The following is a 56716-nucleotide window of genomic DNA, read 5'->3' as shown; positions in this document are numbered from 1 at the left end:
TGCGAGGAACCTAGCGGGCACCACTGACAGTCAGCCGAAGAGCTGCTCCACCGCGTGCTCCCCGACGCCGACCATGATCGGGTGGGTGTCCGGGTAGGAGAAGCAGATGGTCGTGTACAGCAGGGCCCAGCCCTGGGCCCTGCGCCACATCCCGGCGTCCCAGCCCCTTCCGCCCCGCGCCTCGGCGTCGACCACGCGGCGGAACCGCCGTCGGCCCTCGGCGTCGAACGTGAGCCACATCGCGCCGAGGTCCGAGGCAGGGTCGCCGCTGGTCACGTCCCCGAAGTCGATGACGGCGGACAGGCGGCCGCCGTCGGCCACGAGGTTGGCCGGGTGCGGGTCGCCGTGCAGCCACATCGGGACGCCGTCGTACTCGGGAGCGGCGACGGCCTCGGCCCACAGGGTGCGGGCGCGCGGGTGGAGCCGCTCCGGGAGCAGCGTGAGACGGTCCTCGAACGTCGCCTGGCGCTCCTCGATCGGGATCCCGCGGAACCTGTTGCCGGGCGCGTCCTCAGGGGCGGGCTGGTGCAGCGCCACGAAGACGCGGGCCAGGTGCTCGGCCCACCCGGTGCGTTCCGCGGCAGGGATGATGGCCGCGGGCACGCCGTCGGCCCACCGCACGACGCCCCACGGCCACGGGTAGCCCAGCGCCGCGCTCGGCGCGCCGACGCGCACCGGCTCCGGGACGGCGACCGGCAGCCGCGGGGCGAGCAGCGGGAGCACGCGGTGCTCGTTGCGTATGAGCTCCGCCCCGAGCTCGCGCCGGGGCAGGCGCAGGGCGAGGTCGTCACCCAGCCGGACGATCACGTTGTCCCACCCGTTCGCGACCAGGTCGAGCCGCAGGTCGGCGAAGTCGGGGTGCTGCTCCTTCAGGAGCGACCGGGCGAGGTCGACGGTCACGTCGAGGTCGGCGGCGACCACGGCGGCCTCCTTGTCCTGTGCTTGTCCTGCGCGGGGTCCTGGTGGGCGGGCGGTCAACGGTACCGGTATGCCCATACTGGACCATGGCCACCACCTGGACCGACGAGGATCCCGCCGCCTTCCTCGCCGCGGTGACACCCGCTGTCCGGCGGCGTGACGCCCAGACCCTGCGCGACCTCATGGAGCGGGTCACGGGCGAGGCGCCGCGCATGTTCGGGACCTCCATGGTCGGTTTCGGCGAGTACCACTACCGGTACGCGAGCGGCCACTCGGGGCATGCCCCCGCCGCGGCGTTCGCACCCCGCAAGGCGGCGAGCACCGTGTACCTCGCGGACGGCGTCGGCGCGCACGCGGACCTCCTGGCCCGGCTCGGCCCGCACACCACCGGCGTTGGCTGCCTGTATCTGAAGGACCTGGAGGCGGTGGACCTGGCCGTGCTCGAGGAGATCGTGCGGCGGTCGTGGGCGACGGTCACCGCAGGGACGTTCGGGCAGCGGGCCGCGGATTCCTGAGCCGCAGGTCATGCGCGCGCCACGCCCGGGCGCGGTGCAGGCCGGGAACGTTCCGGGAACGGTTCGCGTTGACACCAGGCCCAACCACGAGGAGACCCGGTGCAGCAACGCCAGATCGAGCAGTCCGCCGAGCAGGAGTACGTCGACGCCCTGTACACCAGGCTGGACGGGGAGGCCGCCCGGGTCCGCGCCGACCTCGACTCCGCCGTACGTACCTCGTCGACCGACCCCGAGGAGGCGTACACCCGTGAGGTGCGTGTCGCCATGCTGAACCGCCAGGCACGAACCCTGGACGCCGCCGAGCACCACCTCTGCTTCGGCCGGATCGACCGCCCGGACGGCAGCTCGCTGCACATCGGCCGCACGGGCCTGAGCGACGACGACGGCCAGCTGCTCGTCGACTGGCGCGCCGACGCGGCCCGCCCGTTCTACGCCGCCACCGCCGCACACCCGATGGGGCTGCACCGGCGCAGGCACCTGCGCCTGGAGGACCGCAGGGTCACCCGGATCAGCGACGAGATCCTGGACGGCGCGGAGCCTGGCCCCCACGACGTCGTCGGGGACGGCCCGCTCCTGGAGGCCATCGGCGCCCGCCGCACCGGCCGCATGCGCGACGTCGTCTCCACGCTCCAGGCGGAGCAGGACGCGATCATCCGCTCCGGGCACCGCGGCGTCACCGTCGTGGAGGGCGGTCCGGGTACCGGCAAGACGGTCGTCGCCCTGCACCGCGCCGCCTACGTGCTGGCGGGCTTCGAGGAGGCGCGGGTCGACGGCGTGCTCGTGCTCGGCCCCAACTCCCGCTTCCTCGACTACATCGCCGAGGTCCTGCCCTCGCTCGGCGAGAACGACGTGGCGATGAGCACGGCCGACCGGCTGGTCGCCGACGCCCTCGGCCTGGACGAGCCCGCCGCGGCGGGCCACGAGCTGCGCCGGGCCGCTGGCGACGTGCGGCTGGCCGACGAGCTGGCCGGCATCGTGCGGCGCTACCAGGCGCCCGGCGGCACCCTGACGGTGCTGGTCGACGGCGACCCGGCCACGCTGGACGAGCACGACCTCGCCGAGGCCCGGGCCACAGCAGGGGGCGCCGGGCTGCCGCACAACCAGGCAAGGGCCCTGTTCAAGGACCTCGTCGTGGACTTCGTGGCCGACGAGGTGCAGGCCCGCGCCCGCGTGATGCTCGCGAAGCTGGACGAGGACATCGAGGTGCTCACGGGCGGCGTCAACGTCGACAAGGCCGCGGCGGGGGACCTGGCGCGGCTGGGCTTCGCCCCGGACGAGGGCGGCACCTTCGGGCACGCCGCCGCCGTGGCCGAGCTGGACCCGGGCGCGCTGCGGGCCGAGCTCGTCGAGGACCTCGCCCTGGAGCGGGCCGTCGAGGCCGCGTGGCCGCGGCTCGAGCCGGACGACCTGGTGCTGGACCTGCTGGACGGGCACCCGGAGCTCGCGGTCGCGGGCACCGTCGACGCCCCCGGGGCCTGGACCACCGCGCACCTGCCGCTGCTCGACGAGGCGGAGCACCTGCTGAACGGTCCGCCCGCCCGGACCTACGGGCACGTGGTGGTCGACGAGGCCCAGGAGCTGACGCCGATGCAATGGCGCTCGGTGCTGCGCCGGTGCCCGGGCCGGTCGATGACGGTGGTCGGCGACCTGGCGCAGGCCGGACCGGCGACCGGCACGAGCTCGTGGGCCGACGCGCTGGGCAGCGACCTGGCCAAGCGTGCCGACGTGCGCACCCTGACCGTCTGCTACCGCACCACCGCCGAGGTCCTGGCGGCCGCGGCGCCGCTGCTCGCCCGCATCGCGCCGCACCAGGCGCCGAGCCGCGCGGTCCGGCACGGGGACGAGCCCCGGCATCGGGCGGCGGACGGCGACCTGGCCGCCGCAGTCGTCGAGGAGGTGACGCGGGAGCTGACGAACGGCGACCTGGTGGCCGTGGTGGCCGCGGACGACGTCGCGCCCGGCCTGGCCGAGGCCCTGGACGGCGCGGCGCGCGTGGTGCCGGTCTCGCAGGTGCGCGGCCTGGAGTTCGACGCCGTGGTGGTCGCCGACCCCGAGGGCATCCGGCACGCGCGCCCGGGCGGCGAGCGCGACCTCTACGTCGCGCTGACCCGCCCGACCAGGCGGCTGGTCATCATCGAGTGACCCGACCAAGGCTGGCTACCAGCTTGTCTCCAGTGGCATGCCCTCCTGGTAGCCCGCCGCCGACTGGATGCCGACCACCGCGCGGTCGGCGAACTCCGCGAGGGAGCGGGCGCCCGCGTAGGTGCACGCCGACCGCAGGCCGGACGTGATCTCGTCCAGCAGGTCCTCGACGCCCGGCCGGGCCGGGTCGAGGTACATCTTGCCGGTGGAGATGCCCTCCTCGTACAGGGCCTTGCGAGCCCGGGCGAACGCGGTACCCGCACCGGCGGTGCGGGCCGCGACCGCCCGGGCGGACGCCATGCCGAACGAGTCCTTGTAGAGCCGGCCCGTGCCGTCGTCCTTCAGGTCGCCGGGCGACTCGTACGTGCCCGCGAACCAGGAGCCCACCATCACCTGCGACGCGCCCGCGGCCAGCGCCAGGGCGACGTCGCGGGGGTGGCGCACCCCGCCGTCGGCCCAGACGTGCTTGCCGAGCTCGCGCGCGGCGGCCGCGCACTCCAGGACCGCCGAGAACTGGGGTCGCCCGACGCCGGTCTGCATCCGCGTGGTGCACATCGCGCCCGGACCGACGCCGACCTTGAGGATGTCGGCGCCCGCGGCCACGAGGTCGCGTACGCCGTCGGCGGTGACGACGTTGCCCGCCACGACAGGCACCGTCGGGTCCACGGACCGCACGGCGTCCAGGGCGGCGAGCATCTTGGTCTGGTGGCCGTGCGCGGTGTCGACCACGAGCACGTCCACGCCCGCGGCGAGCAGGTCCTTGGCCTTCGCGGCGACGTCGCCGTTGATGCCGACCGCGGCGCCGATCCGCAGCGCGCCGGACGCGTCGAGGGCAGGATCGTAGATCGAGGAGCGCAGCGCCCCCTTGCGCGTCAGCACGCCGGCCAGGAGCCCGTCGCGCACCACGGGCGCCAGGTCGAGGCGCGCCGAGTGCAGGACGTCGAAGGCGGCCTCCAGACCGCCCGGGCCGTCCAGCAGGGCGGCGTCCAGCAGCCGGGGCTCGGCGGACATCACCTCGGCCACCCGGGTGAACCGGTCGACGTCGGCGCAGTCCGACTCGGTCACGACGCCGACGGGCCGGTCGTCCTCCACGACGACGGCGGCGCCGTGCGCGCGCTTGCCGAGCAGGTTCAGCACGCTGTGCACGGTGTCGTGCGGCGAGACCACCACCGGCGTCTCGATCACCGGGTCCTTGGCCTTCACGTCCGCGACCACGCCCGCCACGACGTCGGCCGGGACGTCCTGCGGGAGGATCGCGATGCCACCGCGCCGTGCGACGGTCTCCGCCATCCGGCGGCCCGCCACCGCGGTCATGTTGGCGACGACCACGGGGATGGTCGTACCGGTGCCGTCGTCGGACGCGAGGTCGACGTCGAACCGCGACGTGACGTCCGAGCGGGACGGGACGAGGAAGACGTCGCCATAGGTGAGGTCGGTGGCCGGGGACTGCTCGGGGAGGAATCGCACGTTCACCAATCGTAAAGAGTTCTTCTCTCCCTGCATATGAGTCCTGCCACATCGTTGTGGAGGTATCGGAGACAGGCGTGGGAGGCGGCGCTCTCGTGGCACAGTGGAGAGTCCGGTGCCCCTTAGAGTGGGGCCCCGATTCCCCTGCCAGGGGGCCTGACGAAAGGACGCGCATGGGCTTGCTGAGCGGCATCCGCATCCCCGAGGACGTCCGGGCGCTGACGCCCGGCCAGATGCCGGAGCTCGCCGAGGAGATCCGCAGATTCCTCGTGGAGAGCGTCTCGCGCACCGGCGGCCACCTCGGCCCCAACCTCGGCGTCGTCGAGCTGACCATCGCCATGCACCGGGTCTTCGACTCGCCGCGCGACACCATCGTGTTCGACACCGGCCACCAGGCCTACGTGCACAAGCTGCTCACCGGCCGCCAGGACTTCTCCGAGCTGCGCAAGCGCGGGGGCATGTCCGGCTACCCGAGCCGCGCCGAGTCCGAGCACGACGTCGTGGAGAACTCCCACGCCTCGACCGCCCTGTCCTGGGCGGACGGCATCGCCAAGGCCAACCAGGTGCGCGGCAAGGACGACCACGTGGTCGCCGTCATCGGCGACGGCGCGCTCACCGGCGGCATGGCCTGGGAGGCGCTGAACAACATCGCCGAGAGCCGGGACCGCAAGCTCGTCGTCGTCGTCAACGACAACGGCCGGTCCTACTCGCCGACCATCGGCGGGCTCGCGAACCACCTCGACACGCTGCGCACCACCCGCGGCTACGAGGCCTTCCTCAGCTGGGCCACCTGGGCGCTGCACCGCTCCGGCCCGCCCGGACGCTTCGCCTGGCGCTGGCTGCACGGCCTGAAGAAGGGCCTCAAGGACATCGTCGCGCCGCAGGGCATGTTCGAGGACCTGGGCATCAAGTACATCGGCCCCGTCGACGGCCACGACACCGAGGCGCTCGAGCGCGCGCTCGGCCGCGCCAAGGCGTACGGCCGCCCCGTGATCGTGCACGCGATCACCGAGAAGGGCCGCGGGTACAAGCCCGCCGAGGAGGACATCGCCGACCGGTTCCACGCCGTCGGCGTCATCCACCCCGAGACCGGGCTGCCCGTGGCGCCCAGCCGGTTCGGCTGGACCAAGATCTTCGCCGACGAGATCGTGCAGATCGGCCGTCGCCGGTCCGACGTCGTCGCCATCACCGCCGCCATGCTGCATCCCGTGGGGCTCGCGCCGTTCCAGGAGCAGTTCCCGGAGCGCACCTTCGACGTCGGCATCGCCGAGCAGCACGCCGTGACCTCGGCCGCCGGTATGGCCTTCGCCGGCCTGCACCCCGTCGTCGCCGTGTACGCGACGTTCCTGAACCGGGCGTTCGACCAGGTTCTGATGGACGTCGCCCTGCACAAGGCGGGCGTCACCTTCGTCCTGGACCGCGCCGGCGTCACCGGCGAGGACGGGGCCAGCCACAACGGCATGTGGGACATGGCGATGCTGCGGATCGTGCCCGGCCTGCGGCTGGCCGCCCCACGCGACGAGACGACGCTGCGCGGCGCTTTGCGCGCGGCGGTCGACGTCGACGACGCGCCCACCGTGGTCCGCTACCCCAAGGGCGCCGTCGGCGACGACATCCCGGCCGTCGAGGAGCTCGACGGCGTGGACATCGTGGGGCGGTTCTCGGCGGACGCCGTCCGGCAGGCCCACGAGCCGGCCGCCGCGGCGCGGCGCGTGCTCGTGGTCGGCGTGGGCTCGATGGCAGGCTGCGCGATGGAGACCGGCGCGGCGCTCGCGGCGCACGGCGTCGAGGTCACCGTCGCGTCCCCGACCTGGGTGCTGCCCGTGCCGGAGAACCTGGTCAAGCTGTGCGGCGAGCACGATCTCGTGGTCACCGCGGAGGACGGCGTCGTCGACGGCGGCGTCGGCGACATGCTCGCGCAGCGCGCGGGGGAGCAGGGCATCACGACGCCGCAGGTGCACATCGGCCTGCCGGTCGCGTTCCTGGACCACGCGAGCCGGGACCACATCGTCAAGGCGCAGCGCATGACCGCCGCCGACGCGACGCGCGATGCACTGGCGGCGCTCGCGCTGCTGTGATCGGCGGCCCTCCGGGAAGCGTGTGAGACTGCCATGGTGACTGGCACGGCTACGGGCGGCGGGGCGCTGCGGACCGTCGGCGTCGAGGAAGAGCTGATGCTGGTCGGGCCCGACGGGGCACCGATCGCGCGCGCCAAGGACATGCTCGGCAGCGCCGAGCCGGCCGACGGCCCGCTCGAGTACGAGCTCATGGAGGAGCAGATCGAGACGGCGTCGCCGCCGCGCTCGACGCTCGAGGACATCGCCGCGGCGATCCGCGAGGGGCGTGCGGGCGCACAGGCGGCGGCCGACCGGCACGACGCGCGCATCGTCGCGGTGGGCACCTCGCCCTTGGCGATCGCCGGGACCACGGTCGCGAAGCTCCGGTACCTCCTGGCCCGTGCGGAGTTCGGGCTGACCGCCCGCGAGCAGCTCACGAGCGGCTGCCACGTGCACGTCGCGGTGGCGGACGACGCCGAGGGCGTCGCCGTGCTGGACCGCATAGGACCCTGGCTCGCGCCGCTGCTGGCCCTGTCCGCGAACTCGCCGTACTGGATGGGCGTCGACTCCGAGTACGCGAGCTTCCGGTCCCAGGTCTGGTCCCGCTGGCACACTGCGGGCCCGACACGGCGCTTCGGCACCCCCGAGGCGTACCACGAGGCGGTCGAGCGGCTGATCGCGAGCGAGACGATCCTGGACGAGGGGATGGTCTACTTCGACGCCCGCCTGTCGGCGCGGTATCCGACGGTGGAGATCCGGGTGGCCGACGTGTGCCTCTCCGCGGACACGGCGACGCTCCTGGCGGCGCTGGCGCGCGGCCTCGTGGAGACGGCCGCACGGGCGGCGGACTCCCCGGCGCCCGACGTGCCGGTCGAGATCCTGCGCGTGGCGCTATGGCGGGCGGGGCGCTCGGGCCTCTCCGGAGCCCTCCTCGATCCCCGGACCTGGCGGCCCGCTCCGGCGCACGACGTCGTCGGAGCTCTGATCGGCCACGTTCGCGAGGCCCTGGTGGACGCCGGCGAGCTCGACGTCGTGACCGAGCTGCTGGGTGAGCTCTGGGCCGGGGGCGACGGCGCGTCGCGCCAGCGCGCCTGGGCCGCGGAGGCGGACGGCGACCTCGGGGCCGTCGCGCTGCGGGCAGCGGACGCGACGCTGGGCTGAACGGAGCCCGCTCCCGACGTTGCGGCCGCCGCCGCCGAGGTCGCGGTGCTCACCAGTAGTTGCCCGTGACGTCGCGCACCGGCTTGCGCGGCTCGTTCACGAGGACGGCAGGATCGCAGCCGAAGAGCTGGGCGATGACGCCGACCTGGTCCAGGGTCCACGCGGTCCGGCCGCGGAACCGGTCGGAGACCGCCGCGCGGGAGAGCCCGACCTCGGCCGCTATCTGCATCTGGCTCAGACCCCGCCGAGCGGCCTCGAACCGGATCGCCGCGGCGCACAGGCAGGCGAGCCCGTCGCGGTTCAGAGTGGGTGCAGGCCGGGGGCGGACGGCCGGACGGGCCTCGGCGTCGTCGTCGATGTCCGGGTCGAGCGTGCCGTCGAAGATCGGGTCGCGGTCGAGCGGGTCGTAGTTGGTGCGTGCCATGGGCCTAGCCTGGCGCCTGCGGCGAGTCGTCGTCCGCGGCTGTCCACAGGGCTGGAGGTCCTGCTGCGCATCGGTCGCTGCGCATCAGTCGCTCAGATGCCCGGCTTGTCGCTCGCCCGGGAACAACTACACCCAGGTGAAGGGTGCCAGGTGCGGTTAATTTCGGTCGCCTGGGCCTTGTCTGGTACGGCCTGTCTGAATCGTTCGGCTGAGCCGAATCACCCATCGCACACGCGAACGAACTTCACCGCACCTGGCACCTCTCGTCCGGGTGTTGTGCCCGCTCCCGGGCCCCGGCCCGGTCGTCGGCGACCGGGAAGCTTCGCTCAGGGTGTTCGTCGCCGTCGGTGGCGGCCAGGAATTCCGGTTGCTCCGGCCGGACGGCGTCTGGGACGTTTCTGCGCATGGACCTCGCTACCGCGTTCCCGCCGTTCGGCCTCCGGGTCACCTGCAGCGACCTCGAGCTGCGCCTGCCCGACGACGCGGAGCTGACCCGCCTGGCCGACGTCGCCGTGGCCGGTATCCACCCGCCCGAGCGGCGTCCGTTCCTGGTCCCGTGGAACGTCGGGGAGCCCGACGACGTGCGTCGCGGCCTGTTGCAGTATCACTGGGCGTCCCGCGGCAAGGTGTCGCCCGATGCCTGGGCGCTGGAGCTCGGGGTGTTCCGCGACGGTGAGCCGATCGGCGCGCAGAGCGTGGGGGCCACGGACTTCCCGGTGACGCGTTCCGCGGGGACCGGCTCCTGGCTCGGCCTGGCGCACCACGGGAAGGGCATCGGCAAGCGGATGCGGCTGATGGCGCTGCACCTGCTGTTCGAGGGGTTCGGCGCCGCCGACGCGAAGACGGAGGCGTTCGACGACAACCCCGAGTCGAACGGCGTGACGCGTTCGCTCGGCTACGCGCCGAACGGCGTCGTCCTGCAGGAGCGGCAGGGCGAGGTCGCCACCGAGAACCGGTACCGCATGACCCGCGAGGCCTGGGCCGCGCGCCCCGAGGCGCACCGCCTGGACGTCACGCTGGAGGGCGTGGCGCCGGTCCGCGCGATGCTGAAGATGGACGAGGCGGTACGGGGCTGATGCGGCGCCTGGCGTCGGGGCGTGCCTGACGGCCAGGCGCTCCCGTTACTTCTTGGCGACGGCCCACCAGATGATGCCGGCGATGAGCAGCAGGAAGCCCAGGCCGCCGACCAGGAACCCGATCAGGAGGACGATCCCGCTGCCGCCGATCCCCGCGACGCTGTCCGCGTTGAGGGGTCCGCCCACGGCGAGGCCGACGTCGTCGGCCGCCACGCTCTCGTCGACGAGAAGCGTGTGCGAGCCGGTCTCAGCGGGGACGAGCACCCCGACGGGGAACACCGACCAGCCGTTGGTCGGCAGCATGCCGACCTGATCCGGCGGCGTGATGCTCAGCGGGCCGCTCGGTCCCTCGGCGGTCACCGCCGAGATCGGCAGCCTGGCCGACTCACCCTGCGAGACCTCGTAGACGACGTACGCGCCTTCGCCCTGGACGTCGAAGACCAGGGGCTCGGTCGACGGCCCGAGGGCGAGAGCGTCGCTACCGGCGGTGCCCTCGGTGGTGACGAGATCCGTGGGGAGCAGGTCGGCGATACCTCCGGCCGCCCCCGCGACGCCCACTACGCCCGCGACCACACCTGCCACCAGGACGGCGAGTCCGCTGAACGTCAGGATCTTGGGGCCCGTCTTCCGCGGCCGGGGTGCCGGCTGGTACGGGGGCGGGTACGCCTGCGACCCACCCATGGCGGGCAGCGGCGGTGTGGGTCCGGTCGCGTACGGGCCCGGTTGGGGGGCAGGTGTGGTCATGGACGCATCGTGCGCCGCGCGCCGCGGGGTTGCCAAGGAAAGCCCGCGCAATTCACCCCGGCGCGAGCCGCCCGTCAGCCGTAGATCGTCTCGGCGTACTTCGGTCCGTAGTGCGCCTCGACCTCCGCGAGGCTCTGCTCTGGCCGCTCCAGCGTGTGCGCGATGACAGCGCGGCGAGGCACCGACTCCAGGTCCCAGGTGGCGGGATCCCAGGCCTTGGAGCGCAGGAACGCCTTGGAGCAGTGGTGGAACACCTCCTCGACGTCGACCTCCAGCGCGAGCACCGGCAGGTTGCGGCGCACCTGGAGCTCGGCGAGGTACGGGGCGTCGCGCACGATCCGGGCCGACCCGTTCACCCGCAGCGTGTCGCCGCGCCCCGGGATCACGAAGATGAGACCCACGTGCGGGTTGGCCAGCACGTTGAGGAAGCCGTCGGTGCGGCGGTTGCCCGGGCGCTCCGGGATGGCGATGGTGCGCTCGTCCAGGACGCGCACCAGGGAGCCCGCGGGGTCGCCCTTGGGGGAGATGTCGAGGTTGCCCGCCGCGTCCGACGTCGCGACCAGGCACAGCGGCGAGGCCTCGAGCCACTGCCGGTCGAGGTCGTGCAGCGCGTCGCGCACCTTGTCCGCCGCCGGGCCGAGGGGCGGTGGAATGATCTCGCGGAGCTCCTCGACGGTGGTGACGGGGATTCCGCCGAACCTGCTCGGCCGGTCGCTCAGCTGCTCGGTCATGGCCTCAACATAAGCCGGGCCAGCCGTCCGCGACCAGTGCATCGGCAGGTACGGGGCGAACGGGGCATGTCAGACCATCCGGGTACGCTCGCAGCGCCATGACCGAGCAGACGACCCTCCCCAGCCCAGCAGAAGCCCCGGCCGCGCCCCGGACGTGGAAGGCCCGCGCGGCGCGCCGCGTCGTGGAGCAGGCCCAGGCACTGCTCGACGACGCCCTGGTGCTCACCCACACCGACTCCGCCCTGCGCGAGCGGGTCCGCGATGCCTACACGGCCACCCGGGAGGTGCGGGTCCACGCCGAGCTGCGCACGGTCGGCGTCCCTGCCCTGGAGGCCCGCCGCAAGAAGCTGCGCGTCGCCGTCCTGGAGAAGGCCGGGTTCAGGACCGTCACCCAGGTGCTCGTCGCGGGCACCGAGCGCCTCGTCGAGGCGGGGATCGGCGCTGGGACGGCGAAGCTCGCCACCTCCGCGGCCCGCGAGCTCGCCGCCGACGTCGACGCCGAGCTGCGGTTCCGCGTCGACGTCGACCCCGACGACCCGTACGCCACGGTGCTCGTCCAGTCCCTGTACGCCTTCGGGCTGGCCACCGACGCGCGGCACCGGCACCTCGACGAGGCGCGCCGCGTGACCGCCGTCGTCCCGGGGCACCTGGAACCGGCGCGGCTCGCGACCAGCGTCTGGCGGCGGCTCGTGGCCCCCGCCGACCGCAAGACCGGCGCCTTCCGGGCGGTCTCAGCGCTCGCGGACCAGGTGGCCGCCGCCCGCCTGACCGACGACGCGCGAGCGGTGCGCGCCGCCGTCGGGCAGCCGCCGGAGGGGGCCGAGGTGTGGGCCGACTTCGAGGCCCGGTCCGCCGAGTACTACGGCCTGCTGTCGCAGGTCGTGGACCTGGGCGACGACCACGAGGCCGCCGAGGGCGGCCTGCCCGCCGACGTCGTGCGGCGGGTCGAGGCGCAGCCTCTCGACCGCACCCTGCTGCGCGCCAACCTGCGCGGCTACCAGCAGTTCGGCGCCAAGTACGCGCTGGTGCAGCGGCGCACCATCCTCGGCGACGAGATGGGCCTCGGCAAGACCATGCAGTCCATAGCGGTGGCCGCGCACCTCGTGGCGACCGGCGGCACGCACGTGCTGGTGGTGTGCCCGGCGAGCGTCGTCACCAACTGGAAGCGCGAGATCGAGCAGCACTCCGACCTGAGCGCCGTCGTGCTGCACGGAAACGACCGCGAGAAGGCGGCAGCGGCCTGGCTGGACGGCGGCGGCGTCGCGATCACCACGTTCGAGGTGCTGGGCCGGCTCGACCTGCCCTACGATCTGCGGCCCGCGCTCCTGGTCGTGGACGAGGCGCACTACGTCAAGAACCCCGAGACCATCCGCGGCCGCGAGGTACGCCGCTGGGCCGACCGGGCCGACCGCGTCCTGTTCCTGTCCGGCACCCCGATGGAGAACAAGGTCGCCGAGTTCAAGAACATGGTGGGCTACCTGCAGCCCGAGGTCGCCGGGCAGCTCGACCCCAACGCGGGCCTGTCCGGAGCCAAGGCCTTCCGCCGGATCGTCGCGCCCGCCTATCTGCGCCGCAACCAGGAGGACGTGCTCACCGAGCTGCCCGAGATGGTGCAGGTCGAGGAGTGGGAACAGTTCGGCCCCGTCGACGGCGCCGCCTACCGCGCCGCCGTGCTCGCCGGGAATTTCATGGCCATGCGCCGGGCGGCGTTCGCGGTCTCCGACGCCGACGAGTCCGCCAAGCTCGTGCGCCTGCGCGAGCTCGTCACCGAGGCCGTCGACGGCGGCCGCCGCGTCATCGTCTTCTCCTACTTCCTGTCGGTCCTCGAGCAGGTCATGGACCTGCTCGGCGACCTCGCCGTCGGCCCCCTGACCGGATCCGTGCCCGTGGCCGAGCGGCAGACCATGGTGGACGCGCTGTCCGACCCCGGCGGGCCGTCCGTGCTGGTCAGCCAGATCACCGCCGGCGGAGTCGGCCTGAACGTACAGGCAGCGAGCGTCGTCATCTTCTGCGAACCGCAGGTCAAGCCCACCATCGAGGCGCAGGCCGTCGCGCGGGCGCACCGCATGGGCCAGACCCGCACCGTCCAGGTGCACAGGCTCCTGGTCGAACGCTCCGTGGACCAGCGGATGATGGAGATCCTCGGCTCCAAGTCGGCCCTCTTCGAGGAGTTCGCCCGGCAGTCCGAGATCACCGACGCCTCGCCCTCGGCCGTGGACGTCGCCGCGCCGTCCGAGACCTCCCTGTCCCGCACGATCCTCGCCGAGGAGCAGGAGCGCCTGCGCAGCGCACCATGAAATGACCCTCGGCAAACCCATATGGGTGTGATAACCGGTTAGAGCAGGATTGCGGTTCACTGACGTCGTGCCTCTGACGACGTCACACACCCGTGCGGCGGTCACCCACGCCGTGTCGCCCGGGCGGCTGCTCGCACCGGCCCGACGCACGGTGCCGTTCCTCGGACGGACCGCCGAGCTGGCCTCCCTCCTCGACTGGTGCGGCGGCCCCGAACCGGTGGCGGCCAGGCTGATCAGCGGCCCGCGCGGCGTCGGAAAGACCCGCCTCGCCCGCGAGACGGCGCACGAGATGGCGCACGCCGGCTGGACCTGCCTCGACGTGCCCGACGGCGCCGAGCCCGCGGCCCTCGCCGCCATCCCCGACGGCGCCCCCGCCGTCCTCGTCGTCGACGGCGCGGACACGCGCGGCCCGGCGCTCGCGGACCTCCTGCGCGCCGCCGCCCGGGGCCGGAACGGCGCGCTCCGCATCCTGCTGGTCGCCCGCGGCACGGGCCAGTGGTTCGACCGGCTCACGACGACCGACCTGGCGGTACGCGCGCTGCTCGAACCGGCCCGGTCCGCGGACGACCTCGGCGGGGCGGTGTTCCCGGGCCAGGTGGACGCGCGCCTCGTGACGGCGTTCGTGGAGCCGTACGCGCGGGCCCTCGGCGTCGCGGCGCCCCGGGTCGCCGTCGCCTCGGTGCCGGGCGGCGGTGCCCCGATGCTCGACCTGCAGGCGGCGGCCCTCTGCGCCGTCATGCGCGTGCAGGCGCGGCGGCCGCGGGGCATGCTGCCCGTGGACGTGTCCGACGCCATGGACGAGCTGCTCGAGCACGAGCGCTGGAGCTGGTTCCGCTCGGCGGAGGAGGCGGGCCTGCTCGGCGAGGCGGCACTCGCGCCCGAGGGGATGGACGGCCTGGTGGCCGCGGCGACCCTGACCGGCGTGCGCACCCCCGACGCCGCGGAGAACCTCGTGCGCCGCGTCGCCGCGGTCGTGCCCGGCGTGCGGCCGGGCGCGGAGGCCGCCGTCGGCCGCTGGCTGGTCGACCTGGACCCGCACCGGACGCTGCCCGGCCGGCTGGTGGACCCCCACCTGCTGGCCGAGCTCACGGACACCCCGGAGCTGCTCGGGGCGTGCCTGGCGGGGGCGAGCGCGGCGTCGTCCCGGAGGGCGGCGCTGCGCATGGCCGTCATCGTCGTGGACCGGCTCGACGGGCGGTCCGAGGACCAGAGCCCCGCGCTGGACCAGCTCGGCGCGGTGCTGGCCGCGCTGCCCGAGGACCACGACACGCTGCGCGCGGTCTCGGGGGCGCTCCCGCACCCGTCGCTGGCGCTGGGCGAGCTCCGCGCCGAGCTCACCCTCCGCACGCTGGCGGCGGTCCCGGACGGCGACCCGGACGGCGATCCGGCGAGACGCGCCGAGGCGCTGCGCGACGCCGGGGTGGCGCTCGGGGAGGTCGGCCGCGCCGCCGATGCCGAGCGGTACCAGCGCGGGGCCGTCACCCTGTTCCGCGAGCTGGCCACGGCGGACCCGCACCGGTTCCGGCCGCGGCTGGCCGCGCTGCTCGTGAACCTGGGCGCCACCTGCTCCGACCAGGGGCGCCCGGAGGAGGCGCTGCGCTGCGAGGAGGAGGCGGTGGACCTGCTCCGGCTCGTCACGGACGACCACCCGGGCACCGTCACGCGCGACCTGACCATGGCGGTGTCGAACCTGGCCGTGACGTTCGCGGAGCTGGGCAAGCCGTTGGCCGCGCTCGGGCCGAGCCGCGAGGCGGCAGGGCTCTGGCGGCAGCTCGCCGGCGCGAACCCGGAACGGTTCACCTGGGCGCTGGCCCTGTCCCTGATGAACGTGGCGCGGCGGCTGCTGGAGCTCGGCAGGCCGAAGGAGGCGCTGGAGCCGGCCGCGGAGTCGCTGGCGATCCGGCGCGGTCTGGCCGCCGCGGAACCGGACGAGCACCTGTCCGGCCTCGGGGACTCGCTGCAGGTCATGGGCACCGCGCTCACGGACCAGGGGCGCGGTGAGGAAGCCGTGCCGTATCTCGAGGAGGCCGTCGGGATCCGGCGTCGGACCGCCGAGGAGAATCCCGGGCGGTACCTGCCGGACCTCGCCTACTCGCTCCAGGCGCTCGGTACGCGGCTCTCCGACCAGGGCCGTCACGCGGAGGGCCTCGAGCTGCAGCAGGAGGCCGTCGAGGTGCAGCGCCGGCTCGCGGCCGACAGCCCCGGACGGTACGTGCCGGAGCTGGCCGACGCGCTGTCCGCCGTCGGCGTCACCTACTCCCGGCTGGACCGGCCGCAGGACGCACTCGACGTGGAGCGCGAGGCGACCCGGACCTGGCGCGAGCTGGTCGGCGCCGACCCGGACCGCTACCGTCCGCGGCTCGCGCAGTCGCTGACCAACGTGAGCTCGATCTTCGCCGGCCTCAGGCTCGGCGACGAGGCGGTGGCACCCGCGAGCGAGGCCGTCGTGCTGCTGCGGGAGCTGGCCGCGGAGAACGCCGCGCGGTACCGGCCGCGGCTGGCGGAGGCGCTGCGGACACTGGCGCTCGCGCTGCACGACCAGGAGCGGTTCGACGAGGCGCAGCGGGCGCGGTCCGAGGCGCAGGAGCTGGGCGGGGTGCTGGGTGCGTGAGGAACCCGATCGGGACTCGTCCCCGAATGCCTTGTCCGAAAATGGCTAGACTTTGCCAATTTATTGCTCTAGCCTGGCGGCTCTAGGGCCGGGTTATGTGCATTCGCGGAGACGCCTGGGGTGGTCCACATGCAGGGTTGGGCACGCGGAAGTCTCCTGGTCGTTACGCTCGGCGCGATGTCGAACCTGGCTCTTTCCTCCATCCCTGATCTGGTGCCGGCGAGGGTGACCGTCCCGATCGTCTGGTGCACGGCCGTCGTGACCGTCGTCATCGCCGTCGTCTACGTGTTCGAGCGGACCATCGCCGGCCGTCGGCGCGTGGAGCGAGCGGTCGAGCTGGAACGGGTGCGGCTGCTGAGTGAGCTGCGCCAGTTCCGGGGCATCGAATGGGTGAGTGCGGATCGTGAGCACCGGAACGCGTCGCTCGACATCTGGAGGGCGGCGAGGCGTCAGGTCGTCGTCTTCGGGTTCGGCATGACGAGTGTGGCGCGCGACCCCGGCCTGATCTGGGCGATGGTCAACCGCGGCGTGGACGTCGATGTGATCAAGGTCGATCCGGAGTGGCTCGTGGACAACCCTGCGATCGCCTCGACCATCGATGGGTACTACAGCCGGGACGTGGCCTTCCTCGGGCAGGTGCTGCAGGCGCACGAGCGGCTTGAGCGACTCGCCCGCCAGATCGATGCCGCGGGGCGCGGCACACTGCGCATTCATACGTACCGGACCACGGTCCAGTACAGCGGCTCGATCCGGGACCCGGGGACGCCGGAGGCCTCTGGATACGTGGAGTTCCACCTGTACCGGAAGTCCATCGAGCGGCTCGGCATCGGTCTGCAACAGTACGACGGCGACGACGAACTGAACCCACCGATCCTGAAGCACGTGCTGCATTCGCTCGCGCTTGCCGTGGGGCATCCGGTACCGGGACGCGCGCCGTGAGGGGCGACGGCAGGTGGGCCCGGAGCGGGCTGATCGTGGTCGCCCTGGGCGTGGCGTCCAACCTCGCCCTGACCTTCGTGCCCGACGTCGTCCCGGAGCGTGCGGCGGAAATCATCGTCTACTGCATGACCGGCGTCGTTCTCGTCGTGGCCCCGCTGTGGGTCTACCGCGAGCTGATCGAGTCCTCCCGCCGTCTGCAGGAGGAGAAGCGGCGGATGCGCGGCATCGAGGCGGTGGGCGGCGACTACAGCCGCGAGGCGGACGTTCACGAGCTGTGGAGCTCCGCCCGCGAGCGGGTGGTGTGTTTCGGGGTCGGGCTGACGAGTGTCACCAAGGACGTCGAGCACGTCATCGAGGTGGTCGGCCGTGGCGTACGGGTCGACTTCGTGATGGTGGATCCGCAGTGGCTGCGGGCGCAGCGGAGGGTGCGCGGCCTGATGAACGACTTCTACGACGAGTACGCGTTCGTGACGCGCGTGGAGAGGGCACACGAGATCATTCGCTCGCTCGCCGCGCGGCTGGTGGAGGACGGCGTGGCGGGCGAAGTTCGTCTGCACACCTATCGGGCTTGGGTGCAGCACAGCGCGACGATCGCCGACCCGTGGTCGGACCAGCCGAAGGGCTACATGGAGTTCCACGTGTTCCGGCGGCGCCCCGCCTGGATCCGCCTCGTTGCGTCCGGGTTCGACGGTCCGCGGGACAACCGGCCGTACGTGTCGCACATCCTGCGCGAGCTGGACCGGCTGCTCGGGTACCGGCTCGCCGAGGAGGGCCACCGCGCCGAGGAGGGCAGGTGAGATCGAAGCCGCACTACAGCAGTCACGGGGCGACGACTGTGGCACGATCCAGTGATGCCCCTGGAGCGGATCGCCCTGATCAGTGATGTCCACGGAAACCTGACCGCGCTCGACGCTGTGCTCGCCGACGTCGAGGCGCGTGGAATCGACCGGATCGTGAATCTCGGCGACTTCGTCGGCAAGGGTCCGCGCGGCAGCGAGGTGGTGGACCGGTGCGCGAAGGTGTGCGACGTCAACATCCGAGGGAACTGGGATGACCACCTGCCGACCTGGACCGACGAGACGTCACCGGAGATGGTCTGGTGGCGCGACGAACTGCGCGAGGACCAGCGCGACTGGCTGACGGGTCTGCCGCTGAGCCATGACCTGCTGATCAGCGGGCGGAACGTCCGGTTGTTTCACGCGTCGGCGGTCAGCCCGCACGTGCGCGTGCGGGCGGGGCACACAGCCGACGAGTTCGAGGGGATGTTCTTGAACACGCCGATGACTGGGCACGGGCCCGCGCCGTCCGTCGTCGGCTATGGCGACATCCACGCGGCTTTCGTGGAGGTGGAAGGCGGCCGGACGTTGTTCAACGTCGGCAGCGTCGGCAACCCCCTGGACGAGCCGGTCCCCAGCTACGTGGTGCTGGAGGGCATCACCGACGAACCGGGACCGGCGCCCTTCGGCCTGCAGATCGTCCGAGTCCCGTACGACGTGGAGCCGGAGATCTCCCTGGCCGCCCAGCTCGGGATGCCCGCACTGGAGCCTTACGCGGTCGAGTTGCGCACGGCTCTCTACCGGGGGCTGCAGCCGAACCTTCGGTCCTGACGACTCGCCGTCGTCGGGCGCCTCGTCAGGCCGTCCGGGTGACCACGATGTCGGACCAGAACTGCTGGGGTCGTCCAGGATCCGCTGTGACGTGCTCGTCGAAGGCCCACGTTCCGGGGTGGTTCATGACCGAGTGCTCGATGAGGTTGCGGAAGGTCTCTCTGGTGTAGTGGTTCCGCCACCGCTCGTCGCTGAGCGGCCGCCCGGGTGCGGGGTGCTCGCTGTCGTTCTTGTGACGCAGGCCCTGGGAGTGCGCCGTCTCGACGGTCGTCGACATGATCGCCGTGCCGTGCGGGGCGACGTGGGAGAGGATCCCGTCGGCCACTGCCCGGTCCAGCGGGGCGGGGAACAGGTGGACGAACGCGGTGGCGACGACGAGGTCGAACTCCGGATCGTCGGGGCACCAGTCGCAGAAGTCGACGCAGATGAACTGCGGCTGGTTGTCGAGGCCGATGTGCGTCGCCGCCACCGTGCGGGCAGCGCTGATCATCTGGTGGCTGATGTCGACGCCGGTCACGCTGTATCCGTGCTTGGCGAGGTAGAAGGAGTTGGTCCCGATACCGCACCCGACGTCCAGCGCACGTGCTCTCGAACGCCTGCGGATCTTCTCGATCCTCGGCCAGAGCCACACGTCGTTGCCGGCGAGGCGCTGTGCCGCACGCGCCTGGTAGTGCGCCACCTGGCTGCCGTAGACCGCCTCGGCGGTCTGTGAGACCTCCCGGTCGTGGCTGGTTCGTCGAATCGGCTCGACCGGCATGGCTGCTCCTGACCGTACTTCGTGCAGAGGTCCCGTCGTCAGGACGGGGCAAGGTCACAGAGCTGTCCGGAAAACACGCTCTGGATAAGCCCCATTGTTCTGAGCGAGATATAAGGGATCTTGCCGTGCGCCATCGGCGAAAGGCAAGCCCGCCGCGGCAATTCGATACTCGGGGGCGCGGTGCAAACGACGTGTCGGCACCTGCCTCTGCCGGAACGACTGCCCTCCCACCTGGGCGTTCAGGAGTCGCTGGAGCCGCGACGGCCCTTCCGGGGTGGCTGACGGCTACAAGGAAGGCACGGGATCCACACAAGTGGGAGGGTTCGACGCTCGTCCGACGACTTTCTGCCGAGCGGGGTGAAAGTTCCTTACCGAAGGTTTGTCAGGGGGGTCCACGGCACCTTCGTTGCTGGCAAAGGAAGGCCATGAATTCCGCCAGTGGAATTCCATTGACTGATTTGTCCATGCGGGCCATGTGGAGTCGGTTTGCAGGGGGAATGGGCGTCATGAAGAAAAGAAACACCGTCGGATATCGAAACTCGCACCGATTCGACTGGACTCAGACCACCTGAAGGCGCAAGACTGGTCGTGTGAACGAAATCACATTGGAAGCAGAAGGCACCGGACCAGACCAGGACCTGACCGCGCTCGAGGCCGCGCGTCTGCTGGGAGTGTCGAAGCTGCACGTCATCGACCTTCTCGAGGCAGGTGAGATCGACTACCACATGGTCGGCACGGACCTCATGTTCAGCGCCGCGGAGATCGAGTCCTACAAGTCGGACCGTGAGCACCGCGACTCGGAGTCCCTCGTATCCGCATGACCCTCGCGCGGCGGGCGCCCTGGCGCTTCCGCTGACGCAGTGCGTGCGCATCGAGCACCTTCGATGCCACGCACCCTGACGCCTGAGCGCACGTTCATCACCGCAGAACGTGCGCTCTTGTCATGTCAGGACCAGCGCATCGGCTCCAGCTCGCGAGGGCCGTCGCCGATCAGCCCGGCGATCGTCTCGGCGGGTACCGGCCGGCCGCCCCAGACGTCGACGCCGACGTTGATCTGCCGCCCGCGCTGACGCCACGTGTCGTGCACGTGGCCGTGCACCACCCAGCCGCCGCGGTCCACGGGACGGTACTCGACGAACCGGTCCGCGCCGTGCGAGTCGCCCTCGTACGGGAAGTGCGACAGGTCGACCTCCTGGTCGCCGAGGACCACGCGCTCCGGGCGGTCATGGATCTCGGCGAAGCCCGCGCCCAGGTAGCGCTCTCGCGCGGCCGCCCGACGCCGCTCGCGGGCCTCCGCGTCCCCCTTGCGCAGAGCGCGGTCGCCCTCCCAGCAGCGGTCGTGGTTGCCGGGAACCAGGATCTTGTGCCCCGCGAGCCGCCCGATGTGCGCGAGGGACTCGTCGAGGGCGCCGAGGGCGACGTCGCCCAGCACCCACACGGTGTCGTCGTCGGTCACCGTCTCGTTCCAGAGCTGGACGAGCCGGGAGTTCATCGCGGAGACGCCGGGGAACGGGCGATCGCAGAAGCGGATGATGTTCAGGTGTCCGAAATGCAGGTCGGACGTGTAGTACGTAGTCATGTCGGTAGGACATTCAACCCGCTCCCGCACCGCCGAGGGAACCGAATTCGGCGGTACGAAGGAATGCGCGATGATCGGCGGGTGGATCTCGCCGTCGATCTCAGCCAGCGCACCGGCCGCACCGACGCCATCTATCGTGCCCTGCACACCGCCCTGACGACGGGGCGGGTCCCGGCGGGGGAGCGGCTGCCCTCGACACGCGACCTCGCCCGCGACCTCGGTGTCTCGCGCGCGAGCGTCGCCACCGCGTACGAACGGCTCGCCGCCGAGGGGTTCCTGGAGACCCGGACCGGCGCCGGGACGTTCGCCACCGCGGCGGCGCGCGACGTGCCGCCCGTGCGGCACCGGAAACCGGGAGCCCTGCGCCCGCGTGCGGGCTGGCGCTGGAGCGCGCATCGCACCAGCGGCGACGCACCGGTTCCGGCCCACGACTTCCGGGTCGGCATCCCCGACGCGAGCCTCTTCCCCTTCGACACGTGGCGCCGGCTGCTGGCCGCCGAGTCGCGCGCGGGCGGTCCCGCTGCCGGCTCGTACGGGAGCCCGGCGGGCCTGCCCGGCTTCCGCGAGGCCGTCGCCCGCTACGTGTCGGGCTCCCGCGGCGTCCAGGCCGGGCCCGACGACGTCATCGCCACCACGGGCGCCCAGCAGGCCCTCGACCTGGTGGCACGCGTGCTGCTCGAACCGGGCGACGTCGTCGCGATGGAGGATCCGGGTTACCCGGAGGCGCGCGAGCTCTTCGCGCTGCACGGGGCGCGGGTCGTGCCGGTGCCGGTCGACGCCGAGGGCCTGGTCGTCGACCAGATCCCCGCCCAGGCCCGTCTGGTCTACACCACGCCGTCGCACCAGTTCCCCCTGGGGATGCCCCTCTCGCTCGCCCGCCGGCGGGCCCTGCTGGCGCACGCCGCGAAGCACGGGGCCGCGGTGGTCGAGGACGACTACGACTCCGAGTTCCGCCGCGTCCGCCGTCCGCTGGAGTCGCTGCAGGCGCTCGACCGGGACGGTCGTGTGGTCTACGTCGGCACGTTCTCGAAGTCGCTGCTGCCCGGCCTGCGCGTCGGGTACCTGGTGGCGCCGTCGTCCCTGCGCGAGGCCCTGCTCGCGGCCCGGCAGCTCACCGACGGCCACGGCGCGGTGCACGTGCAGGCCGCGCTCGCGCGGTTCATCGACGACGGCCTGCTCGCCCGGCACGTCCGCAAGGCCTCGGCCCGCTACACCGAGCGGTACGAGATCCTGCTGGACGCGCTGGCCGACCTGCCCGTCGAGCCGGTCCCGTCCGCGGCGGGCCTGCACCTGGCGGCCTACTTGCCCGCGGACGCCCCGGCCGGTTCGCAGGCCCTCGTGGCCCGTGCCCGACGACGGTCGGTCGCCCTGGAGTCCCTCGCTGCCTTCGCGACGGGTCCCCACCGGGACGGGATAGTGCTCGGGATCGGTGGCACGGTCACGAGCTCGATCCGGCCAGGAATTCGGGTGCTGGGTCGTCTGCTGGCGCCGTGACGCCTGTCGTGGGCGCGCCCGTCGTGGACGGCGCGCCCGTGGTGGCGGCCGCCGCGACCCGCGCCCGCCGCCGCCAGGTCGCCCAGGCGAGCCCGCCCAGCGCGGCGGCCACCGGGCCGGTCATGTTGGCCCCGGTCATGACCAGCAGGCCGAGCGCGGCCGCGAGCGACACGGCCGCGCACCACCAGGGGGCGCCCCAGCGCGGCAGGAGGCGCAGGGCCGCGGCCGCGCTCACCACGTAGAGCAGGGAGAACGTCGCCGACGCCATGGGAACTATCGCGTCGGTGGACAGGTGCAGGGCGGCGAGCACCGCCGTCGTACCGAGAGCGAGCGTCGCGAGGAGCGCGAGGGAGCGGCGCGGCGGGCGGCCCGGCGCGGCCCCCAGCCAGGCGGGGAGGCCGCCGTCCCGGGCGAGGGCCGCGCCGATCCGGCTGCCGCCCGCGAAGTAGACGTTGATCGCCCCGACCGTCAGCAGCACCGCCACCACGGTGGTGACCGGCCGGGCGCGCTCGCCGAAGCCGAGCACGAGCAGGTCCGAGAGCGGCGCCGGCCCGGGGCTAGCGCCGAGGGCCGCGACCGTGGCGAACGCGACGCCCAGGTACAGCAGCCCGACCAAAGCCACCGCGATCGCCGTGGCCCGCGGGATGTCCCTGGCCGGACGGCGGTACTCGGCCGACAGCGAGCCCAGGATCTCCCACCCGGCGAACGCCCAGACCAGGAGCGCCGCGGCCGGACCGACCGCGCCCCAGCCGTGCGGGGCGAACGGCGTGAGGTAGCTGGGCTCGGTGTGCGGCAGCGCGACCACCACCGAGACCGCCAGCAGGAGTGCGACGGTCCCGGCGATGACGAGCTGCGCCGTGCCGGACACCCGCAGGTCGAACCAGTTCATCACGGCGCACACCGCGATGATCGCGACCGTGGTGACCAGGGCGGTATCGGTCCCGCCACCGGTAGCGTCCGCGACGTAGCCGCCCGCGAAGCCGGCCGCCGCGGGCGCTCCCACGCAGATCGTCGCGTAGAACGCCCAGCCGACCATCGTGGACGCCCGCTCGCCGAACGCGAGGCGCGCATAGGTGGCCACCCCGCCGCCGTCGGGGTGGCGCGCGCCGAGCGCCGCGAACGTCGTGGCGAGCGGGATGGACAGGAGGACGAGCGCTGCCCACGCCACGAGAGAGGCCGGGCCGGCCACGCCCGCGGCGAGGGCCGGGAGCGAGATGACGCCGGTGCCGAGCATGGCGCCGAGGGTGAGCGCGGCGCCCTGGGGCACGCTGAGACCGTTCTGCATGGGCCTGACGTTATGCGCCCGGTGGACCGGCGAACGGGCCGATCCGGGGCTGGTTGTTCAGTCCGATCCGGCCGGCGCGACCCGGCCGGATCGCCGGCTACATCCGCAGCGGCGGCCGGGCCATCTCGCGCACCCGGCTCAGCCCGGCGGTGGTGGCGATGACGACCACCGTGTCGCCCGCGTTCAGATACCGGCCCTCCGACGGCTCGATGGTGACCCCGCCGCCACCGCTGGGGTGGCTCCTCGTCCGGATCGCCAGAAGCCGGCTCTTGGCGTCATCGCCGCCGTGCTCCCCGGAACCGTCGAGGTCGACGTCGTCGGGGCGCATGCGGGCCATCTGGCTGCCCTCCATGATGAGCACCTCGGCGAGCACGAGCACCCGGTCAAGGTAGGGGACGGTGGCCGTGACGTCCTGGCCGATCATCGCGGCGGCGAACGACGGCGCGGCGAGGAACGAGGAGCTGAGACCCACCGAGTCGGGGATCTCGCGCCGGATGCGCCGCGACAGATCCTTGTCGAACACCCGCAGGACGGTCCGCAGCGGCGGGGCGTCCTTGGACCGGGGGATCGAGCGTGCCGCGAAGCCGATGCCGATGGTGATCGCCCCGCCGCTCGTGACGACCACTATCGCCTGGGCGGTGTCCACGTACGCGGCGTGCAGGGTCGCTGCCCGGCGAGCGTCACCGACCACGACGGGCACGTCCCGGGACCGCGCGACGGCGATACCGCGCGCCGACTCGTCGACGTCGACGGCGACCACCGGTACGCCGCGCCGGTCGAGGGAGCGCACGATGCGGGTGCCGAGGTCGCCGAGACCGACGACGACCACGTGGTCGGCCATCGGGCGCCGCGGCGAGCCCGCGTCGAGCAGGCGCTGGGTGCGCACCACGCCGTCGACCACCACACCGGTGACCCACGGGATGACGGCGACGCTGACGATCGTCAGGACCACCTGGGTGGCCTTGACCACGGGGTTCGCGTCGTGATCGGGGTCGCTCCCGGCCAGGGAGGGCAGCACCGCCTCGTACAGCGCCCCGGCAAAGGACGAGCCCGTGGCGAGCTGCATCGTCACCGCCCCGATCAGCACGACCACGAGGAGGACGCCGGCGGCGAGCAGCAGGTTCCGCCCGGACGTGATCGCGAGGGTGCGCAAGTATTCGCCGACCCGGCGCCTGCGGTGCGGGTCCACCTCGTCCTCGTCGGGCTCCAGGTCTGCCTTGACCTCCGGCAGCACGTCGTCCTCGGCGGCTTCCGCCAGGAGGAGTTTCGAGGTGAGGCCGTTCGCGATCTCCTTGTCGCTGGGGAGCGCGGTGACCGCGCCGTCCCGGTCGGTCGCGAACAGCACCATGTGCGGGTGCAGGGACGTGACCTCGTCGGACACGACGACCAGGCGCCGCCCGCCGCGAACCGGCAGGCTGATCTGCCGGCGCAGGGCGGCGCCGACGATCTCCGGCGCGGCGAACGCTGACGACGACAGCACCGTGCAATGGTCGCGCTGCAGGTGCCTGCCGAGCGACTCGTCGAAGATCCGGACCACCACGTGCAGCCCCGGCCAGGTCTCGCGGAGCAGGAGCGCCAGGGCGACGTTCGCGCCGTCGTCCTGGTTCACGAGGGCGGCCGCCGCGGCGCGGTCCGCGCCGGCCTCCTTGAGCGCCCCCTCGTCGACCCGTTCGGTTTCGAGCAGGCTGACGAGTTCGAGCAGCTTGCCGTCGCCGTCGCGCCTGGGCTTGCCGTCGTCGTCGAGGTTGAGGCCGAGCATGTCCTGCGCGTACCGGGAGGAGCGGTCCGCGACCACGACGGTCACCGTGCCCCGGAACCGCGTGCTGAGCGCGCGCGTGAGGCGGTACGCGAGGGGATTGTCACCGACGACTATGTAGTGCGCGTTCGTGCCTGGTACGGCATCCGTCATGTTCGCAGAGCGTAGCGGGGCCCTCCGACAACGAGCCCGCAAACTCGGGGCTCGTCGCCGGAGGGCCCGGGGTCGATCAGGCGGGGACGTTCGCCACGCCGTCGGGCAGGAACCGCCTGCCCAGGACCTTCTCGCTGTAGCCCGTGCGGTCCAGGTACGGCGTGATGCCGCCGGTGTGGAAGCCCCAGCCGGCGCCGAGGATCATCGCGAGGTCGATCTGCTGCGGGCCGGGCACGACGCCCTCGTCCAGCATCAGGCCGATCTCGGTGGTCAGCGCCGTGAGTACGGAGTCGAGCACGCCGTCGGCGTCGAGCACGCCCGGCTCACCAGGACGGGCCGGGCCGAAGTACTCCTGGATCGCCGGGTCGACCGGCTTGGGCAGACCCTTGGCCGGGGCGTCCAGCACCACCCGGGTGCCGTCCTCGACGATCTTGGCCAGGCCTCGCGAGGCCGGGATGCGGTCGCCGAGGTTCTCACGCAGCGAGGTGAGCACGTGCTGCGCCACGGCGGGACCCACCAGGTCGGTCAGCTCGAAGATCGGCATCGGGAGGCCGAGGGGCGCGAGCGCCCGGTCCGCGACCTCGACCGGCGTCCCGCCCTCGATCGCGTCCACGACCTGGCCCATGACGAGCAGCAGCAGACGGTTCACGATGAACCCGGGGCGGTCGGCCGACATGATCGCCGTCTTGCGGAGCTTCTTCGTGACCGCGAACGCCGTGGCGAGGGCCTCGTCGGACGTGTGCTCGGCGTTGATCACCTCGACCAGCGGCATCTGGGCCACCGGGTTGAAGAAGTGGATGCCGACCACCCGCTCGGGATGGGCCAGGTCCGCCGCCATCTCGCTGACGGACAACGCCGACGTGTTGGTCGCCAGGATCGCCTCGGGGGAGATGATGCCCTCCAGCTCGGCGAACACCTTCTTCTTGAGGCCCATGACCTCCGTGACGGCCTCGATCACGAAGTCGCACGAGGCGAACTCGCCGATCTCGGTGGTGCCGGACACCGACGCGACGATGCGGGCGGCGGCGTCGGGCGCCAGGCGGCCGCGGCCGGCCAGCTTCTCGGCGGTCTCGCGGACGAAGTCCAGGCCCTTGTCCACGCGCTCCTGGTCCAGGTCGCGCATGACGACGGGGACGCCGAGACGCTGCGCGAACAGGAACGCCATCTGGGCGGCCATCAGACCGGCGCCCACGACGCCGACCCGGGTGACCGGGTGCGCGAGCTTCGGGTCCGGGGCACCCTGGGGCTTCTTGCCGCCGCCGACGAGGTTGAACGCGTAGATGCTGGCGCGCATCTCGTCGGACATGATCAGGTCCGCCAGCGCCTGGTCCTCCGCGGCGAACGCGTCGGCCTTGGTGGCGTTCCGGGCTGCGGCGATGAGCTCCAGCGCGCGGTGCGGCGCGGGGCGCGACGCGCCGACGAGGGTGTCGAGCTGCGCCTTCGTGGCGGCGACGACGCCGTCCCACACGGGCTGCGGGTCGAGCTCGCGGCGGGGCACCTCGATCTCTCCGGTGACCACCTTGGCGGCCCAGATGATGGACTGCTCCAGGAAGTCGGCGGCCTCGAACAGCTCGTCGACCAGCCCGATCTTGAGGGCCTCGGCGGGCTTGTACGGCTTGTTCGCCGCGGGCCGGGTGAGGATGACCTCGACGGCCTTCTCGACGCCGACCAGGCGCGGTACGAGGTACGCGCCGCCCCAGCCGGGGACCAGGCCGATGCCGGTCTCGGGCAGGCCGAGCGCCGCGGCGTCGGACGCCACGGTGCGGTAGTCGCAGTTGAGGGCGACCTCGAGGCCGCCGCCCAGGGCCAGGCCGTTGACGAACGCGAAGGTCGGCACGCCGGTGGCCGCACGCAGATCGCCGAGGATCGTGTACGCGGCGTGGCCGGCGCGGCCCAGCTCGACGGCGTCGTCGTGGCCGTGCACCGAGGTGATGTGCTTGAGATCGGCGCCCGCGGCGACGAAGTACGGCTTGCCGGTCACGCCGACGGCGGCGATCTCGCCGGCCTCGGCGCGGCTGCGGACGACCTCCAGGGCCGCCTTCAGCTCGGCCATGCCGGCCGGCCCGAGCGTGTTCGGCTTGGTGTGGTCCAGGCCGTTGTCGAGCGTGACCAGTGCGAGGATCCCGGCGTCGCCAGGCATCCGCACGTCACGGACGAGCGAGTGGGTGACGCGCTCGGTCGGGGCGCTGGGGGTGGGGGTGTCGGGCACGGGTCAGTTCTCCTCGTCCGTGTGGCCGGAGTAGTCGGCGTGGTGGGGGTTCTCCCAGATGACGCTGCCGCCCTGGCCCAGGCCGACGCACATGGCGGTGAGCCCGTAGCGGACCTCGGGGTGCTGCTCGAACTGCCGGGCTAGCTGGGTCATCAGGCGCACGCCGGAGCTGGCCAGCGGGTGGCCCATGGCGATGGCGCCGCCGTACTGGTTCACGCGCGGGTCGTCGTCGGCGATGCCGTAGTGGTCCAGGAACGACAGCACCTGCACGGCGAACGCCTCGTTCAGCTCGAAGAGGCCGATGTCGTCGATCGTCAGGCCGGCCGTCTTCAGGGCCTTGTCCGTGGAGGGCACCGGGCCGTAGCCCATGATCTCCGGGGGCACGCCGGCGAAGCCGTACGACACCATGCGCATCCGGGCGGGCAGGCCCAGCTCGGCGGCGACGTCGCCGGCGGCGAGGATGGCGCCCGTGGCGCCGTCGGTCAGCGGGGACGACGTCGCGGGGGTGACCCGGCCGCCCGGGCGGAACGGCGTCTTGAGGCCCTGGATGGACTCGAAGGTCGTCTCGGGTCGCGGCAGCTCGTCGGTGGTCGCCAGGCCCCAGCCCTGCTCGGAGGATCGGATCGCGATCGGGACCAGGTCGGGGTCGATGTTGCCGTTGGCCAGCGCCTTGGCGTACTTGGCCTGCGACTCGACGGCGAACCGGTCGGCGCGCTCCTTGGTCAGGTGCGGGAACTTGTCGTGCAGGTTCTCGGCGGTGACGCCCATGTTCAGGGCCTGCGGGTCCACGAGCTTCTCGGCCACGAAGCGGGGGTTCACGTCGGCGTCGAAGCCCATCGGGTGGCGGCCCATGTGCTCCACGCCGCCGGCGATCACGACGTCGGCGGCGCCCATGGCGATGCCCGCGGCGGTGGTGGTTGCGGCCGTCATGGCGCCGGCGCACATCCGGTCGATGGCGTAGCCCGGCACGGACTGGGGGAGACCGGCGAGCATGCCTACCGTGCGGCCGAGCGTGAGCCCCTGGTCGCCCTGCTGGGTGGTGGCGGCGATGGCCACCTCGTCGATCCGCTCCGGGGGCAGCTCAGGATGGCGCCGCAGCAGCTCGCGCACCACCTTCACGATCAGGTCGTCGGCACGCGTCTCGGCGTAGAGACCGTCGGGCTTGGCCTTGCCGAAGGGCGTGCGGGCGCCGTCGACGAACACGACGTCGCGTACCGCACGGCGGGCACGCGGTGTTTCCGGGGCTGCGGTCATCAGCAGAACTCCTGGGGGTCTTGGGACGGCGACGTCCGATGCGCGACGCCGCTGGATCGAGATACACGCTACCGCGAGTACCGGTAAAAAGCACGCACGAGATGAGACCGAGTTCGGGGCTTGATGAAACGCGGTCTCGCGAGTGCGGGGGCGCGCGAAAACCCGCGCCGGCTGAGGGATTGTGCCCACCACGACGCGTGGCTGCGGGCACAATCACTCAGTCGGCTTGGACCGAGTGATTGTGCCCACAAAGGGGCGTGGTCGTGGACACAATGGCGCAGCCAGGCGCGGGCTCCCGGAGGGCGCGCGGGGCGGCGTCAGCCGCGGCGGCGGAGCTTGCGGACTACCTTCTTCGCCGTCGGCAAGGCCGTGTTCCACGTGTTGTACCAGCGCGAGAACGCGACGTCGATCGAGCCGACGAGCTCGTCCGTGTGCTTGGCGAAGCTCTTCTTGAAGTCACTGATGCCGTCGTTGAGCAGGCCGTTCATGTCATACCGCACGAGGCCCTGCTCCTGGGCGATCTCGATGGTGCGCCAGTAGGTCGGCGCGGTGGCGGTCGCCTTGCGGCCGGCGTCGTTGCCGCCGCCGTACAGCAGGAACGAGGTGCTGGCCGAGTTCACGCACCACGCGAAGCACGCGGGCGCGTCGTCGATGTACGTGGCCACCAGCACCGACTTGTCGCCCAGCTCCCGGTGGATGTCCAGGTAGTACTTGTCGTGGTGGATGGCGAACCCGGCGCGCTCGGCGGTCTCCTTGTAGACGTCGAGCACCCGGAGCACCTCCTTCTCCTCCGTGACCCGGCGGATGTCGAGGCCCGTGCGGCTGCCCTTGCGGATCTCGTACCGCGTGGACTTGCGCATGTCCGCCATCAGCTCGTCACCGGACTTGGTGAGGTCGAGGATCAGGGTGCTCGGGATCATGATCTGGTTCGGCGCGTACCGCCGTCCGGCCAGGTCGAGCTGCGTGCCGGCGGGCCAGTCGGGTTCGATGGTGATGCCGACGCCGCCCACGTTCTCGCGCGCCCACTCCACGACGGTGTTGGTCACGGCGTTGCGGGTCGCGGTGTCGCCGACGCCGAAGACCGCCTGTGCCGTCTCCCCGTCGTGGTGCGCGACGACGGGGCCGCGCGGCACGTACGACAGGGCCTTGAACTGTGCCGGCAGCGGCCGCACGAGCAGCTGGGCCAGGCCGACCGTGGTGCCGTCCTCCGTCACGCGCAGCCGGTGCGCGCGCCAGTTGCCGGCGGCCTTGACCTCGCCCCATCCCCACAGCTGGAGCGGGTGTCCGCCCAGGGCGAGAACCTCGCGATCCCAGGTCGAAGGTTCGGTGACTACGTCGACGGCGAGCGTGATGGGCTCCGACAGGGCTGGCATGGGGACGACTCTACTGGGGCCGACGGGGCGAGTTCACACCTGGTCGGGCGCCGGGTCAGGTGCTGGGGCAGGTGCCGGGGTGAGCGCCGCGTCGGCGAAGGCCCGTTCCAGGCCCGCGGCAAGGAGACCGACCTGCCACTCGCGCGCCCCGCGGCCCCGCAGGAACTCGGTGATCGCCGCGGCGTCGGCCGGTCTCGGCGGCGTCCAGCACAGGCGGCGCAGCGCATCCGGCTGCAGCAGGTTCTCCACCGGGATGCTCAGCTCCTGCGACAGCGCCGTCACGAGCTCGCGCGCCGCCACGAGGCGCCGGGCCGCCACGGGGTCCCGATCGCCCCAGGTGCGCGGGGGCGGCGGGCCGTCCGTGCGCGGGCCGCGCACGGACGGCAGCTCGACGTCAGGCAGGGCGCGCGCCTCGTCGATGGCCTTCTGCCAGTAGGCGGCCCGGCGCTTGGTGCCCTTGCCCGCGAACTCGGGCAGGGTCACGAGCTGCCCCGCGGTCTTCGGCATGGCCTTGGCGGCTGCGACGATGGCACGGTCGGGCAGCACCCGGCCGGGCGAGATGTCCCGGGCCTGGGCGCTGGTGTCGCGGGCGAACCACAACGCCCGCACGGCGGCGACCTGGCGGGGGTTGCGCAGCACGTGCATGCCGGACGTGCGCCGCCACGGGTCGACGCGCGGCGCCGGCGGGGGGGCGGTGCGGACCGCCTCGAACTCCTGTGCCGCCCACTCGGTCTTGCCGGCGGCCTCGAGCCGCTCGGCGAGGCGGTCGCGGAGGTCCACGAGTACCTCGACGTCGAGCGCGGCGTACCGCAGCCAGTCCTCCGGCAGGGGGCGCGTGGACCAGTCGACCGCGGAGTGCTCCTTCGCCAGCCCCAGGCCCAGCACCTCGGCGACGACGGCGGCGAGGCCCACCCGTTCCATGCCGAGCAGGCGTGCGGCGAGCTCGGTGTCGAAGACCCGGGCGGGGCGCAGCCCGTGCTCGGCGAACCCGGGCAGGTCCTGGGAGGCGGCGTGCAGCACGAACTCGGCGTCGCCGACGGCCTCGCCCAGCGCGGAGAGGTCCGGGACGCCGACCGGGTCGATCAGCGCCGTCCCCGCGCCCGCGCGCCGCACCTGGACCAGGTAGGTCGCCTGGCCGTACCGGTACCCGGAGGCGCGTTCGGCGTCGGCGGCGACCGGCCCGGAGCCGGCCGCGAACGCCTCGACGACACGCGCGAACGCACCCTCGGTCGCCACGACGTCGGGCAGCCCGTCGGCGGGCTCGGTGAGTGGTGTGACGGGTGCCGGCACGGGCGTCGATGTCTCCGCAGGGACTCCTCGCTCCGTGGTGGTCATGGACCTACCGTATGGCGTTGCCTGGAGCGGTCGGTAAACCGCCTGGTGAGCGCAGCGACGCCCTCGGGCAGCGGAGGCACCCCGGCCGCCATCGTGAGCAGCGCCGCCCACGCCCGCAGGTGGGTGCCCAGATGCGTGTCGAGCGGCGTCCACGACGCGCGGATCTCGAGGTCCACGGCGTCGGGCGTGCCGGCCAGGGCGCCGTAGCTCTGGGACAGCACGCGGGTGACCGTGCCGCCGTCGGCCACGGTGCTGGTACCCGGGACCAGGCCCGCGGACTCGAGGCACTCGCCCACCCAGGACCAGGCGACGTCGGCCAGCATGGGGTCCGCCGCCATCTCCGGCTCCAGCGTGGCGCGCACCAGGGTGACCACGCGGAACGTGCCGTGCCAGGCCTCCTGGCCGGCCGGGTCGTGCAGGACGACGAAGCGGCCGGTGGCCAGCGGCTCCTCGGCGTGGTCGTGGTCGTCGTCGGCGTCGCGGTCGGCCCGGCCCGGCGGCGCGCCGGCCAGGACGTCGCCCGCCAGGGCCACGCTGAACGGCGCGACCCGGCGGGGGGCCGGGATCTCCGTGAGGCGCACCTCGGCGCGCAAGGCCTGGCGCCGCAGGTCGGCGAGGGCTGCTGCGAAGTCGACGGGAACGCCGGTGGGCGGGCCGCTGGTCACCACTTCACCGTACGTCCGTGCCGAGGCCGCCAGGTGGAGGCGCGCGGCTGTCGCCGGATCGTGACCTGCGTCGCCTTGTGTTCTCGGGCGCGACTAGGCTGGCCGCGGGTCACGGCATGCTGCGCGTGTGCCGGCCCGTTCCGACTTCAGAAGGAGCAAGAACGTGTCAGGCACAGCACAGATCGGCGTCACCGGGCTGGCGGTGATGGGTCGCAACCTCGCGCGGAACTTCGCACGCCACGGCTACACGGTGGCGGTCCACAACCGCTCCTACGCCAAGACCGAGTCGCTGGTCGCGGAGCACGGCAGCGACGGCGAGTTCATCCCGAGCGAGTCGATGGCGGACTTCGTCGCGTCGCTGGAGCGGCCCCGCAAGGTGGTCGTCATGGTCAAGGCCGGCGGTCCCACCGACGCCGTCATCGACGAGCTGGTGCCCCTCCTGGAGGAGGGCGACATCGTGGTCGACGCCGGGAACGCGCACTTCCCGGACACGATCCGGCGCGAGGCCGCCCTCAAGGAGCACGGCCTGCACTTCGTGGGCACCGGTGTGTCCGGCGGCGAGGAGGGTGCGCTGAACGGCCCGTCCATCATGCCGGGCGGCACGCCCGAGTCGTACGAGTCGCTCGGCCCCATCCTGGAGGACATCTCCGCGAAGGTGGACGGCGTGCCCTGCTGCACCTACGTGGGCTCCGACGGCGCCGGGCACTTCGTCAAGATGGTGCACAACGGCATCGAGTACGCCGACATGCAGCTCATCGCCGAGGCGTACGACCTGCTGCGCCAGGGCCTGGGCGCCTCGGCCGCGGAGATCGGCGAGATCTTCGAGCAGTGGAACACGGGCGACCTGGAGTCGTTCCTCATCGAGATCACCGCCGACGTCCTGCAGCACGTGGACGCCGAGACCGGCCAGGCGTTCGTCGACATCGTCCTGGACCAGGCCGAGCAGAAGGGCACCGGCCGCTGGACGGTGCAGAACGGCCTGGACCTCGGCGTGCCCATCACCGGTATCGCGGAGGCGACGTTCGCCCGGGCGCTGTCCGGTTCCGTGCCGCAGCGGGCGGCGGGGCGCGCGGTGCTGCCCGCGCACGCGCAGGAGTGGGAGGTCAAGGACCGCGACGCGTTCATCGAGGACGTCCGCCAGGCGTTGTACGCCTCCAAGGTCGTGGCCTACTCGCAGGGCTTCGACCAGATCGCGGCGGCCGCCACGGAGTACGGCTGGGACATCGACCGCGGCGCCATGGCCCGCATCTGGCGCGGCGGCTGCATCATCCGTGCCCGGTTCCTGAACCGGATAACCGAGGCGTACGAGCGCGACCAGGACCTGCCCCTGCTGCTCGCCGACCAGTACTTCACCGACGCCGTCGCGAGCGGCCTGCCCGCGTGGCGCCGCATCGTGGCCGGGGCGGCCCAGAACGGCGTGCCGACGCCGGCGTTCTCCTCCTCGCTCGCGTACTACGACGGCGTCCGCGCCGAGCGGCTGCCGGCCGCCCTGGTGCAGGCGCAGCGCGACTTCTTCGGGGCGCACACCTACAAGCGTGTCGACCGCGAGGGCACGTTCCACACCGAGTGGTCCGGCGACCGCACGGAGGCCGAGGCGTGAGAGGTAACCCCGCGGACAAGGGGCTCGTAGGCGGCGGCGGGGAGAACCCCGCGCCGGAGATGCTGGTGGTGGGCGTCGGCGGCGACGTCGGGATGTACGCCCTGGTGCGCGCGTTCCACGAGCAGTACCGCACCCACGCCATCGTGCTGTCGAAGGTCGCCACCCGCGCCATGCAGGACTCGGCGATCGCCGAGAACGTGGTGGTGCCCGGCCTGGACGAGGTGGACGTGTTCCTCTCCACCCTCGAGGGCATCGCGCAGCAGCACCGGGACAAGGTCCTGATCCTGCTGACGAACGCGGACTGGCACGTGCGCACCGTCATCCTGCACCGGGATCGGCTGGCGGCGGCCGGGTACGTGCTGCCCTACCCGTCGCTCCCGGTCCTGGAGCAGGTGAGCAGCAAGGAGGGCTTCGCCGAGGTCTGCGACCAGCTCGGCATCCCGACGCCGCGCACGGTCGCCGTCGACGTCGCCAAGCTGGTGGCCGACGGCGGACGTGCCGCGGTGCCCGCCCTCGAGGTGGACCTGCAGTACCCCGTGGTGGGCAAGCCGTCCAACAGCGCCGAGTGGTACTACGTGGACTTCCCCGGCAAGGCGAAGATCCACCACATCGACTCCCGCGAGGAGCTCGACGTGATCCTGGGCCACCTCGCCGACGCGAAGTTCCCGGGCACGTTCCTCGTGCAGGAGTTCATCCCGGGCGACGAGACGCAGATGCGGTCCCTGACCGCCTACCGCGACACGTCGGGCGAGGTGACGCTCCTGGCCACCGGTCGCGTGCTGCTGGAGGAGCACACGCCGGGCACGCTCGGCATCCCGGCCGCGATCCTGGTGGAGGCGTACGACGACGCCATGGACGCGGCCACCCGGTTCCTCGACAAGACCGGCTACGTGGGGTTCGCCAACTTCGACTACAAGCTGGACCCGCGAACGGGGCAGCACGTGTACTTCGAGGTGAACCCCCGGATCGGGCGGAACAACTACTACGTCACGGCGGGCGGGGCCAACGTGGCCCGAGTGCTCGTCGAGGACTGGGTGCTGCACCGGCCGATCCGCCCGGTGCGGGCCGTGCGCGACGTCCTGTACACGGTGGTGCCCTACGGGCTGCTGTCGAAGTACGTCCTGGACCCGGAGCTGAAGAACCGGCTCAAGGCCCTGCGGGCGAGCGGCGACGTGGTCAACCCGCTGAAGTACGACGGCGACTCCGGCCTCAAGCGCCGGCTCATCGTCGAGGCGATCACGCAGAACTACCGCCGCAAGTACGCGCAGTACTACCCGGAGCCGACGTCGACGGGCTACTGATCCGCCGCGACCGCGCCACCTTGTCAGACGCTCAGGTCACCCTGGTGACCTGAGCGTCTGACCTTTCTGCCGGCCTTTCTCGCCCATGGGTACTTCTGCCCACGTCCAGGCCTTGCGTGATGTGTGCTTGATCGGGACACTATGTGCGCACTTGCTGGATATTTCCAGCACAAACCGTGAGAGAGGCTTTTTCCTGATGTCGTTCATCGACTCCATCCGGACCGTTCTTTCGAAGTACGCGACCTTCAGCGGGCGCGCGCGTCGTTCCGAGTTCTGGTGGTACTACCTGGCCGTGACGGTCGTGGAGAGCGTGCTCTACTTCGCCCTCGTCGTCCCGGGTCTCACTGCCTACACGACGGCCCTGACCGAGGCCGCCATGGCCGGCGACACGGTGACGCCGACCATGCCCGGCTCCCTGACGACCGGCTACCTCGTCGTGTCGCTCGTCGGGCTCGCGCTGCTCCTGCCGACGCTGGCCGTCATCGTGCGCCGCCTGCACGACACCGACAAGTCCGGCGCCCTGGCGTTCCTGCTGCTGATCCCGGTCGTCAACTTCATCCTGATCATCGTGTGGGGCGCGACCGCCGGCACCCCGGGCCCGAACCAGTTCGGCCCGGACCCCAAGGCCGTCGAGCAGCCGGCCGCTGCCTGACCTAGCCTGAGCTGGTGAACAGCCCCCGCCCCGTCCTCGTCGTCGGGGCGAGCGGATTCGTCGGCAGCCGGGTCGCACGCGGCCTGGCTGCCGACGGGCGCCCCGTGCTCGCCGCGGCACGCCACCAGCTGCCGGACCGGGTCACCGTCCAGGCGGGCGTGATCGCCGTCCGCAGCCCGGAGCTGAGCGCCCTGCCCGACGTCGTCCGCGCCGCCTGCGCCGGGGCCGGCTCGCCGCTGCCCGGGGCGGTCGTCGCCTCGATCGGCGGCTGGCAGAAGGGCGCGGCGCTCCTCGACATGGACCCGTCCCGGTGGTCCGCGACGCTCGCCTCGCACCTCACCGCGCACCTCGACGCCGCCCGCGCGCTCGCGCCGCTGCTGGCGCCCGGCGACCCGTACGTGGTGCTCAACGGCGCGGCGTCCCGCGAGGCCATGGCGGGCTCCGGCGCGATCAGCGTCACGGGGGCCGGGCTGGCGATGCTGGTCCAGGTGCTGCACCTGGAATCGACGGGCCCCAGGTTTCACGAGCTCGTCATCGACCATGCCGTCGCGGGCGACGACCGCAACCAGGACCCGGCCCAGACCAGGACCCCCGCCCAGGTCGTGCGCGCCCTCGGCGAGCTCCTGGACGACCCCGGCGCACCCGCCGTCCGGCACGTGTGACGTTGCTCTCGTGGCGCGCCCGGTGAGCTGACGCGCCGGTAATCTTCTGCTTCGTGACAGCCCCCGCGACCATCAACAGCCAGACCGTAGCGACCGCCCTGTGCGCCGTCCGACCACAGGTCCCTGTCGACCGGCTCGTCACCGATCTCGTGCCGCCGCGCCACTTCGAGAACGCCAGGTTCGCGACGTACCGCGCCAATCCCGCACACCCGAGCCAGGGCCGCGCGCTCGCCCGCCTCCAGGAGGTCGCCCGGGAGATCACCGCCCCCAGGCGCGGCCTCTTCGCCCGGCGCAAGGCCGCCCCGGCGGTCTACCTCGACGGCGGCTTCGGCGTCGGCAAGACCCACCTGCTCACCTCGCTCGCCCACGCCGTCGGCGAGGTGCTCGGCCCGGAAGCCGCCGCCTACGGCACCTTCGTCGAGTACACGAACCTCGTCGGGGCGCTCGGGTTCCTCCCGACCGTCGAGGCGCTCGCCGCCAAGAAGCTGGTCTGCATCGACGAGTTCGAGCTCGATGACGCCGGCGACACGACCCTCATGTCCCGCCTCATGCGCGAGCTCGCGGACCGGGACGTGGCGCTCGCCGCGACGTCGAACACGCTGCCCGGCGCGCTCGGGGAGGGCCGCTTCGCCGCCCAGGACTTCCAGCGCGAGATCAAGGCCCTGTCCGACCGCTTCGAGACCCTCCGGGTCGACGGCGAGGACTACCGCCACCGCGACGTCGTCACCGACTCCGCCCCGCTGACCGAGGCCGAGGTCACCGCGGTGGCCGCGGGCCGCCCGGGCGCCACCCTCGACGCGTTCGACGACCTGCTCGCGCACCTCGCTACCGTGCACCCCAGCCGCTACGGCGCGCTGCTCGACGGCGTGTCAGCCGTCGCGCTGACGGGTGTGCACCCCGTGACGGCCCAGGAGGTGGCGCTGCGCCTGGTGGTGCTCGTGGACCGCCTCTACGACCGGGACGTGCCCGTGCTGCTCGGCGGCTCGGGGGACACCCGCGGCCTGTTCACGGAGGAGATGCTCGCCGGCGGCTACCGCAAGAAGTACTACCGCGCCCTGTCCCGCCTGGGCGCCCTGGCAGAAGAGGGCCGCAAGCTCACCTGATCCCTTGTTGTGGGCGGGATCGTTGCGCCTATGACGGGCGTGTAGTCGCAACGGTCACGCCCACAACGAAGGCTCGTCAGCTGGCCGCCAGGCGGGCTTTCTCCGCCTCGATGTCGAACGTGGCGGGTGGCCAGCCCAGGTCCAGTGAGCGCAGGGCGCCGGTGAGCAGCTCCGTGGCGGCCAGGCGCGCGTACCACTTCCGGTTCGCCGGCACGACGTACCAGGGCGCCACCTCGGTGGAGGTGCGGTCCAGCATCTCCTGGTATGCCGCCAGGTACTCCGGGAGCCTCGTGCGCGCGTCGATGTCGCTCGGGTCGTACTTCCAGTACTTGTCCGGCCGGTCGAGCCGCTCGGCCAGCCGCTCCTTCTGCTCGTCGGCTGACACGAAGAGCGCCACCTTCACGATCAGGATGCCCGACGCCGCTACCTCCGCCTCGAACTCGTTCAGCTCGTCGTAGTGCTGCCGCCAGGTGTCCTCGGGCTCCAGCCCCTCCACCCGGACCACCAGGACCTGCTCGTGGTGCGAACGGTCGAACACGCCCAGGTAGCCGGGACGGGGGAGTGCGTTGCGCACCCGCCACAGGTACCCGTGCTCCCGCTCCTCGGGCGTGGGGACGCCGAACCCCCGGTGCATCACGCCCTGGGGGTCCACCAGACCCACGACGTGCCGCACGATCCCGCCCTTGCCCGCGGTGTCCATGCCCTGCAGCACGAGCAGCACGGACCGGTCGCCACCCGTGCGGCCGTGCGCGAAGAGGCGCTCCTGCAGGTCGGCGAGCTCGGGGGCGCGCTCCGCCATCAGCCGCTCGCCGTCGCCCTTCTTGCCGGCCCAGCCGGGCGTCGCGGCGTGGTCCAGGGCGGCCAGGTCGGTGCCGCGCTCCCAGCGCAGGGCCTCGTCCGCCGGCGTCTCCCACAGCGTGTCCGGTTTCTTCGCCATCGGTGCCCCTCCTCCGCACGACCAGCCGGTGCCGGTCCAGGGTCCCAGGTCAGCCGTCCGCGCGCAGGACGGCGGTCATCCGGGGCGGCACCGTCAGGGTGTCGCCCACCAGGCGCGTCGCGCCGGGCTCCCAGGCCGCCGCGAGCTTGTACGCCCCGGGCAGCGGTGCCCTGACCGCGCCCTCAGCGGGCCGCAGCAGGGTCCCCAGGCGCAGCGCGGCCAGGCCGTGGCCCGTGTTGAGGATGAACGCGAGGCTGCCGCGCAGCACCGCGATGACCGAGCGGTCGCCGGTGGACCGCACCTCCAGCGGGAGGTCCAGCTCGTCCGCGATGCTGTGCCGGATGGTGATCAGCTCACGCGCCCAGCGCACCAGCCGCTGCTCGTTCTGGTTGCGGGGGACGACCGGCGCGTGCACGGTGTCCAGCACCAGCGGGTTGCCCGCGAGGATGACGGTGGCGAGCACGCTGGCCCGGATGTCGACGTCGTCCACGCCCAGCAGCGCCGTGGCAGGGCTCTCCTCGCCCGCCCACGGCACCGTGAGCTGGGCGGCGGGCAGCCGGGTGATGTCCTCGACCACGCTCGCGCCGGCCCGGACCCGGTTGCGCCGCCCGCCGTTCTGGCGGGTGGCCCGGCGCACCGACGGGTGCACCAGGTCGGCGAGCATCTGCAGCGCCTGGATGTCTTCCGAACGGCCCGGGCCGGAGAGGATGCGCAGCAGGATCGTGGTCAGCCGGTCGCTCCGGCCGGGGCCGTCCACGAGCAGGCTGAACCGGCGGTCGAGCTGTTCGCCCATCCCGACGACGTAGTCCGCCAGCTCGCCGAGGAACGGGTTGGGCGAGCGGTCCACGAGCGCGTCGACGTCGAGCACCAGGCCGTCCACGTGGTACTCGCGCAGCCAGTGCCGGGCGTCGTCGACGAGGAAGTCGCGCGGGCCGCGGCTGCCGCTGCCGTCGAGGTTGATGCGGTCGCCTACGAAGTCCGTGCGGACCGTCGGTGCGGACGGGACCTTGCCGGCCCGCGTCCCGATGGACGGCACCTGTCCCGTGCGGAGCTGGATGGGGCCGGTGCGCGGCCGGTCCAGCGGCACCTGGCCGGTGCGGGGGCGCATCGCCTGCAGGGCGTGCTCGCCCGCGTCGCCGACGTCGGGCCGCGGGGGCCGCGGCCGCCCGCCTCCGCCCATGAGATACGGGCCGTAGGCCTCCAGGCCGAGCTCATCGGCCACGGCCCAGCGGTAGGGGATGTCCAGCACGACGGCGAGGCCGAGGCCGTGCGCGGCGTCGACGAAACGCTGCAGCGCTCGCGGGCCGCCGTACGGCTCGTGCACGGAGTACAGGCGCACGCCGCGCGAGGGGCCGAGCGCCGGGTCGAACGCGGCGACGGGCGCGAGCTCGATGCCCTGCACGCCGAGCTCGCCGATGGTCGGCAGCAATGCCGCGGCGGCGTCCAGCGTGCCCTCGGGGGTGAACGTCTCGATGTCGACGTGCATGAGGACGCCCGTGGAGAGGTCGGGCGGGGACCACTTGCCGTCGGTCCACTCGAAGGCCGGGTCGAAGACCCGGGTGGGGCCGTGGATGCCCTGTGGCAGCCAGACGCTGCGCGGGTCGGGCAGCAGGGGCCCGCCGTCCACCGAGTAGCCGTAGTCGGTGCCGTGCCCGAGCACGCTGTCGGCGCCCCAGTACCCCGGCTCGCCGGCGCCCACGAGGCGCAGCGGCATGTGCTCGGGCTCCTCGTACGGGTCGTAGGGCACGAGTACCTCGATGATCCGGGCGCGCGGCGCCCACACCACCGGTCTGGGCCCGGGAACAGGCATGTCAGGCCCAGGTCGGGGCGGTGGCGTGGTTCCCCCGGTGCCACTCCTTCGTCCGGTCACGGCGGACAGCCTAGCCCGGTGTCCCGGATGGGCGAGTCAGTACGACCACGCTGTGTCCTGTGACGGACAGGCTGGTGCCGGCGTCGAGCACGGTGCCCGGCTCGGCGCTGCCGTTGGTGTCCAGGACCACCGTCCAGGCCTTTCCGTAGGTGCTGGGCGGCACGGTGAAGTCCAGGGTCCCGGAATGGGCGTTGAGCAGCAGCAGGAACGAGTCGTCGACCACTGCCTCGCCGCGTCCGCCGGTCTCGGTGATCGCGTCGCCGTTGAGGAAGACGGTGACGGTCCTGGCGTACGACTGGTGCCAGTCCGTGTCGTCCATGCGCGCGCCGGTCAGGTCCAGCCACTCGATGTCCGCCAGGCCCTCGGCGGCCCCTGGGCCGACCTTCCCGTCGAAGAACCGGCGGCGGTGCAGGATCGGATGGTCGCGGCGCAGCCGGACCGCGTGCCGGGCGAACTCGAGCAGCGCGGCGCGCTCGTCGTCGAGCCCCTCGGGGCCGCCCCAGTCCACCCAGGAGAGCTCGTTGTCCTGGCAGTAGGCGTTGTTGTTACCCTGCTGCGTGCGCCCGATCTCGTCGCCGTGCGCGATCATCGGCACGCCCTGGCTCAGCATGAGCGTGACCAGGAGGTTGCGGCGCTGCCGGGCGCGCAGCTCGCGGATCTCCGGGTCGTCGGTCGGGCCCTCCACGCCGCAGTTCCAGGACCGGTTGTGGTTCTCGCCGTCCTTGTTGTCCTCGCGGTTGGCGTCGTTGTGCTTCTCGTTGAACGACGTGAGGTCGGCGAGCGTGAAGCCGTCGTGGGCGGTGACGAAGTTGATGGACGCGCTGGGCATCCGGCCGCTGTGCTCGTACAGGTCGCTGGAGCCGGTCAGGCGGGAGGCGAACTCGGGCAGCGTGGCCGGCTCCCCGCGCCAGAAGTCGCGCACCGTGTCCCGGTAGCGGCCGTTCCACTCGGTCCACAGAGGCGGGAAGCCGCCCACCTGGTAGCCGCCGTCACCCAGGTCCCACGGCTCGGCGATCAGCTTGACCTGGGAGATCACCGGATCCTGGTGCACGATGTCGAAGAACGCGCTCAGCCGGTCGACCTCGTGGAACTGGCGGGCCAGGGTGGCCGCGAGGTCGAAGCGGAACCCGTCGACGTGCATCTCCTCGACCCAGTACCGCAGCGAGTCCATGATGAGCTGCAGGACGGCGGGGGAGCGCATGAGCAGCGAGTTCCCGGTGCCGGTCGTGTCGAAGTAGTGGGCCTCGTCGCCGTCGACCAGCCGGTAGTAGGCGGCGTTGTCGACGCCGCGGAAGCCCAGGGTGGGGCCCAGGTGGTTGCCCTCGGCGGTGTGGTTGTAGACGACGTCGAGCAGCACCTCGATGCCCGCCTTGTGCAGCGCCTTGACCATGGCTTTGAACTCCATGACCTGCTCGCCGCGCCGGCCATAGCCCGCGTACCCGTTGTGCGGGGCGAAGAACCCGATGGTGTTGTAGCCCCAGTAGTTGGTCAGGTCCTTGGCCGCCAGCGACGGGTCCGTCACGAACTGGTGCACCGGCATCAGCTCGATCGCCGTGACGCCCAGCTTGGTCAGGTGCTCGATCACCGCCGGGTGGGCCAGCCCCGCGTAGGTGCCGCGCAGCTCCTCGGGGACGTCCGGGTGGCGCATCGTGAGGCCCTTGACGTGGGCCTCGTAGATCACCGTCTCGTGGTACGGCGTGTCCGGCGGGCGGTCGTGGCCCCAGTCGAAGAACGGGTTCACGACCACCGAGACCATGGTGTGGCCGAGGGAGTCGGAGGGCTCCGGCGTCGTACCCGTCGTGGCCTGCTGCACGTCCGAGAACGAGTACGAGAACAGGGACGGGTCCCCGTCGAGGTCGCCGTCCACGGCCTTGGCGTACGGGTCGAGCAGGAGCTTGGCCGGGTTGCACCGGTGGCCCGACGCCGGGTCGTACGGCCCGTGGACGCGGTACCCGTACCGCGTCCCGGGGCCCACACCGGGCAGGTAGATGTGCCACACGTGCGCGTCGGTCTCGGTGACGTCGATGCGCGTCTCGGTGTCGTCGTCGGCCAGCAGGCACAGCTCGACCTGCTGCGCCACCGACGAGTAGAGGGCGAAATTCGTGCCCGTACCGTCGAACGTCGCGCCGAGGGGGTACGGGCGCCCTGGCCAGGTCTGCATCGGACGATCATCACACCCCGGCGGGGTACGTGGGGGGAGATCTGCGTGCTGGGCGTGCCGTCGCCGTGGAGGCTTCGGGGTAATTCGAAATATTGTGCCAAGCGGATGCGCAAGACCCTCGGGTCCTGCGAGAATGAGATCATGATCACGGGGGAACCCCAGCCCGCCACCGCAACTGACACAGCCGACGACGACGATCCAGTTCCGACCGATCTGATCGACGAGTCGAACGCTTCCTACGCACGCATCGCGCCGCCGGCCGTCCGCCGCGCCGCAACCCGCCGTGGCCTCCTCGGCGGCGGAGACGCATCCAAGGCACCGCGCAACCTCGCCGGCTGCGAGCTCGACCCGATCTCCGGAGCCTCCAGCGGAGTCTCCTGGGACGACCCCGAAGAACTCTGACCGCGGTCCCGCTGACGGGGACCGTCAGCGGGGCAACCGCCCCAGGCCCACCGGGATGAGGCGCGGCATGCCCGCGGGCGCCACCGTGCTCAGCGCCAGGTAGCGCGCCTCGGCCCGGTGCAGCCGGATGTGCTCGTCCAGCGACCACTGCGGCCCGTTCGTCAGCGTCATGCCGCACGAGCAGTCGATCTCCTCGCGGGCGCCCGGTAGGTGACGCACCTGGCCCACGGTGACGTGGGAGGCGCGGGCGTCGGCCTTGGCCCGATGCATGGCGGCACTGACGGGAGCACGTTCGGTCACGCCCGCCAGACTAAACTCAACGGAGGGTGTGGGCGAGGGCTTGGTCGACGTCCTCGGTCAGGTCCGCGATGTCTTCCAGGCCCACCGACAGGCGCACGATCGACGGCGGAACCTCGGCCTCCGTGCCACGCACCGAGGCGTGCGTCATCTCGCTCGGGTAGTTGACCAGCGACTCGACGCCGCCGAGCGACTCGGCGAGCAGGAAGACCCGGGTCGACTCCGCGAACGTGCGCGCTGCGCGCTCCCCGCCGGCGAGGTCGAGCGAGATCATGCCGCCGAAGCGCGACATCTGGTGCGCGGCGACCTTGTGGCCCGGGTGGTCGGGCAGTCCCGGGTAGAGCACGCGGGCCACAGCCGGGTGGTCGGCGAGGCGCTCCGCAAGGGTCTGGGCGCTCTCCGAGTGGCGCTGCATCCGCACGGCGAGGGTCTTGATGCCGCGGGTCGTGAGAAACGCGTCGAACGGGCTGGAGACGGCGCCCGCGGCGAACTGCACGTAGCGCACCTGCTCCGCGAGCTCGTCGCCCCCGTTCGCCACGACGACGGCGCCGCCGACGACGTCGGAGTGCCCGCCGAGGTACTTCGTCGTGGAGTGCACCACCACGTCGGCGCCGAGGTCGAGCGGGCGCTGCAGGGCCGGCGAGGCGAACGTGTTGTCCACGACCAGGAGCAGGCCGTGCTCGCGGGCCAGGCCGGCGAGCGCGGGGATGTCGCTGATCTTCATCAGCGGGTTCGACGGCGTCTCGACCCACAGCATCTTCGACCCGGGCCGGATCGCGGCGCGCACGGAGTCGAGGTCGGACGTGTCGACGGTCGTGTGCTCGACGCCGGCCCGCCCGTGGATCGTGCGGACGAGCCGGTGCGTGCCGCCGTAGACGTCGTTCGGCACGAGCACGTGGTCCCCGGGCGCGAGCACGGCCCGCAGGAGGGCGTCCTCGGCGGCGAGGCCCGAGGCGAACGAGACGCCGTGCGCGCCGCCCTCGATCGCCGCGAGCTGCTCCTCCAGCGCGGTGCGGGTCGGGTTGCCGCCGCGCGAGTACTCGTAGCCGCCGCGTAGCCCCCCGATGCCGTCCTGGGCGTAGGTGGACGTGACGTGGATCGCCGGGATCGCGTCGCCGGTCGTCGGGTCGGGGTGCTGACCCGCGTGGATCGCGAGGGTGTCGAAGCGGCTGGGCCGGTCGTCGTTCATGGTGGTCTCTCCGAGTGGTTCGGTGCGGTGGGGCGGTGGGTCAGACCGCGAGGTAGTCGAGCAGGTCGGCGCGGGACACGACACCGAGTGCCTTGCCGCCGTCGGTCACGAGCAGGGCGGTGTCGGAGGCGAGCGCCGCGCGCAGGGTCCCGACGGGCTCGTTGACGCCGACCAGCGGCAGCGGCTTGCCGATGAGCCCGCCGATCTCGTCGGAGAGGTGCACCGTGCCCGCGAACACGCCGTCCAGCAGCTCGTCCTCGTGCACGGCGCCGGTGATCTCGCCGAGCACCACCGGGGGTTCCGTGGTGAGCACGAGCAGCTGCGAGACGCCGGAGCGGGTCATCCGGTCGATCGCGTCGCGCACCGTGTCGGTGGGGTGCACGTAGACCAGGGGCGGGGTGCGGTCGGCCTTGGCGGCCAGGACGTCGGCGACGGTGTGGTCCTCGATGGCGGGCGCGAACCCGTAGGACCGCATCCAGGTGTCGTTGAAGATCTTGCCGAGGTAGCCGCGGCCGCCGTCGGGCAGCAGGACGACGAAGACGTCGTCCGGGCCGGCCGAACGCGCGGCCCGCAGGGCGGCGACGACAGCCATGCCGCTCGACCCGCCCACGAGGATGCCCTCCTCGCGGGCGAGGCGCCGGGTCATCGCGAAAGACTCGGCGTCGCTCACGGCGATGACCTCGTGCGGGACGGCGGGATCGTAGGCGCCGGGCCAGAAGTCCTCCCCGACGCCCTCGACGAGGTACGGACGGCCGGTGCCGCCGGAGTAGACCGAGCCCTCGGGGTCGGCGCCGATGATGCGCACCCGGTCGCCGGAGACCTCGCGCAGGTAGCGGCCGGCGCCCGTGATGGTGCCGCCGGTGCCGACACCCGCCACGAAGTGGGTCACCCGGCCCTCGGTGTCCCGCCAGATCTCGGGGCCGGTGGTCTCGTAGTGGGAGCGCGGGCCGTTGGGGTTCGAGTACTGGTCGGGCTTGAACGCGCCGGAGATCTCGCGCACCAGCCGGTCGCTCACCGAGTAGTAGGACTCCGGGCTGTCAGGCGCGACCGCCGTCGGGGTGACGACCACCTCGGCGCCGTACGCGGTGAGCACGTTCCGCTTGTCCTCGCCGACCTTGTCGGGCAGGACGAACACGCACCGGTAGCCGCGCTGCTGGGCGACCAGGGCGAGGCCCACCCCGGTGTTGCCCGACGTCGGCTCGACGATCGTGCCGCCGGGCCGGAGCTTGCCCTCGCGCTCGGCGGCCTCGATGATGCGGGCCGCGATGCGGTCCTTCGAGGACCCGCCGGGGTTGAGGTACTCGAGCTTGACGAGCACGGTCGCGCGGGTGACGCCGTCGGTCACCCGGTGGAGCCGGACGAGCGGCGTGTTGCCGACGAGGTCTACGACAGAATCGACGTACTGCACCTGTTGCTCTTCCTGTTGCTGGGCGCGCGCCGGTGCGCGCGTACGACTGACTGGCCTGCGACGAGGGTTGTCAGCGACAGCAACAGGAGAGCGGTGCGAGCACACCGCAACTGTATGGCCGCGGCCCGCTCAGTGCGAGTGCGCGATGCCCAGCTCGTGCATGCGCTCATGCTCCTCGCGCTCCTTGATGCGCTGCGCGATGCGCGCCTGGACCTCCGCGCGGCGCAGCGGCGGCACGGTCTTCGGCGGCTGACGGCGTTCCGGCAGGTCGTCGAGCAGGCGCGTCACGATGTCCGCGATCTCCTGGGTGGCCTGCTCGACCGGGTCGCGCGTGGCGTCGCTGACCTTCGTCACGCCCGTCACCTTGCGCACGAACTGCAGCGCTGCGGCGGTGATCTCCTCGTCGGTGGCGGGCGGTTCGAGCCCGCGTAGCGTCGTGATGTTTCGGCACATGCTCCGACCGTACGCCGGGCGGGTGCCGGACGGGAGGCGGCGGCGCTGAGCTGTGCTCGATCGGATTCAGCTCCCAACCGGCCAGGCCCCGGCAGCCACATCGCTTCGGGCAGCATCATGGTCGACCATGCGGTCCGCGGCACCGGCGCCGGCCGGGCGCTCGTCGAGGACATGATCGACTGGGCGGGCCGGCAGGGATACGCCGCCATCCAGTTCAACGCGGTGGTCGACACCAATGCGGGCGCCGTCCACCTCTACGAGAGCCTCGGGTTCGTGACGCTCGGCGTGGCACCCGGCGCGTTCCGGCACCCCCAGCTCGGGGACGTCGGGCTGCGGATCATGTGGCGCGAGCTGCGCCGGGTGGAGACGGGGCCGGACCCTGAGCCTCGGGCCTGAGTCTCAGGCCCGAGACCCGAGCCTCAGCCCTCCTGCTGCGCGCCGGTCCAGCGCGCGATGTCGTCGTCGGTCACCTCCACCGGACCGGTGGCCGGCTGGGTGATCCGGATGTGGTTGCCGAACGGGTCGCGCAGGGCGCAGTCGATCCCGTACGGCTGCTCGGTCGGCTCCTCGGTGAACTCGACACCCTTGGCGCTGAGCTCGGTATAGGTGCGACGGCAGTCGTCGGTCGTGAGGATGCACGCGACCCCGAGCGCGCCCTTGGTCACCAGGTCCCTGACCTGGGCCGCGACCTCCTCGCTCAGCGACGGCGGCCCCGGCACCTCGAGGAGCAGATGGCGTTCGGGGTCGGCGGGCAGGGAGACGGTCAGCCAGCGCATGAAGCCCATGTCGACGTCGTTGCTGACGGTGAATCCGAGCTTGCCGACGTAGAAGTCGAGGGCTTCGTCCTGGTCGAGGACGTACACGGCGGTGATGGAGATGTTCTTGAACATGCCGATCACGCTACGGCCGCACCACTGCGGTGCGCTTCTCCGAAACTGCTCAGCTCGCCGGCCGCATCCAGCTCTTCGTGAAGCAGACGGGTGCCGCGACCGGTCGCGTCCGGCGCCGGTACTCGCTCGGCGAGACGCCGACGACGTCACGGAAGGTGCGGCTGAACGTCCCGAGGCTGCTGAACCCGACGATCAGCGCCGCGTCGGTCACGGGCGTCGCCGTGTCGCGCAGCAGCGCCATCGCGCGCTCGATCCGGCGGCGCTGCAGGTAACGGTGCGGTGTCTCCCCGAAGGTCGCCTTGAAGCTGCGGCTGAAGTGCGACGGCGAGACATGAGCGATGCGGGCCAGCGTCGGCACGTCGAGCGGCTTGCCGTAGTCGCGGTCGATGGCGTCCCTGGCCCGCAGCAGCCGGCGGTTGTCCTGCTCGCGCGGGGACATCGGCTGGCCGGAGGTCACGCGATCAGCCTATCCGGCCCGAACGCTGCGCCAGCCGCCAGCCGCTAGCGGGCGGCGGGGTTGACCTCCGGGTGATCAAGTGATTTAGTCACTTGCCATGACTCAAGGTAGAGCCTCGTTCTCGGAGCAGCTCGCTGACGACATCGTGCAGCTCATCCGTTCCGAGAGCCTCGGACCGGGCGACGTGCTCGAGTCCTCCCGCGACCTGGCCAAGCGCTTCGCCGTGACCACTCCGACCGTCCGGGAAGCCCTGCGGCGGCTGGAGGCCACCGGCGTGGTCGAGCTGCGGCACGGCTCCGGCACGTACATCGGCCCCGGCCTCGAACGGTCGGTGCTGGCCAACCCGCACCGGCCGCACATCACACGCGACTCGGTGATCAAGCTCGTCCAGGCCCGCCTGGTCATCGAGCCAGGTATCGCCGCGCTGGCCGCGAGCGCCCGCGACGCCGCGGGGCTGCAGCGCCTGGAGGCCGCGACGGCGACGGCGCTGCAGCCGCCGGTGCACGGGTTCCGGCCGGCGCTGAACTTTCACGTGGAGCTGGCCGCGGCGTCGGGCAACAACCTGCTGCGGGAGACGGTGGAGGCGCTGCTGCACGTGCGGGCCACCGAGCAGACGGAGATCCGGTTCCGGTACGACGACCGCGGGCGCGACCATGCCGAGCACGTGGAGATCCTGGAGGCGGTGCGGGCCGGCGACGGCGCGGCGGCGGAGCGGCTGACCCGGGCGCACCTGACGACCATCCGGGAGTCGCTGGAGGCGGCGGACTTCGGGCAGGAGGCGCCATGAGCGCGCCGGACCGCCTCGCGGAGATGACCACCGTCGAGGCCGCGGACGCGGCGGCCCGGGGCACGATCGTGCTGATCCCGGCCGGTGCGCTGGAGCAGCACGGCCCGGGCATGGCTCTGGGGACCGACCTGGTGCGGGCCGAGGCGGTGGTGGCGCAGGTCGCCTCCAACCTCTCGGGCCGGGTCGTGGTCGGTCCGCCGATCCCGGTCGGGGTGTCGCCGCACCACATGGCGTTCCCCGGCACGGTGACGCTCACGACGGGTACGTTCGCCGCCGTCGTGCGCGAGTACGTGACGAGCCTGCACGTCCACGGCTGGACGCGGTTCCTGGTCGTGACGGGGCACGGCGGCAACAACGCGACGCTGACGACGGTGGCGCAGGACCTGCTCGTCTCGCACCCCGCGATCCAGCTCGCCTGGTCGCCCCTGACCTCGCTCGCGGGTGACGCCGTCCGGGCGCTGGAACCGAGCGCCGTGCACGGGCACTCCGGCGAGGCCGAGACCGCGCAGATGCTGCACCTCGCACCGCACCTGGTGCACACCGACCGTCTCGAGCCGGGTACCACCACCCCGGACCAGCTCGACGGCGTCTCCCGGACGGCGCGCCACCACGCGCAGCCCGCCCTGACCCTCCCGTACGACCGGCTCAGCCCCAACGGCGTGCTCGGCGACCCGCGCCGCGCCACCGCCGAGGACGGCGCCGCGATCGTGAAGGCCATGGTCGGGCGAATCACGACCTTCCTCGAGGAGTGGCTCGCCGCCTAGGCGACCCCCACCACGACCGAACCCCTCCACGCACCTGGCCCGCCAGGTGTCCATCCCGTCATGCCCGCTGCCGCGGGCCGGCACCGAGAAAGGACTCGCATGTCAACGACGACAGCATCACCTCCTGACCACCCGCCCACCCGGGGCGCCCGACGGCGGACCCGCCGTCCCGTCGCCCTGCTCGTGGCGACCGCGCTCGCGGCCGCCACCCTGGCCGGCCCCGTCGGCGTGCCCGCCGCGGCCCTGGCCGCCTCCGGGGCCACGGGGGCGCCGTCGGGCAGCCCGACGGGGTCGGACGGGTGCGGGACCGACCCGGGCCAGGAGCCCGGCAGCAGCGTGCTGCGAACGCTCAACAGCGGCGGACGGGAGCGGACGGCGCAGCTGCACCTGCCCGACGGATACCGCAGCGACCGCGCCTGGCCCGTCGTGCTGGTGTTCCACGGCCGGGGCAACACCGGCGCGGGCACCGAGGCGTTCTCGGGGCTGGATGCCCTGCCCGCGATCGTCGCGTACGGCAACGGCGTGGTCGGCACCGGCGACGGCGACCGGCAGGCCTGGGAGGGCGCGCCCTACTCGGCCTCGGGGGTGGACGACGTCGCCTACACGAACGACCTGCTCGACACGCTCGAGTCGGACCTGTGCGTGGACACGCGCCGCGTGTACGCGACCGGCAAGTCCAACGGCGCCGGCCTCACCGGCATCCTGGCGTGCGAGCTGTCGGACCGCATCACCGCGGTCGCCCCGGTCGCCGCCGCGTTCTACGGGACGGGCCACCCGACCTGCGACCCGGAGCGCCCGGTACCGATGATCGAGTTCCACGGCACCGCGGACGCCACCATCCCGTACGACGGCGATGCCGACCGCGGCCTCCCGGCGATCCGCGACTGGGTGGGCGCCTGGGTCGAGCGGAACGGCTGCGCCACCGGGCCTGACATCGAGCCCACGGCCGACGACGTCATCACCTACCGCTGGACCGACTGTGCCGCGGGCGCCGAGGTCACGCACGTGGCCGTGCTCGGCGGCGGCCACACCTGGCCGGGGGAGGACAGCTACTCCGGCGGCGGGTACGCCACGCACAGCATCGAGGCCCACGAGGTGATGTGGGACTTCCTGCGCGACGAGCGCCTGCCCGCACACCTCGCACGACAGCTCGCACGACAGGGAGCGACGTCATGACCACCACGTCCAGGCCCGGCACCCCCAGCACTCCCGGTACCGAGCCCGACCGCCTGCCCCGCGTCCTGCGCGCTCTCGCCGTCGTCGAGCGGCTCGGCAACGCGCTGCCCCACCCGTTCTGGCTGTTCTGGATCCTCGCGGGCATCCTCGGTGTGGCCAGCGCCGTCCTCGCGGCCGCGGGCGTCTCCGTGGTCTCCCCGGCCGACGGCGAGGAGGTGGTGGTCCAGAACCTGCTCAGCGGGGAGGGCCTGGCCATGGCCGTGTCCACGGCCATCGACAACTTCGCCACGTTCGGCCCGATGGGCACCATCGTCGCGGTGATCATGGGCGTCGCCATCGCGGAGCGAACCGGCTTCCTGTCGGCGGCCATGAAGGTCTCCGTGTCCCGCGTGCCCGTGTCGTGGGTGGTGTTCGCCGTCGCGTTCGCGGGCACCGTCTCGCACGTCGCGAGCGCCGCCGCGTACATCATCCTGGTGCCGCTGGGCGGGCTCGCGTTCCGCGCGGTGGGCAAGTCGCCGATCCTCGGCGTCGTCGTCGCCTACACGTCGATCGCATCCGGCTACGACGCGAGCCCGGTGCCGACGCCGAACGACGCGATCTTCGCGGGCATCACCACGGAGGCGGCGCGGATCATCGACCCGTCCGCGTACGTCTCGCCGGTCAGCAACTGGTTCTTCAACATCGCGTCCTCGCTGCTGCTTGCCATCGTGATCACCCTGGTCACGAATCTGGTCCTGGCCAAGCGGCCCGATCTGGACGCCGATCCCGACGCCGACCTGGACGACGTCGAGGGCCTGGAGCTCTCGCCGCGCGACCGGTCGGCTCTGCGTACCGCGATGCTGTCCGGCCTGGTCGCGGTCGGCGTGATCGCCGCGGCGGTGCTGCCGCCGTCGTCCCCGCTGCGCGGCGAGGGCGGGAGCCTCACCGAGTCGCCGTTCCTGGACGGGATCGCCGCGATCGTGGCGGTGCTGTTCGCGCTGGTCGGCATCGTGTACGGATGGCGGTCCGGGGCGATCACCACGGCCGGCGACGTGCCGAGGCTGATGGCCGAGGGCGTGCGCCAGATGGCGCCGGTGCTGGTGCTGTTCTTCGCGATCGCCCAGTTCCTCGCATACTTCGACTGGACGCACATCGGCGACGTGATCGCCGTGAACTCGGCCGAGGCGCTGGAGTCCACCGGCGTGCCGATCTGGGTCGTCTTCCTGGCGATCCTCGCCCTGCTGTCCCTGGTCAACGTGCTGGTCACCAGCGGTTCGGCGATGTGGGCGCTCGCGGCGCCGATCGTCGTGCCGATGCTCATGCTGCTGGACGTGCCCGCGGAGACCACGCAGGCGCTGTTCCGCATCGCCGACTCGGGATCCACGTCGATCACCCCGATGAGCCCGTACTTCATCATGGCGCTCGGCTTCCTGCAGCGGTACCGCAAGGACGCCGGCATCGGCACCCTCGCGTCGTACACGCTGCCGCTGGCCGTGTGCATGACGCTGGCCTGGACGCTGCTGTTCTTCGCCTGGTGGGCGCTCGGTATCCCGCTGGGGCCGGGTGCGCCGGTGCGCTGAGCCGGCCTGCGTGGCCTGCGGCCCTGACTCGGCGTACCAGGTGCGCCGAGTCAGGGCCGCAGGCCCGTTGTGGTCTCTACGGCAGGGCAGCGACCGCGAAGTAGGTGGTGCAGGCGCCGCCCTCCGACTCGTAGCCGGTGGCCAGCTCCAGCACCTCGTCGCGCTCGGGCATGGGCAGCAGGGTCGAGCTGTAGTTCGGGCAGTAGTTGTTCCACGGCTCGAAGATCCGGACCGGCGCCTCGGCCGTCCGCCAGGGCGACTCCGGCGCCGCGTCATTGGTCATGATCGTCGACCCGTTGCCGGGCAGTACCGCGCCGTCAGCGCCGTACAGCATCTGCCCGACGCCGAGCAGTCTCCCGTCCTCGGTGCCATCGTTGTACCAGCTGATGGTCGGGGCGTGCCGGAAGTGGGCGCCGTCGGAGGTGCGCACGGGGTTGCCGAGGCCGGTGACGGGACCCCAGCTGACGCCGTCGGGCGACCGGCGGGTCATGTGCCGGCAGTCCTGGCCCGGACCGCAGATCTCGTAGCTCATCAGGTAGGTGCCGCCAGGTAGCCGGCGGACCACCGGCATCCCGGGGCGCAGTGCGGGGTCGGCCGCCGCGATCACGTTCTCCAGCGGGCCCCACGTGCGCCCGTCGGGCGACGTCGTCTGCACGATCGTCTGGCTGTGGGCCGGCTGCTGGTTCTCGTCGGAGACGTACAGCACCAGGTCACCGTTGGGGGAGACCGCGAACTCCGGCTCCCAGAGTCCCTTGACGCCCGCCGCGGTCGCCGCGGTGGACACGTGCTCCCAGGTGCGGCCCTGGTCGGTGCTCGCGTACACCGGCAGCGTCATCCGGCGAGTGGCCGGGTCCGCCTGCTGGCCCACCGACGCCGACCAGAGCAGCGTGCCCGCGGGCAGGTCACCGACCTGGCGCGGCAGCTCGTACAAGGTGGAGCAGCACAGGCCCTCGGCCGCGCCCGGGTCCGAGACCGTGCCGATCCGGCTGAACGTGCGGCCGTTGTCGGTGCTGGAGAAGATCGCCCCGTGCCCGACGTCGCCCGTGAACGTGACCGTGCTGGCGATGACGGTGCCGTTCGCGTCCCCGGAGTGCTCCAGCCGGATCGCCCGCGGGTAGAGGGCGACGCCCTCCATCAGCCGGGTCCCGTTCTGGGCGCCGCCTGGCGGTGCGGCGTCGGATGTCGTCGTGGCCAAGGCGGTGGAAGTGGCGGCTGCCGGTACGACGGCGGTGGACAGTGCCAGGGCGGCGAGCCCCAGCAGTGTGAACAAGGATCGTGCGACAGACATACGGTGCACCTCTCGGATCGACTCTGATCTCGAACAGCGGCGGTTCAGCCCCCTGCGTTGCGGGGCGACCGCCGCCAAACGTAGTGATCGATCCGGCGTGAGTCAACGTTGCACCAATCGGGCCTCCCGGGGCATACGATCCGTAGCGTGACTGCGACCGGCCGGAAGAAGAACCACCAGATCGCCGTGCTCGTCCTGGAGGGCGCCAAGCCGCTCGACGTCGGCATCCCCGCCCAGGTGTTCTCCAACCGGCCGAGCATGCCCTACGAGGTGCGGGTCTGCGGCGCTGCGCCCGGGCTGGTGACCGGCGGCGACGGCCTCTCGTACCACGTGGCCGAGGGCCTGGACGCGCTCGAACGCGCCGATACGGTGTTCGTCCCCGGCTACCGGACGCCGGCGGCCGCCGATCCGCCGGCCGTGGTCGTCGACGCGCTCAAGGCCGCGCACGCCCGCGGGGCCCGCCTCGCCGCCATCTCGACCGGAGCGTTCGCGCTGGCCGCGACCGGGCTGCTCGACGGCAGGCGCGCGACCACCCACTGGCACTACACGAAGGCGCTCCGCGAGCGCCATCCGCGAGTGCAGGTGGACGAGAACGTGCTGTTCGTGGACGAGGGCGGCGTGCTGACGTCGGCGGGTGCGGCGTCCGGCATCGACCTCTGCCTGCACCTGGTGCGGCGCGACCACGGCGTCGGCCTGTCCAACCATGTGGCCAGGCGGCTGGTGGCTGCGCCGTACCGCAGCGGGGGACAGGCGCAGTACGTGCCGCGGAGCGTGCCCGAACCGCTCGGCGACCTGTTCGCGAGCACGCGGGAGTGGGCCCTGGAGCACCTGGCCGAACCGCTGACCCTGGAGGCGCTCGCCCGCAACGCGCGGGTCTCGGCGCGCACGTTCTCGCGGCGGTTCGTGGAGGACACCGGGTACACGCCGATGCAGTGGGTGCTCCGGGCGCGGGTTGACCTGGCGCGGGAGCTGCTGGAGCGCAGCGACCTGACCGTGGAGCAGATCGCGCACCGGGTGGGGCTGGGCACCGCGGCCAACCTGCGCCTGCACTTCCACCGGATCCTCGGGACGTCGCCGACGGAGTACCGGCACACATTCTCCGCCTGAGCCGGAAGGCTGGCGGGATCCTTGCGAGTGGTGGCGATATGACTGGCGGGATTCTTGCGCACCATGGCGTTCGAGCCGCTTTCGGCCGGTCGCCGGCGCACAGAGCATGGAGGCATGACTCGCATAGCCATCAACGGATTCGGCCGCATCGGCCGCAACTCCCTCCGCGCCCTGCTGGAGCGTGACAGCGACCTCGACGTGGTCGCGATCAACGACCTGACCGCCCCGGACGCGCTCGCCCACCTGCTCAAGTACGACAGCGCGCTCGGCCGCCTCGGCCGGTCCGTCGAGGTCGACGGCGACGAGCTCGTGGTCGACGGCCGCCGCATCAAGGTGCTGGGCGAGCGCGAGCCCGGAAAGCTGCCGTGGGCGGAGCTCGGCGTCGACATCGTGCTCGAGGCGACCGGCCGGTTCACCTCGGCCGACGCCGCCCGCGCGCACCTCGACGCCGGCGCCCGGCGGGTGCTGGTCAGTGCACCCTCGGCCGGCGCCGACGTCACGCTCGCCTACGGCGTGAACACGGACGTCTACGACCCGGCTCAGCACGTGATCGTCTCGAACGCCTCGTGCACGACGAACGCCCTGGCCCCGCTGGCCGCCGTCCTGGACGATCTGGCCGGGATCGAGCACGGCTTCATGACCACCGTGCATGCCTACACCCAGGAGCAGAACCTGCAGGACGGGCCGCATCGCGACTGGCGCCGGGCCCGCGCCGCCGCCGTCAACATCGCGCCCACGACGACGGGCGCGGCCAAGGCGATCGGCCTGGTGCTGCCCAACCTCAACGGCAAGCTGTCGGGCGACTCCATCCGGGTGCCCGTCCCGGTCGGCTCGCTCGTGGAGCTCAACACGACGGTGTCCCGCGAGGTGACCCGCGACGACGTGCTCGCGGCCTACCGGACGGCGGCCGAGGGCAGCCTCGAGGGCATCCTCGACTACTCCGACGAGCCGCTGGTCTCCAGCGACATCACGGGTCAGCCGGCGTCCGCGATCTTCGACGCCGAGCTGGTCCGCGTGGACGGCAAGCACATCAAGGTCGTGGCCTGGTACGACAACGAGTGGGGCTTCTCCAACCGAGTCATCGACACGCTGGAGCTGCTGGCCCGCGCCTGAGCACAATGGGGACGTGCCTCCCTCTGTTCCAGCACCGCACCCGCCGAGGGCGGGGCACGGCTACGTGGAGCGGCGGCCCGTCCCCGCGCTGGCCGGGCTGGTCTCGTCGGCGTGGACCCAGCGGATCGCGTCCGACGCCGCGCCGTACGCGCACCGCAGCATCCCGACCGGCGGTGTGGAGCTGCGGTGCCGGCTGGGTTCGGTGCCGCAGCTCGTCGGCCCGCTGACCAGGGCGCGGATCGAGCCGCTCGCGCCGGGCAGCACCGTCGTGGGGCTCCGCTTCCCCCCTGGTGTCGCCGCAGCGGTGCTCGGGGTCCCGGCCTCGGAGCTCGTCGACCTCGTGGTCGACGCCGACATGCTGTGGGGACCCGAGGCCGCGACCGCCGGCGCGCGGATGGCCGAGGCCGCGTCGCCGGGGCGGGCTGGCGCCATCCTGCGGGGACTCGTCGCCGGCCGGCTCGCCGACGCCGAACGCCCCGACCCGGTCGTCGCGGAGGCGGTGCGGCGGCTGATGCCGTGGTGCGCGGAGGACGTAGCGGGGGTCCGGTCGTCGCTGGCGGTCTCCGAACGCAGCCTCCGCCGGCAGTGCCGAGCCGCGATCGGCGTCGGCCCCAAGGCACTGCAGCGGATCCTGCGGTTTCAGGGCCTTCTCGCCCGGGCGCAGTACGCGGTGTCACGTGGCCGACCAGCCGCGGGCGACGGGCTCGCGCTGCTGGCCGCGGCGTCCGGCTACGCGGACCAGGCCCACCTGACCCGCGAGTGCGTGCGGCTGACCGGCGTCACGCCGCGGGTCTTCCTGCGCGAGACCGAGCAGGCCTGTAGCCACGGTCACGACCACGAGGCCTCGTACGCGCCGCTGCTCCGCCGCCCCGCCTGAGCTCCGCCACAGCCCTTCGCACGCCCACCTGGTGTCTGGATGCTGGCCGTTTTGTTCAAGAACCGGTTCGCGGCCCCGGCCTAGCGTCGGGGGCATGTCCTCGACAGGTTCCAC

The 56716-nt window shown here is 72.5% G+C and carries 51 protein-coding genes (1 of these 51 cut by a window edge); 26 read left to right on the top strand and 25 right to left on the bottom strand.

Translation table 11 applies throughout. From position 1 onward, the window contains the following. Nucleotide 1: a 1-nt sliver of a DUF4241 domain-containing protein gene (locus tag EW117_RS06860; protein WP_129785054.1), read on the bottom strand. The gene continues 710 nt to the left of window position 1, outside the view; only 1 of the gene's 711 nt is visible here; only part of the start codon is in view: it crosses the left edge, with 1 base visible at nt 1; its stop codon lies beyond the left edge, outside the window. A gap of 29 nt (nt 2-30) precedes the next feature. Beyond that, nucleotides 31-921 carry an aminoglycoside phosphotransferase family protein gene (locus tag EW117_RS06855; protein ID WP_129785053.1) on the bottom strand — a complete coding sequence of 297 codons (891 nt, stop codon included), beginning with the start codon at nt 919-921 and terminating at the stop codon, nt 31-33. An 83-nt stretch (nt 922-1004) separates the two neighbouring features. Here EW117_RS06855 and EW117_RS06850 point away from each other — a divergent pair, with 83 nt between their 5' ends. Continuing rightward, nucleotides 1005-1433: a DUF1801 domain-containing protein gene (locus tag EW117_RS06850; RefSeq protein ID WP_129785051.1), complete on the top strand. Its 429-nt coding sequence runs from the start codon at nt 1005-1007 to the stop codon at nt 1431-1433. Between the two features lie 99 nt (nt 1434-1532). After that, nucleotides 1533-3575, top strand: a complete 2043-nt coding sequence (locus tag EW117_RS06845) for a HelD family protein (RefSeq protein WP_129785049.1) — start codon at nt 1533-1535, stop codon at nt 3573-3575. Between the two features lie 15 nt (nt 3576-3590). On the opposite strand, the gene EW117_RS06840 is transcribed toward EW117_RS06845, so the two are convergent. Further along, nucleotides 3591-5042, bottom strand: coding sequence for a GuaB1 family IMP dehydrogenase-related protein (locus EW117_RS06840; RefSeq protein WP_129785047.1), 1452 nt, complete (start codon nt 5040-5042; stop codon nt 3591-3593). 173 nt (nt 5043-5215) lie between these two features. Between EW117_RS06840 and dxs the strand changes: the two genes are divergently transcribed. Both dxs and EW117_RS06830 read left to right on the top strand, forming a co-directional pair. Continuing rightward, nucleotides 5216-7120 carry a 1-deoxy-D-xylulose-5-phosphate synthase gene (gene dxs / locus EW117_RS06835; protein WP_129785045.1) on the top strand — a complete coding sequence of 635 codons (1905 nt, stop codon included), beginning with the start codon at nt 5216-5218 and terminating at the stop codon, nt 7118-7120. Between the two features lie 33 nt (nt 7121-7153). Further along, a complete protein-coding gene (locus EW117_RS06830) occupies nt 7154-8260 on the top strand; it encodes a carboxylate-amine ligase (protein WP_129785043.1) in 1107 nt (368 codons plus the stop codon). A gap of 49 nt (nt 8261-8309) precedes the next feature. On the opposite strand, the gene EW117_RS06825 is transcribed toward EW117_RS06830, so the two are convergent. Further along, nucleotides 8310-8684, bottom strand: a complete 375-nt coding sequence (locus EW117_RS06825; RefSeq protein WP_129785041.1) for a helix-turn-helix domain-containing protein — start codon at nt 8682-8684, stop codon at nt 8310-8312. A 404-nt stretch (nt 8685-9088) separates the two neighbouring features. Between EW117_RS06825 and EW117_RS06820 the strand changes: the two genes are divergently transcribed. Further along, on the top strand, nt 9089-9760 hold the full coding sequence (locus EW117_RS06820; RefSeq protein ID WP_129785039.1) for a GNAT family N-acetyltransferase: 672 nt from the start codon (nt 9089-9091) through the stop codon (nt 9758-9760). A 45-nt stretch (nt 9761-9805) separates the two neighbouring features. Here the strand turns inward: EW117_RS06820 and EW117_RS06815 are convergent, their stop codons facing one another. Together EW117_RS06815 and EW117_RS06810 are read right to left on the bottom strand one after the other, a co-directional pair. Next, complete coding sequence (locus EW117_RS06815; protein WP_129785037.1) at nt 9806-10504, bottom strand: hypothetical protein; 699 nt, start codon at nt 10502-10504, stop codon at nt 9806-9808. Nucleotides 10505-10578: 74 nt separating this feature from the next. Next, nucleotides 10579-11235 (bottom strand): MSMEG_1061 family FMN-dependent PPOX-type flavoprotein, encoded by a 657-nt coding sequence (locus EW117_RS06810; RefSeq protein WP_129785035.1) that lies wholly within the window; start codon nt 11233-11235, stop codon nt 10579-10581. Nucleotides 11236-11333: 98 nt separating this feature from the next. Between EW117_RS06810 and EW117_RS06805 the strand changes: the two genes are divergently transcribed. From EW117_RS06805 to EW117_RS06785, 5 genes are all read left to right on the top strand, one after another. Further along, the gene (locus tag EW117_RS06805) at nt 11334-13532 is read left to right on the top strand and encodes a DEAD/DEAH box helicase (protein WP_129785033.1); all 2199 of its coding nucleotides are present in this window, start codon (nt 11334-11336) and stop codon (nt 13530-13532) included. Between the two features lie 67 nt (nt 13533-13599). Then, complete coding sequence (locus tag EW117_RS06800) at nt 13600-16143, top strand: tetratricopeptide repeat protein (protein WP_129785031.1); 2544 nt, start codon at nt 13600-13602, stop codon at nt 16141-16143. Between the two features lie 258 nt (nt 16144-16401). After that, nucleotides 16402-17082: a hypothetical protein gene (locus tag EW117_RS06795; protein ID WP_129785029.1), complete on the top strand. Its 681-nt coding sequence runs from the start codon at nt 16402-16404 to the stop codon at nt 17080-17082. Beyond that, nucleotides 17079-17879, top strand: coding sequence for a hypothetical protein (locus tag EW117_RS06790; protein WP_129785027.1), 801 nt, complete (start codon nt 17079-17081; stop codon nt 17877-17879). The genes EW117_RS06795 and EW117_RS06790 overlap by 4 nt, the downstream gene beginning before the upstream one ends. A 54-nt stretch (nt 17880-17933) precedes the next feature. Beyond that, complete coding sequence (locus EW117_RS06785) at nt 17934-18689, top strand: metallophosphoesterase family protein (RefSeq protein WP_129785025.1); 756 nt, start codon at nt 17934-17936, stop codon at nt 18687-18689. A gap of 25 nt (nt 18690-18714) precedes the next feature. Here the strand turns inward: EW117_RS06785 and EW117_RS06780 are convergent, their stop codons facing one another. Beyond that, on the bottom strand, nt 18715-19446 hold the full coding sequence (locus EW117_RS06780; protein WP_129785023.1) for a class I SAM-dependent methyltransferase: 732 nt from the start codon (nt 19444-19446) through the stop codon (nt 18715-18717). 590 nt (nt 19447-20036) lie between these two features. Here EW117_RS06780 and EW117_RS06775 point away from each other — a divergent pair. Then, nucleotides 20037-20267: an excisionase family DNA-binding protein gene (locus EW117_RS06775; protein WP_129785021.1), complete on the top strand. Its 231-nt coding sequence runs from the start codon at nt 20037-20039 to the stop codon at nt 20265-20267. Between the two features lie 125 nt (nt 20268-20392). Here the strand turns inward: EW117_RS06775 and EW117_RS06770 are convergent, their stop codons facing one another. Next, nucleotides 20393-21025: a metallophosphoesterase gene (locus EW117_RS06770; RefSeq protein ID WP_129785019.1), complete on the bottom strand. Its 633-nt coding sequence runs from the start codon at nt 21023-21025 to the stop codon at nt 20393-20395. Between the two features lie 81 nt (nt 21026-21106). Here EW117_RS06770 and pdxR point away from each other — a divergent pair, with 81 nt between their 5' ends. Continuing rightward, nucleotides 21107-22519 (top strand): MocR-like pyridoxine biosynthesis transcription factor PdxR, encoded by a 1413-nt coding sequence (gene pdxR / locus EW117_RS06765; protein WP_129785017.1) that lies wholly within the window; start codon nt 21107-21109, stop codon nt 22517-22519. On the opposite strand, the gene EW117_RS06760 is transcribed toward pdxR, so the two are convergent. The 7 genes from EW117_RS06760 to EW117_RS06730 all read right to left on the bottom strand — a co-directional run bounded on the left by EW117_RS06760 (nt 22464) and on the right by EW117_RS06730 (nt 32549). Continuing rightward, the gene (locus tag EW117_RS06760; protein WP_129785016.1) at nt 22464-23804 is read right to left on the bottom strand and encodes an APC family permease; all 1341 of its coding nucleotides are present in this window, start codon (nt 23802-23804) and stop codon (nt 22464-22466) included. The genes pdxR and EW117_RS06760 overlap by 56 nt on opposite strands. Nucleotides 23805-23901: 97 nt before the next feature. Then, nucleotides 23902-25713, bottom strand: a complete 1812-nt coding sequence (locus EW117_RS06755) for a potassium channel family protein (RefSeq protein ID WP_129785014.1) — start codon at nt 25711-25713, stop codon at nt 23902-23904. A gap of 76 nt (nt 25714-25789) precedes the next feature. Beyond that, nucleotides 25790-27853 (bottom strand): 3-hydroxyacyl-CoA dehydrogenase NAD-binding domain-containing protein, encoded by a 2064-nt coding sequence (locus EW117_RS06750; RefSeq protein WP_129785391.1) that lies wholly within the window; start codon nt 27851-27853, stop codon nt 25790-25792. 72 nt (nt 27854-27925) lie between these two features. Beyond that, the gene (locus tag EW117_RS06745; RefSeq protein WP_129785012.1) at nt 27926-29176 is read right to left on the bottom strand and encodes a thiolase family protein; all 1251 of its coding nucleotides are present in this window, start codon (nt 29174-29176) and stop codon (nt 27926-27928) included. Between the two features lie 317 nt (nt 29177-29493). Beyond that, nucleotides 29494-30549, bottom strand: a complete 1056-nt coding sequence (locus EW117_RS06740) for a lipid II:glycine glycyltransferase FemX (protein ID WP_129785010.1) — start codon at nt 30547-30549, stop codon at nt 29494-29496. A gap of 33 nt (nt 30550-30582) precedes the next feature. Further along, complete coding sequence (locus EW117_RS06735; RefSeq protein ID WP_165362543.1) at nt 30583-31884, bottom strand: HRDC domain-containing protein; 1302 nt, start codon at nt 31882-31884, stop codon at nt 30583-30585. Further along, a complete protein-coding gene (locus tag EW117_RS06730; RefSeq protein WP_129785008.1) occupies nt 31881-32549 on the bottom strand; it encodes a DUF3000 domain-containing protein in 669 nt (222 codons plus the stop codon). Before EW117_RS06730 ends, EW117_RS06735 begins: the two co-directional genes overlap by 4 nt. Before the next feature lie 163 nt (nt 32550-32712). On the opposite strand from EW117_RS06730, the gene gndA reads away from it, so the two are divergent. From gndA to zapE, 5 genes are all read left to right on the top strand, one after another. Further along, a complete protein-coding gene (gene gndA / locus EW117_RS06725) occupies nt 32713-34149 on the top strand; it encodes an NADP-dependent phosphogluconate dehydrogenase (RefSeq protein ID WP_129785006.1) in 1437 nt (478 codons plus the stop codon). Further along, entirely contained in the window at nt 34146-35450 is a 1305-nt protein-coding gene (locus EW117_RS06720) for a carboxylate--amine ligase (protein ID WP_242504129.1), read from the top strand. Before gndA ends, EW117_RS06720 begins: the two co-directional genes overlap by 4 nt. A gap of 196 nt (nt 35451-35646) precedes the next feature. Further along, nucleotides 35647-36102 (top strand): DUF805 domain-containing protein, encoded by a 456-nt coding sequence (locus tag EW117_RS06715; protein ID WP_129785004.1) that lies wholly within the window; start codon nt 35647-35649, stop codon nt 36100-36102. 14 nt (nt 36103-36116) lie between these two features. After that, nucleotides 36117-36764, top strand: a complete 648-nt coding sequence (locus EW117_RS06710) for an SDR family oxidoreductase (RefSeq protein WP_129785002.1) — start codon at nt 36117-36119, stop codon at nt 36762-36764. A gap of 53 nt (nt 36765-36817) precedes the next feature. Continuing rightward, nucleotides 36818-37867 (top strand): cell division protein ZapE, encoded by a 1050-nt coding sequence (gene zapE, locus EW117_RS06705; protein WP_129785000.1) that lies wholly within the window; start codon nt 36818-36820, stop codon nt 37865-37867. A gap of 76 nt (nt 37868-37943) precedes the next feature. Here the strand turns inward: zapE and EW117_RS06700 are convergent, their stop codons facing one another. The 3 genes from EW117_RS06700 to glgX all read right to left on the bottom strand — a co-directional run bounded on the left by EW117_RS06700 (nt 37944) and on the right by glgX (nt 42835). Beyond that, on the bottom strand, nt 37944-38804 hold the full coding sequence (locus EW117_RS06700) for a PPK2 family polyphosphate kinase (protein WP_129784998.1): 861 nt from the start codon (nt 38802-38804) through the stop codon (nt 37944-37946). Nucleotides 38805-38853: 49 nt separating this feature from the next. Next, the gene (locus tag EW117_RS06695; RefSeq protein ID WP_129784996.1) at nt 38854-40614 is read right to left on the bottom strand and encodes an alpha-amylase family protein; all 1761 of its coding nucleotides are present in this window, start codon (nt 40612-40614) and stop codon (nt 38854-38856) included. A gap of 70 nt (nt 40615-40684) precedes the next feature. Next, nucleotides 40685-42835 carry a glycogen debranching protein GlgX gene (gene glgX / locus EW117_RS06690; RefSeq protein ID WP_129784995.1) on the bottom strand — a complete coding sequence of 717 codons (2151 nt, stop codon included), beginning with the start codon at nt 42833-42835 and terminating at the stop codon, nt 40685-40687. Between the two features lie 105 nt (nt 42836-42940). Here glgX and EW117_RS06685 point away from each other — a divergent pair, with 105 nt between their 5' ends. After that, nucleotides 42941-43237 (top strand): hypothetical protein, encoded by a 297-nt coding sequence (locus tag EW117_RS06685; RefSeq protein ID WP_129784993.1) that lies wholly within the window; start codon nt 42941-42943, stop codon nt 43235-43237. Between the two features lie 24 nt (nt 43238-43261). Here the strand turns inward: EW117_RS06685 and EW117_RS06680 are convergent, their stop codons facing one another. The 4 genes from EW117_RS06680 to EW117_RS06665 all read right to left on the bottom strand — a co-directional run bounded on the left by EW117_RS06680 (nt 43262) and on the right by EW117_RS06665 (nt 46584). Continuing rightward, nucleotides 43262-43537, bottom strand: coding sequence for a hypothetical protein (locus tag EW117_RS06680; RefSeq protein WP_422890370.1), 276 nt, complete (start codon nt 43535-43537; stop codon nt 43262-43264). Between the two features lie 16 nt (nt 43538-43553). Next, the gene (locus tag EW117_RS06675) at nt 43554-44723 is read right to left on the bottom strand and encodes a cystathionine gamma-synthase (RefSeq protein WP_129784991.1); all 1170 of its coding nucleotides are present in this window, start codon (nt 44721-44723) and stop codon (nt 43554-43556) included. A 40-nt stretch (nt 44724-44763) separates the two neighbouring features. Then, nucleotides 44764-46131: a cystathionine beta-synthase gene (locus EW117_RS06670; RefSeq protein ID WP_129784989.1), complete on the bottom strand. Its 1368-nt coding sequence runs from the start codon at nt 46129-46131 to the stop codon at nt 44764-44766. A 129-nt stretch (nt 46132-46260) separates the two neighbouring features. Continuing rightward, a complete protein-coding gene (locus tag EW117_RS06665) occupies nt 46261-46584 on the bottom strand; it encodes a DUF2277 domain-containing protein (protein WP_129784987.1) in 324 nt (107 codons plus the stop codon). A gap of 45 nt (nt 46585-46629) precedes the next feature. Here EW117_RS06665 and EW117_RS06660 point away from each other — a divergent pair, with 45 nt between their 5' ends. Beyond that, nucleotides 46630-46980, top strand: a complete 351-nt coding sequence (locus EW117_RS06660; RefSeq protein ID WP_340641076.1) for a GNAT family N-acetyltransferase — start codon at nt 46630-46632, stop codon at nt 46978-46980. 23 nt (nt 46981-47003) lie between these two features. Here the strand turns inward: EW117_RS06660 and EW117_RS06655 are convergent, their stop codons facing one another. Together EW117_RS06655 and EW117_RS06650 are read right to left on the bottom strand one after the other, a co-directional pair. Then, nucleotides 47004-47474, bottom strand: coding sequence for a VOC family protein (locus tag EW117_RS06655; RefSeq protein WP_129784985.1), 471 nt, complete (start codon nt 47472-47474; stop codon nt 47004-47006). Nucleotides 47475-47523: 49 nt separating this feature from the next. Next, complete coding sequence (locus EW117_RS06650) at nt 47524-47913, bottom strand: helix-turn-helix domain-containing protein (RefSeq protein WP_129785383.1); 390 nt, start codon at nt 47911-47913, stop codon at nt 47524-47526. A gap of 115 nt (nt 47914-48028) precedes the next feature. Between EW117_RS06650 and EW117_RS06645 the strand changes: the two genes are divergently transcribed. The 4 genes from EW117_RS06645 (at nt 48029) to EW117_RS06630 (ending at nt 52217) form a co-directional block, all read left to right on the top strand. Beyond that, on the top strand, nt 48029-48718 hold the full coding sequence (locus EW117_RS06645; RefSeq protein ID WP_129784983.1) for a FadR/GntR family transcriptional regulator: 690 nt from the start codon (nt 48029-48031) through the stop codon (nt 48716-48718). Next, complete coding sequence (locus EW117_RS06640; RefSeq protein WP_129784982.1) at nt 48715-49482, top strand: creatininase family protein; 768 nt, start codon at nt 48715-48717, stop codon at nt 49480-49482. Before EW117_RS06645 ends, EW117_RS06640 begins: the two co-directional genes overlap by 4 nt. 99 nt (nt 49483-49581) lie before the next feature. Then, the gene (locus EW117_RS06635) at nt 49582-50658 is read left to right on the top strand and encodes a CE1 family esterase (RefSeq protein WP_242504128.1); all 1077 of its coding nucleotides are present in this window, start codon (nt 49582-49584) and stop codon (nt 50656-50658) included. Beyond that, entirely contained in the window at nt 50655-52217 is a 1563-nt protein-coding gene (locus EW117_RS06630) for an AbgT family transporter (RefSeq protein WP_129784980.1), read from the top strand. The genes EW117_RS06635 and EW117_RS06630 overlap by 4 nt, the downstream gene beginning before the upstream one ends. Before the next feature lie 76 nt (nt 52218-52293). On the opposite strand, the gene EW117_RS06625 is transcribed toward EW117_RS06630, so the two are convergent. Then, entirely contained in the window at nt 52294-53505 is a 1212-nt protein-coding gene (locus EW117_RS06625; RefSeq protein ID WP_129784978.1) for a sialidase family protein, read from the bottom strand. Nucleotides 53506-53652: 147 nt separating this feature from the next. Here EW117_RS06625 and EW117_RS06620 point away from each other — a divergent pair, with 147 nt between their 5' ends. The 3 genes from EW117_RS06620 (at nt 53653) to EW117_RS06610 (ending at nt 56602) form a co-directional block, all read left to right on the top strand. Continuing rightward, nucleotides 53653-54612 carry a GlxA family transcriptional regulator gene (locus tag EW117_RS06620; RefSeq protein WP_129784976.1) on the top strand — a complete coding sequence of 320 codons (960 nt, stop codon included), beginning with the start codon at nt 53653-53655 and terminating at the stop codon, nt 54610-54612. 114 nt (nt 54613-54726) lie between these two features. Then, nucleotides 54727-55725 carry a type I glyceraldehyde-3-phosphate dehydrogenase gene (gene gap / locus EW117_RS06615; RefSeq protein ID WP_129784974.1) on the top strand — a complete coding sequence of 333 codons (999 nt, stop codon included), beginning with the start codon at nt 54727-54729 and terminating at the stop codon, nt 55723-55725. 13 nt (nt 55726-55738) lie between these two features. Then, on the top strand, nt 55739-56602 hold the full coding sequence (locus tag EW117_RS06610) for a DUF6597 domain-containing transcriptional factor (RefSeq protein WP_129784972.1): 864 nt from the start codon (nt 55739-55741) through the stop codon (nt 56600-56602). Nucleotides 56603-56716 lie beyond the last annotated feature (114 nt).

Origin of the sequence: Promicromonospora panici (assembly GCF_900608595.1) — a bacterium.
In the GTDB taxonomy this organism is placed as follows: Bacteria; Actinomycetota; Actinomycetes; order Actinomycetales; family Cellulomonadaceae; genus Promicromonospora; species Promicromonospora panici.
This window is presented reverse-complemented; position numbering and strand designations above follow the sequence as displayed.

Coding starts and splice junctions, on each gene's coding strand:
- EW117_RS06850 (WP_129785051.1), top strand. CDS start 1,005: ATGGCCACCACCTGGACCGACGAGGATCCCGCCGCCTTCCTCGCCGCG.
- dxs (WP_129785045.1), top strand. CDS start 5,216: ATGGGCTTGCTGAGCGGCATCCGCATCCCCGAGGACGTCCGGGCGCTG.
- EW117_RS06830 (WP_129785043.1), top strand. CDS start 7,154: ATGGTGACTGGCACGGCTACGGGCGGCGGGGCGCTGCGGACCGTCGGC.
- EW117_RS06825 (WP_129785041.1), bottom strand. CDS start 8,684: ATGGCACGCACCAACTACGACCCGCTCGACCGCGACCCGATCTTCGAC.
- EW117_RS06820 (WP_129785039.1), top strand. CDS start 9,089: ATGGACCTCGCTACCGCGTTCCCGCCGTTCGGCCTCCGGGTCACCTGC.
- EW117_RS06815 (WP_129785037.1), bottom strand. CDS start 10,504: ATGACCACACCTGCCCCCCAACCGGGCCCGTACGCGACCGGACCCACA.
- EW117_RS06810 (WP_129785035.1), bottom strand. CDS start 11,235: ATGACCGAGCAGCTGAGCGACCGGCCGAGCAGGTTCGGCGGAATCCCC.
- EW117_RS06805 (WP_129785033.1), top strand. CDS start 11,334: ATGACCGAGCAGACGACCCTCCCCAGCCCAGCAGAAGCCCCGGCCGCG.
- EW117_RS06785 (WP_129785025.1), top strand. CDS start 17,934: ATGCCCCTGGAGCGGATCGCCCTGATCAGTGATGTCCACGGAAACCTG.
- EW117_RS06780 (WP_129785023.1), bottom strand. CDS start 19,446: ATGCCGGTCGAGCCGATTCGACGAACCAGCCACGACCGGGAGGTCTCA.
- EW117_RS06770 (WP_129785019.1), bottom strand. CDS start 21,025: ATGACTACGTACTACACGTCCGACCTGCATTTCGGACACCTGAACATC.
- EW117_RS06760 (WP_129785016.1), bottom strand. CDS start 23,804: ATGCAGAACGGTCTCAGCGTGCCCCAGGGCGCCGCGCTCACCCTCGGC.
- EW117_RS06755 (WP_129785014.1), bottom strand. CDS start 25,713: ATGACGGATGCCGTACCAGGCACGAACGCGCACTACATAGTCGTCGGT.
- EW117_RS06750 (WP_129785391.1), bottom strand. CDS start 27,853: ATGCCTGGCGACGCCGGGATCCTCGCACTGGTCACGCTCGACAACGGC.
- EW117_RS06745 (WP_129785012.1), bottom strand. CDS start 29,176: ATGACCGCAGCCCCGGAAACACCGCGTGCCCGCCGTGCGGTACGCGAC.
- EW117_RS06740 (WP_129785010.1), bottom strand. CDS start 30,549: ATGCCAGCCCTGTCGGAGCCCATCACGCTCGCCGTCGACGTAGTCACC.
- EW117_RS06735 (WP_165362543.1), bottom strand. CDS start 31,884: ATGACCACCACGGAGCGAGGAGTCCCTGCGGAGACATCGACGCCCGTG.
- EW117_RS06715 (WP_129785004.1), top strand. CDS start 35,647: ATGTCGTTCATCGACTCCATCCGGACCGTTCTTTCGAAGTACGCGACC.
- EW117_RS06700 (WP_129784998.1), bottom strand. CDS start 38,804: ATGGCGAAGAAACCGGACACGCTGTGGGAGACGCCGGCGGACGAGGCC.
- EW117_RS06695 (WP_129784996.1), bottom strand. CDS start 40,614: ATGCCTGTTCCCGGGCCCAGACCGGTGGTGTGGGCGCCGCGCGCCCGG.
- glgX (WP_129784995.1), bottom strand. CDS start 42,835: ATGCAGACCTGGCCAGGGCGCCCGTACCCCCTCGGCGCGACGTTCGAC.
- EW117_RS06685 (WP_129784993.1), top strand. CDS start 42,941: ATGCGCAAGACCCTCGGGTCCTGCGAGAATGAGATCATGATCACGGGG.
- EW117_RS06675 (WP_129784991.1), bottom strand. CDS start 44,723: ATGAACGACGACCGGCCCAGCCGCTTCGACACCCTCGCGATCCACGCG.
- EW117_RS06665 (WP_129784987.1), bottom strand. CDS start 46,584: ATGTGCCGAAACATCACGACGCTACGCGGGCTCGAACCGCCCGCCACC.
- EW117_RS06655 (WP_129784985.1), bottom strand. CDS start 47,474: ATGTTCAAGAACATCTCCATCACCGCCGTGTACGTCCTCGACCAGGAC.
- EW117_RS06650 (WP_129785383.1), bottom strand. CDS start 47,913: ATGTCCCCGCGCGAGCAGGACAACCGCCGGCTGCTGCGGGCCAGGGAC.
- EW117_RS06645 (WP_129784983.1), top strand. CDS start 48,029: ATGACTCAAGGTAGAGCCTCGTTCTCGGAGCAGCTCGCTGACGACATC.
- EW117_RS06640 (WP_129784982.1), top strand. CDS start 48,715: ATGAGCGCGCCGGACCGCCTCGCGGAGATGACCACCGTCGAGGCCGCG.
- EW117_RS06635 (WP_242504128.1), top strand. CDS start 49,582: ATGTCAACGACGACAGCATCACCTCCTGACCACCCGCCCACCCGGGGC.
- EW117_RS06630 (WP_129784980.1), top strand. CDS start 50,655: ATGACCACCACGTCCAGGCCCGGCACCCCCAGCACTCCCGGTACCGAG.
- EW117_RS06625 (WP_129784978.1), bottom strand. CDS start 53,505: ATGTCTGTCGCACGATCCTTGTTCACACTGCTGGGGCTCGCCGCCCTG.
- gap (WP_129784974.1), top strand. CDS start 54,727: ATGACTCGCATAGCCATCAACGGATTCGGCCGCATCGGCCGCAACTCC.